At 52.2% G+C, this 57,671-nt stretch carries 55 protein-coding genes (1 of these 55 running past the window's edge); 24 read left to right on the top strand and 31 right to left on the bottom strand.

Translation table 11 applies throughout. The features are described 5' to 3' along the window. The 9 genes from KO503_RS14315 to KO503_RS14275 all read right to left on the bottom strand — a co-directional run. Positions 1-705: the 5' portion of an NAD-dependent epimerase/dehydratase family protein gene (locus tag KO503_RS14315; protein WP_303505291.1), read on the bottom strand. The gene continues 219 nt to the left of window position 1, outside the view; only the first 705 of its 924 coding nucleotides appear in the window; it begins with the start codon at positions 703-705; its stop codon lies beyond the left edge, outside the window. Positions 706-857: 152 nt separating this feature from the next. After that, the gene (cynS, locus tag KO503_RS14310; protein ID WP_215992236.1) at positions 858-1,301 is read right to left on the bottom strand and encodes a cyanase; all 444 of its coding nucleotides are present in this window, start codon (positions 1,299-1,301) and stop codon (positions 858-860) included. A 22-nt stretch (positions 1,302-1,323) separates the two neighbouring features. Next, positions 1,324-3,063 (bottom strand): bifunctional protein-serine/threonine kinase/phosphatase, encoded by a 1,740-nt coding sequence (locus tag KO503_RS14305; RefSeq protein WP_215992235.1) that lies wholly within the window; start codon positions 3,061-3,063, stop codon positions 1,324-1,326. Between the two features lie 55 nt (positions 3,064-3,118). Next, a complete protein-coding gene (locus KO503_RS14300; protein WP_215992234.1) occupies positions 3,119-3,955 on the bottom strand; it encodes a formate/nitrite transporter family protein in 837 nt (278 codons plus the stop codon). Between the two features lie 20 nt (positions 3,956-3,975). Further along, positions 3,976-4,320 carry a nitrite reductase small subunit NirD gene (gene nirD, locus KO503_RS14295; protein WP_215992233.1) on the bottom strand — a complete coding sequence of 115 codons (345 nt, stop codon included), beginning with the start codon at positions 4,318-4,320 and terminating at the stop codon, positions 3,976-3,978. After that, positions 4,320-6,776, bottom strand: a complete 2,457-nt coding sequence (gene nirB / locus KO503_RS14290; protein ID WP_215992232.1) for a nitrite reductase large subunit NirB — start codon at positions 6,774-6,776, stop codon at positions 4,320-4,322. The genes nirD and nirB overlap by 1 nt, the downstream gene beginning before the upstream one ends. 605 nt (positions 6,777-7,381) lie before the next feature. After that, positions 7,382-8,326, bottom strand: a complete 945-nt coding sequence (locus tag KO503_RS14285; protein ID WP_215992231.1) for a DMT family transporter — start codon at positions 8,324-8,326, stop codon at positions 7,382-7,384. 254 nt (positions 8,327-8,580) lie between these two features. Beyond that, positions 8,581-9,684 (bottom strand): 3-isopropylmalate dehydrogenase, encoded by a 1,104-nt coding sequence (gene leuB, locus KO503_RS14280; RefSeq protein ID WP_215992230.1) that lies wholly within the window; start codon positions 9,682-9,684, stop codon positions 8,581-8,583. A 73-nt stretch (positions 9,685-9,757) separates the two neighbouring features. Further along, the gene (locus KO503_RS14275) at positions 9,758-10,645 is read right to left on the bottom strand and encodes a LysR family transcriptional regulator (protein ID WP_215992229.1); all 888 of its coding nucleotides are present in this window, start codon (positions 10,643-10,645) and stop codon (positions 9,758-9,760) included. Positions 10,646-10,737: 92 nt separating this feature from the next. On the opposite strand from KO503_RS14275, the gene KO503_RS14270 reads away from it, so the two are divergent. Further along, entirely contained in the window at positions 10,738-11,646 is a 909-nt protein-coding gene (locus tag KO503_RS14270; protein ID WP_215992228.1) for an epimerase, read from the top strand. Here KO503_RS14270 and KO503_RS14265 read toward each other — a convergent pair. After that, the gene (locus KO503_RS14265) at positions 11,584-12,600 is read right to left on the bottom strand and encodes an endonuclease/exonuclease/phosphatase family protein (RefSeq protein WP_215992227.1); all 1,017 of its coding nucleotides are present in this window, start codon (positions 12,598-12,600) and stop codon (positions 11,584-11,586) included. The genes KO503_RS14270 and KO503_RS14265 overlap by 63 nt on opposite strands. Positions 12,601-12,644: 44 nt before the next feature. Further along, entirely contained in the window at positions 12,645-13,526 is an 882-nt protein-coding gene (locus KO503_RS14260; RefSeq protein ID WP_354667594.1) for a hypothetical protein, read from the bottom strand. A 601-nt stretch (positions 13,527-14,127) separates the two neighbouring features. On the opposite strand from KO503_RS14260, the gene KO503_RS14255 reads away from it, so the two are divergent. Beyond that, positions 14,128-14,361, top strand: coding sequence for an EF-hand domain-containing protein (locus KO503_RS14255; RefSeq protein WP_215992226.1), 234 nt, complete (start codon positions 14,128-14,130; stop codon positions 14,359-14,361). A gap of 110 nt (positions 14,362-14,471) precedes the next feature. Here KO503_RS14255 and leuD read toward each other — a convergent pair whose 3' ends face one another. Continuing rightward, positions 14,472-15,077: a 3-isopropylmalate dehydratase small subunit gene (leuD, locus tag KO503_RS14250; RefSeq protein ID WP_215992225.1), complete on the bottom strand. Its 606-nt coding sequence runs from the start codon at positions 15,075-15,077 to the stop codon at positions 14,472-14,474. A gap of 11 nt (positions 15,078-15,088) precedes the next feature. Next, the gene (gene leuC / locus KO503_RS14245) at positions 15,089-16,498 is read right to left on the bottom strand and encodes a 3-isopropylmalate dehydratase large subunit (RefSeq protein WP_215992224.1); all 1,410 of its coding nucleotides are present in this window, start codon (positions 16,496-16,498) and stop codon (positions 15,089-15,091) included. Between the two features lie 571 nt (positions 16,499-17,069). On the opposite strand from leuC, the gene rsfS reads away from it, so the two are divergent. The 6 genes from rsfS (at position 17,070) to KO503_RS14215 (ending at position 22,676) form a co-directional block, all read left to right on the top strand. After that, entirely contained in the window at positions 17,070-17,468 is a 399-nt protein-coding gene (rsfS, locus tag KO503_RS14240; protein ID WP_215992223.1) for a ribosome silencing factor, read from the top strand. 12 nt (positions 17,469-17,480) lie between these two features. Further along, positions 17,481-17,951 (top strand): 23S rRNA (pseudouridine(1915)-N(3))-methyltransferase RlmH, encoded by a 471-nt coding sequence (gene rlmH, locus KO503_RS14235; RefSeq protein ID WP_215992222.1) that lies wholly within the window; start codon positions 17,481-17,483, stop codon positions 17,949-17,951. 136 nt (positions 17,952-18,087) lie between these two features. Next, complete coding sequence (gpmI, locus tag KO503_RS14230; protein WP_215992221.1) at positions 18,088-19,614, top strand: 2,3-bisphosphoglycerate-independent phosphoglycerate mutase; 1,527 nt, start codon at positions 18,088-18,090, stop codon at positions 19,612-19,614. Further along, complete coding sequence (locus KO503_RS14225) at positions 19,611-20,741, top strand: murein hydrolase activator EnvC family protein (RefSeq protein WP_215992220.1); 1,131 nt, start codon at positions 19,611-19,613, stop codon at positions 20,739-20,741. Before gpmI ends, KO503_RS14225 begins: the two co-directional genes overlap by 4 nt. Positions 20,742-20,814: 73 nt before the next feature. After that, entirely contained in the window at positions 20,815-22,143 is a 1,329-nt protein-coding gene (locus KO503_RS14220; RefSeq protein WP_215992219.1) for a S41 family peptidase, read from the top strand. Between the two features lie 56 nt (positions 22,144-22,199). Next, positions 22,200-22,676, top strand: a complete 477-nt coding sequence (locus KO503_RS14215; RefSeq protein WP_215992218.1) for an RNA pyrophosphohydrolase — start codon at positions 22,200-22,202, stop codon at positions 22,674-22,676. Positions 22,677-22,693: 17 nt separating this feature from the next. On the opposite strand, the gene KO503_RS14210 is transcribed toward KO503_RS14215, so the two are convergent. From KO503_RS14210 to dapE, 4 genes are all read right to left on the bottom strand, one after another. After that, positions 22,694-23,836 carry a lytic murein transglycosylase gene (locus KO503_RS14210; RefSeq protein ID WP_354667593.1) on the bottom strand — a complete coding sequence of 381 codons (1,143 nt, stop codon included), beginning with the start codon at positions 23,834-23,836 and terminating at the stop codon, positions 22,694-22,696. 206 nt (positions 23,837-24,042) lie between these two features. After that, complete coding sequence (gene rnr, locus KO503_RS14205; RefSeq protein WP_215992216.1) at positions 24,043-26,298, bottom strand: ribonuclease R; 2,256 nt, start codon at positions 26,296-26,298, stop codon at positions 24,043-24,045. Positions 26,299-26,449: 151 nt separating this feature from the next. Further along, positions 26,450-26,884, bottom strand: a complete 435-nt coding sequence (locus tag KO503_RS14200) for a GNAT family N-acetyltransferase (protein ID WP_215992215.1) — start codon at positions 26,882-26,884, stop codon at positions 26,450-26,452. Next, positions 26,881-28,023, bottom strand: a complete 1,143-nt coding sequence (gene dapE, locus KO503_RS14195; RefSeq protein WP_215992214.1) for a succinyl-diaminopimelate desuccinylase — start codon at positions 28,021-28,023, stop codon at positions 26,881-26,883. The genes KO503_RS14200 and dapE overlap by 4 nt, the downstream gene beginning before the upstream one ends. Positions 28,024-28,358: 335 nt before the next feature. Here dapE and KO503_RS18040 point away from each other — a divergent pair, with 335 nt between their 5' ends. Both KO503_RS18040 and KO503_RS14185 read left to right on the top strand, forming a co-directional pair. Beyond that, complete coding sequence (locus KO503_RS18040) at positions 28,359-29,447, top strand: Hint domain-containing protein (RefSeq protein WP_215992213.1); 1,089 nt, start codon at positions 28,359-28,361, stop codon at positions 29,445-29,447. A gap of 56 nt (positions 29,448-29,503) precedes the next feature. Next, positions 29,504-30,559, top strand: coding sequence for a transporter substrate-binding domain-containing protein (locus tag KO503_RS14185; protein WP_215992212.1), 1,056 nt, complete (start codon positions 29,504-29,506; stop codon positions 30,557-30,559). Between the two features lie 3 nt (positions 30,560-30,562). On the opposite strand, the gene KO503_RS14180 is transcribed toward KO503_RS14185, so the two are convergent. Continuing rightward, the gene (locus KO503_RS14180; protein WP_215992211.1) at positions 30,563-30,919 is read right to left on the bottom strand and encodes a hypothetical protein; all 357 of its coding nucleotides are present in this window, start codon (positions 30,917-30,919) and stop codon (positions 30,563-30,565) included. Positions 30,920-30,988: 69 nt separating this feature from the next. After that, positions 30,989-31,816 (bottom strand): 2,3,4,5-tetrahydropyridine-2,6-dicarboxylate N-succinyltransferase, encoded by an 828-nt coding sequence (dapD, locus tag KO503_RS14175; RefSeq protein WP_215992210.1) that lies wholly within the window; start codon positions 31,814-31,816, stop codon positions 30,989-30,991. 132 nt (positions 31,817-31,948) lie between these two features. Here dapD and KO503_RS14170 point away from each other — a divergent pair, with 132 nt between their 5' ends. Next, positions 31,949-32,815 (top strand): TIGR00730 family Rossman fold protein, encoded by an 867-nt coding sequence (locus KO503_RS14170; RefSeq protein WP_215992209.1) that lies wholly within the window; start codon positions 31,949-31,951, stop codon positions 32,813-32,815. A gap of 20 nt (positions 32,816-32,835) precedes the next feature. Here the strand turns inward: KO503_RS14170 and KO503_RS14165 are convergent, their stop codons facing one another. The 6 genes from KO503_RS14165 to serB form a co-directional block, all read right to left on the bottom strand. After that, the gene (locus KO503_RS14165) at positions 32,836-33,054 is read right to left on the bottom strand and encodes a hypothetical protein (protein WP_215992208.1); all 219 of its coding nucleotides are present in this window, start codon (positions 33,052-33,054) and stop codon (positions 32,836-32,838) included. Positions 33,055-33,098: 44 nt separating this feature from the next. Continuing rightward, positions 33,099-33,551 (bottom strand): hypothetical protein, encoded by a 453-nt coding sequence (locus KO503_RS14160; RefSeq protein WP_252731104.1) that lies wholly within the window; start codon positions 33,549-33,551, stop codon positions 33,099-33,101. Positions 33,552-33,572: 21 nt separating this feature from the next. Next, positions 33,573-34,751 (bottom strand): 23S rRNA (adenine(2503)-C(2))-methyltransferase RlmN, encoded by a 1,179-nt coding sequence (gene rlmN, locus KO503_RS14155; protein WP_215992207.1) that lies wholly within the window; start codon positions 34,749-34,751, stop codon positions 33,573-33,575. Between the two features lie 119 nt (positions 34,752-34,870). Continuing rightward, positions 34,871-35,401 carry an invasion associated locus B family protein gene (locus tag KO503_RS14150; protein ID WP_215992206.1) on the bottom strand — a complete coding sequence of 177 codons (531 nt, stop codon included), beginning with the start codon at positions 35,399-35,401 and terminating at the stop codon, positions 34,871-34,873. 175 nt (positions 35,402-35,576) lie between these two features. Continuing rightward, positions 35,577-36,335: a TSUP family transporter gene (locus tag KO503_RS14145; protein ID WP_215992205.1), complete on the bottom strand. Its 759-nt coding sequence runs from the start codon at positions 36,333-36,335 to the stop codon at positions 35,577-35,579. Further along, entirely contained in the window at positions 36,335-37,207 is an 873-nt protein-coding gene (gene serB / locus KO503_RS14140) for a phosphoserine phosphatase SerB (protein ID WP_215992204.1), read from the bottom strand. Before serB ends, KO503_RS14145 begins: the two co-directional genes overlap by 1 nt. Positions 37,208-37,336: 129 nt before the next feature. On the opposite strand from serB, the gene KO503_RS14135 reads away from it, so the two are divergent. The 5 genes from KO503_RS14135 (at position 37,337) to KO503_RS14115 (ending at position 44,054) form a co-directional block, all read left to right on the top strand. Further along, the gene (locus KO503_RS14135) at positions 37,337-37,855 is read left to right on the top strand and encodes a hypothetical protein (protein ID WP_215992203.1); all 519 of its coding nucleotides are present in this window, start codon (positions 37,337-37,339) and stop codon (positions 37,853-37,855) included. A gap of 150 nt (positions 37,856-38,005) precedes the next feature. Beyond that, on the top strand, positions 38,006-39,148 hold the full coding sequence (locus KO503_RS14130) for a phosphoserine transaminase (RefSeq protein WP_215992202.1): 1,143 nt from the start codon (positions 38,006-38,008) through the stop codon (positions 39,146-39,148). A gap of 104 nt (positions 39,149-39,252) precedes the next feature. Continuing rightward, positions 39,253-40,845, top strand: coding sequence for a phosphoglycerate dehydrogenase (gene serA, locus KO503_RS14125; RefSeq protein ID WP_215992201.1), 1,593 nt, complete (start codon positions 39,253-39,255; stop codon positions 40,843-40,845). A gap of 106 nt (positions 40,846-40,951) precedes the next feature. Next, entirely contained in the window at positions 40,952-41,734 is a 783-nt protein-coding gene (locus KO503_RS14120) for a metallophosphoesterase (RefSeq protein WP_215992200.1), read from the top strand. A gap of 133 nt (positions 41,735-41,867) precedes the next feature. Further along, positions 41,868-44,054 carry an ATP-binding protein gene (locus tag KO503_RS14115; RefSeq protein WP_215992199.1) on the top strand — a complete coding sequence of 729 codons (2,187 nt, stop codon included), beginning with the start codon at positions 41,868-41,870 and terminating at the stop codon, positions 44,052-44,054. 4 nt (positions 44,055-44,058) lie between these two features. Here the strand turns inward: KO503_RS14115 and recQ are convergent, their stop codons facing one another. Both recQ and KO503_RS14105 read right to left on the bottom strand, forming a co-directional pair. Continuing rightward, positions 44,059-46,101: a DNA helicase RecQ gene (gene recQ / locus KO503_RS14110; RefSeq protein ID WP_215992198.1), complete on the bottom strand. Its 2,043-nt coding sequence runs from the start codon at positions 46,099-46,101 to the stop codon at positions 44,059-44,061. A 69-nt stretch (positions 46,102-46,170) separates the two neighbouring features. Beyond that, complete coding sequence (locus tag KO503_RS14105; protein WP_215942602.1) at positions 46,171-46,458, bottom strand: YggT family protein; 288 nt, start codon at positions 46,456-46,458, stop codon at positions 46,171-46,173. 130 nt (positions 46,459-46,588) lie between these two features. Between KO503_RS14105 and KO503_RS14100 the strand changes: the two genes are divergently transcribed. From KO503_RS14100 to KO503_RS14070, 7 genes are all read left to right on the top strand, one after another. Beyond that, a complete protein-coding gene (locus tag KO503_RS14100) occupies positions 46,589-47,128 on the top strand; it encodes an acyl-CoA thioesterase (protein WP_215992197.1) in 540 nt (179 codons plus the stop codon). 86 nt (positions 47,129-47,214) lie between these two features. Beyond that, positions 47,215-48,588, top strand: a complete 1,374-nt coding sequence (locus tag KO503_RS14095) for an MFS transporter (protein ID WP_215992196.1) — start codon at positions 47,215-47,217, stop codon at positions 48,586-48,588. Further along, positions 48,588-49,508 carry a penicillin-insensitive murein endopeptidase gene (gene mepA, locus KO503_RS14090; RefSeq protein ID WP_215992195.1) on the top strand — a complete coding sequence of 307 codons (921 nt, stop codon included), beginning with the start codon at positions 48,588-48,590 and terminating at the stop codon, positions 49,506-49,508. Before KO503_RS14095 ends, mepA begins: the two co-directional genes overlap by 1 nt. Further along, on the top strand, positions 49,481-50,353 hold the full coding sequence (locus KO503_RS14085; protein WP_215992194.1) for an esterase-like activity of phytase family protein: 873 nt from the start codon (positions 49,481-49,483) through the stop codon (positions 50,351-50,353). Before mepA ends, KO503_RS14085 begins: the two co-directional genes overlap by 28 nt. A 91-nt stretch (positions 50,354-50,444) precedes the next feature. Beyond that, a complete protein-coding gene (locus KO503_RS14080; protein WP_215992193.1) occupies positions 50,445-51,086 on the top strand; it encodes a queuosine precursor transporter in 642 nt (213 codons plus the stop codon). 401 nt (positions 51,087-51,487) lie between these two features. Continuing rightward, on the top strand, positions 51,488-51,904 hold the full coding sequence (arfB, locus tag KO503_RS14075; RefSeq protein WP_215992192.1) for an alternative ribosome rescue aminoacyl-tRNA hydrolase ArfB: 417 nt from the start codon (positions 51,488-51,490) through the stop codon (positions 51,902-51,904). 134 nt (positions 51,905-52,038) lie between these two features. Further along, positions 52,039-52,965 (top strand): Abi family protein, encoded by a 927-nt coding sequence (locus tag KO503_RS14070; protein ID WP_215992191.1) that lies wholly within the window; start codon positions 52,039-52,041, stop codon positions 52,963-52,965. A gap of 4 nt (positions 52,966-52,969) precedes the next feature. Here the strand turns inward: KO503_RS14070 and pncB are convergent, their stop codons facing one another. Continuing rightward, positions 52,970-54,262, bottom strand: coding sequence for a nicotinate phosphoribosyltransferase (gene pncB / locus KO503_RS14065; RefSeq protein WP_215992190.1), 1,293 nt, complete (start codon positions 54,260-54,262; stop codon positions 52,970-52,972). A gap of 140 nt (positions 54,263-54,402) precedes the next feature. Continuing rightward, positions 54,403-55,320 (bottom strand): oxygen-dependent tRNA uridine(34) hydroxylase TrhO, encoded by a 918-nt coding sequence (trhO, locus tag KO503_RS14060; protein ID WP_215992189.1) that lies wholly within the window; start codon positions 55,318-55,320, stop codon positions 54,403-54,405. 132 nt (positions 55,321-55,452) lie between these two features. Here trhO and pncA point away from each other — a divergent pair, with 132 nt between their 5' ends. Beyond that, positions 55,453-56,049, top strand: coding sequence for a bifunctional nicotinamidase/pyrazinamidase (gene pncA, locus KO503_RS14055; protein WP_215992188.1), 597 nt, complete (start codon positions 55,453-55,455; stop codon positions 56,047-56,049). 54 nt (positions 56,050-56,103) lie between these two features. Here pncA and KO503_RS14050 read toward each other — a convergent pair whose 3' ends face one another. Continuing rightward, positions 56,104-56,628, bottom strand: a complete 525-nt coding sequence (locus tag KO503_RS14050) for a YcnI family copper-binding membrane protein (protein ID WP_215992187.1) — start codon at positions 56,626-56,628, stop codon at positions 56,104-56,106. Positions 56,629-56,831: 203 nt separating this feature from the next. Further along, entirely contained in the window at positions 56,832-57,272 is a 441-nt protein-coding gene (locus tag KO503_RS14045; RefSeq protein WP_215992186.1) for a DUF2946 domain-containing protein, read from the bottom strand. Positions 57,273-57,671 lie beyond the last annotated feature (399 nt).

Below are 57,671 nucleotides of genomic sequence, written 5' to 3'. Positions count from 1 at the left end.
CAAAGGCTGGGGCAGCAACGCCAGACACCTTAGGACATCCGCTAGGCTTTCAGGCCCAATATATGATCTGCGCGGCCCATCGCCGTCTGGATATATATCAAGCAGCCTTGGCGCGTCGCCTGACTGCCACCCTTCAGTGGGTCCAAGTAAGGCATCCGCACCTGCAACATTGCCGATACGCAGCAAGCAAACTTCGATACCATACTCTGCCGCGCGCGCGACACAGAGAGCTTCCATATCTCGTTTGGCCATCCCGTAAGCATTTACCGGATGTAAGGCACTGCTCTCATCAAATGGCACCCCATCCCCCCCGCCGTAAACGGCAGATGACGATGCGATAAGAACGCGGGGGATTTCGGCAGCGACGGCAGCCTGCAACGCTTGGTCCACCAGCGAGACATTGATCGCCATTTGATCGACGTCAGTCTTATCACCGGCACGCGAGGCACCCACAAAAATGAAAAGTCCGTCCAAGCCATCAGCAGATTTTGCATGATCCAACAATGGCTTTATATCGGCCAAATCGGACCAAACGAACGCATTTGGAATGGTGGGCTGTGCGGATCGAAACTGCCAATCAACGCGCAAATCAGAGGCGATGGAGGCTGGCCAAACGGCCCGCAAAAGATGACCTATACGCCCAGAAGCTCCTAAAAATACAAACCGCTTGGGACGAGTACTAGCCCATGACAAATTGTCAGACACCTGTTTAAACCTCGATTTCAGCGGGCACAAAACTTGATGTGCCTCACTATGAATATCAAACAGACTTAGTCCCAAATCCGGTGCAAAGCTAGCCTCTTTGGCGCAGGTACGGCCTGCTCAAGCACGCCCCAGATGCCCTCAACCCAGCAATTTTACCATGCGTTATATTGCAAGTACTTACCTGACATCTCGATTTTTACGCGGTCGCCTTTTGGGTTTGCGTCGCGTTTCACCGACATTTCAAAATCAATTGCGGACATAATGCCATCGCCGAATTCTTCGTGGATCAGCGCTTTAAGCGTCGGACCGTAAACGCCAACAATTTCATAAAAGCGATAGATACACGGATCTGTCGGGACCGCCTGTTCCCAGACTTTTGTCGGGCTTTCGACCAGAACGGATATAGCGTCTTGAGTGAGGCCCAAAAACTTGACCAACTCTGCGGCTTTATCCGCGGGAAATGCGTTCATGCCCATGCAGGCGGAATGGGTGAACACTGGGCTCATACCAATAGCATTTGCAATACTGTCCCAAGTGAGACCCGCTTTCTTTTTGGCTTCAATAATTTGGACTGTCACGTCTTCTTTCAAAAGCATGGGATGCTCCTTTATGATAGGCCTACTGAAAGGCCAGAGTGGCGAGGACAAGACACAACAGGGCCAAGCCTCCAGATAGAGTTTTCCAAAATCGTTCGGGATTGCGCTCAGCCAACGGGATATGACGACGCGCGGTGTAACGCAGCGACGGCGAGCGCAGATTGGCGGCGAATTCAGACAGCGCATCGTGGCGACGCGCGGGATCGGGGTGAACCGCTTTGGCCAAAGCATCATCCAGCCATGCGGGCATCGGATGGGCGTCATCACGGGCGTTGCGATACCGCAGCCGCCTTCTGTCACGTGGGTTACGCACTTTGCCGACCTGTGTGCCGTAGGGCAAAACACCGGTCAGCATTTCGTAAGCAATCACCCCCAATGAAAACAGATCAGACCGCCAGCTCACCTGTTCGCCAGAAAAATATTCCGGCGCTGTGTATTGCAGGGTGCCCAAGATGCCGTCTTCTTCGCGCATTGGTGCGGCTTCTTGAACGCCCGCAACATAGGTCGACCCGAAATCAATAATTTTGACCACACCATCCGTATCAAGCATGATGTTTTCAGGTCGCAGATCTTGATGCAACATTTCGCGCCGGTGAAAGGCGCGCAGACCTCGGATCACCTGTTCCAAGATGTCGCGCACCTGTTCAAAACTGGGCTTAGGGTTGTCTTGCATCCATTGGCGCAAAGTCTGCCCTTCGATGAAATCCGTCACCACATATAGACCCGAACGTGGCCCAAGTGACGCAGGCGCACCCAAAACATGCGCGTTATCTAAACGGCGTGCGATCCAGTCTTCCATTAAAAAACGGCGCAACCCATCAGCATCGTCCTTCAAATCCGACGCCGGAATTTTCACGGCAACAGTTTCACCGTCAGAGGCTTTAGCGAGAAAAATATGAGAGCGATGATTTGCATGTAATTCGCGCAAAATGCGATACCCATCCAGCACACTGCCCTCACGCGGCAAGGCCGGAATGGGCAAGGTTCGAGCCTGTTCATCGAACTGAGTTTCATCTGATGTAGGTACGCTATCAATGCGGACAATTTGCACCGTAAGATTGTCTGTGCTGCCAGCCTCCAAGGCATCCTTTAGGATATCTTGCGCGGCATCATCCAAAGTCGACGCTTCTGCGATGCGCTGCGCAACAGTGCGGGCGGTCCAATGTTCATGGACGCCATCAGTGGTCAACAAAAACACATTTCCGCGCGACACTGGCTCTGCGCGATACTCAATATCCACGCTGCTTGCGGCACCAATCGCGCGTGTCAGTACGGTGTCGCCTGAGCCTAATGAGACGTGGTGATCTGTGGTAAGCGGCTCCAAACTTAGACCCGAAAGACGCCAAATACGGCTGTCACCCACATGAAACAAATGCGCGGTTCTGGCTTTAAGCACCATCGTCGCAAGCGTGCAGACGTGACCATGATCCGCATCAGCCAAACCTGCAAAACGGCTTTGGGCATACAACCATGAATTTGCTGCTGAAATCACTCGTGACGCAGAGGTTTTAACCGTCCATGCATCGGGCGTGCTGTAATAATCTGATAAAAGACTTTTAACGATTGTTTCAGAGGCAACGGCGGACACATCAGATGTCGATATGCCGTCAGCCAGCGCAATCGTGATACCCTTAAATGAAAGCGCGCGCTCGTCTGGAACGAGCGCGCCGTGGAAGTCTTGATTGTGCGCTTTGTGTCCGGCGGAGGTTGCCTGACCAATACTGACCGAAAGGGAAGAGGCAGTGGATTGTGTATCGCGCACGAAAATCAGCTTTCACGAGATGAACCCAGCCCGCTTTGGGCTGGGTTGGTGTCTATTACTCTGCAGGCGTGCCGACAGAGCCAGATACAGAGCGCTTAGGAGATGTCTTGAAGTGTGTCGCGTAGATCATGCCACCCACAAAGGTCAAACCGCCCACAAGATTGCCCAAGACAACTGGAATTTCGTTGTAAATAAAGTAATCAGACCAAGTGAATTCACCGCCGAGCATGATACCTGATGGGAACAAGAACATGTTGACGATTGAGTGTTCGAAGCCAAGGTAGAAAAACACGATGATCGGCATCCACATCGCCATGATTTTACCAGACACACTGCTAGACATCATCGCGGCGACGACACCAGTCGAGACCATCCAGTTACACATCACGGCACGAATGAAGACTGTCAACAAACCGGCACCGCCGGCAGCCGCGTAGCCCAAAGTCCGCGCTTCGCCGATTTGGCCGATCCGTTGGCCAATTGCGTTTGGTTCTTGGCTAAAGCCCATGGTGAAAATGATCGCCATGAAAACAGCCGTGGTCAAAGCACCGGCAAAGTTGCCACAGAACACGAGACCCCAGTTGCGGAACACACCTTTCCAAGTCATCCCTGGGCGCTTAGCGATCACCGCCAAAGGCGCGAGCGTGAACACACCGGTTAAAAGATCAAACCCCAAGAGGTAGAGCATGCAGAACCCGACAGGGAACAGCAAAGACGCCACTAGAAAATCGCCAGTGTTGACAGCGATGGTCACCGCGAAAGCTGCGGCAAGCGCAAGGATCGCGCCCGCCATGTAGGACCGGATCAGAGTGTCCTTGGTAGACATCAAAATTTTAGATTCGCCGGCTTCGATCATCTTTGCCGCGAATTCGGCTGGTTGCACATACGCCATGTGGTCTTCCTTCGGTTGGATTAAGCTGTTTGCAGTTGTTTTTCTTCGAGGCAGAGGGAAATACACCCCCCCTCAACCTTCACTGGGAACACACCCGTTTTGCCAACGTCGGCACCCTGAGCTTCTCCTGTTTCCAAAGAGATGACCCAGTTTGTCAGCGGGCAAGACACGGTTGTGCCATGAACGATGCCAGCGCTGAGGGGGCCGTTTTTAAACGGGCAACGATCCTCAAGCGCGTAGACGGCATCTTGCGAGGTTCGAAACACCGCAATGGTTTTTGTGTTTGTGATCACTCGACGTGCGCCTTGGCGCGGGATATCGTCGAGGATGCCAACTGTAATCCATTGATTGTCTTGAACGGTCATTATTCTGCTGCCTCCAGTGAAGAAATATCGGCCAGTGGAGAGAATTCATGCGCTTGTGCGCCCTGAACCCGCTCCGCCCATGGGTCAACTTGTGCGAAGGTTTGAGAGAACAAAAAGCGTTCATAATAGGCTTTGCGTTGCTCAGCATCATCATAGATCACAGATTTCACGTGATCATACCCAAGGCGATCTGCCCATTTGTAAATGCGCTCAAGATAGAACCCTGTTTCACGGTAATATTGAGTAAGCGCGCCACAATATTCGAGAACTTCTTCTTCTGTCTCAACATTGCCAAGTTTGGTGGTGCCTTGAATGTGCAACCCTGCAGCGCCGCCGTAGAGAATTTCATAGCCGCTATCGACACAGACGATACCGATGTCTTTACAAGTGCTCTCGGAACAGTTGCGTGGGCAACCTGATACGGCAAGTTTCAGTTTCGCAGGAGACCAAGCGCCCCATAGCAGACGCTCGAGCTTGATGCCAAGGCCGGTGGAATCTTGGGTGCCGAAACGGCACCAATCCGATCCCACACAGGTCTTCACAGTCCGCAGCCCTTTGGCGTAAGCCGCGCCAGAGACCATGCCTGCGTCGTTGAGATCTTTCCATACTGGGATCAAGTCGTCTTTCTTGACGCCCAGCAAATCGATCCGCTGACCGCCCGTGACCTTAACAGTTGGGATAGCGAATTTATCGGCCACATCGGCAATCGCGCGCAGCTCGTTCGGTGTGGTGATGCCGCCAAACATGCGCGGTACGACGGAATATGTGCCGTCTTTTTGGATGTTGGCGTGCACACGTTCGTTGATGAAACGGGATTGCTGGTCATCGACATACTCACCCGGCCAATCAGCCACGAGATAGTAGTTCAGAGCAGGGCGACATTTGGCGCAACCCTCTGGCGTACTCCATTCGAGCTCTTGCATCACCGCAGGAATAGTCTTCAATTCCTTCGCTTTGATCATACGGCGCACAGTGCCGTGGTCATGCGTTGTACAACCACACATGGTTTCAACGTCAGGCAATTTGAAGTCGTCGCCCAACGTCAGCGCCATCACGTTTTCAACAAGGCCCGTACATGTGCCACAAGAGGCCGAAGCCTTGGTATGCGCACGCACTTCCGCCAAAGTGGTCAAACCCATGGCGTTAATTTTCGAGACAATTGTGCCCTTGGTGATGCCGTTACAGCCACAGATTTCGGCATCGTCGGACATGTTCGCAACCATCGCCAATGGATCGACAGCACCACCACCTTGGAAGGCTTGGCCAAAGATCAATGTGTCGCGCATTTCCGAGATATCTTCGCCGGATTTGAGCATCTCATTGTACCAACCGCCATCATCGACAGCGCCGTACAGCACTGCGCCGATGATCTTGTTGTCTTGGATGATAACGCGTTTGTAAGTGCCACTTTTCGCATCGCGCAACACGATGTCTTCGCGATCGTCGCCTTCGGCAAAATCACCCACAGAGTAGAGATCACAGCCTGTGACTTTTAGTTTCGTTGGCGTTTCTGTGTGCACAAAAGCTGCATCAGATGGGCCTGTCAAATGAGAGGCCGCGACTTTCGCCATCTGGTACAGCGGCGCAACAAGACCGTAAACCATGCCGCCCACTTCAACACATTCACCCACTGATAAAATATCAGGATCAGAAGTTTGCATCCCGTTGGTTGTGACGATGCCACGGTTCACTTCAAGGCCTGCGTCTTTGGCCAGCTGAACATTCGGGCGAATGCCGACAGCCATCACAACGATATCGCATTTGATCAGCGTGCCATCATCAAGTTCAACGCCAGAGACTTTGCCATCCGCGCCGATGATCTGTTTGGTGTTGGATTTACAACGAATATCGATCCCGCGGCTTTCCAGCTCTTTCTCAAGCAGGTACCCCGCCGCTGTATCAAGTTGACGCTCCATCAAGGTCGGCATCAAGTGCAAAACGGTCACGTCCATACCCAAAATGTTTAGACCTGCCGCAGCTTCCAGCCCCAAAAGGCCTCCGCCGATGACAACCGCACTGCCACCTTTGCCCGCCGCATCGCGCATGGCATTCGTGTCATCCAGATCACGGTAGGCCAACACCCCGTCAAGATCATGACCGGGGCACGGGATGATGAACGGATCAGATCCTGTCGCCAAGACCAATTTGTCGTAGCTTTCCGTGATCCCATTTTCGGAGGTGACCGTTTTGGCCTCGCGATCAATCTTGGACACTTTGGCGCCCATATGCAGCGTGATGCCGTTGTCTTTGTACCAAGCGTCATCATGAATTATGATGTCATCAAAGGATTTCTCGCCAGACAGAACAGGCGACAGCATAATGCGGTCGTAGTTCACACGCGGCTCTGCATTAAAGATCGTCACGTCATAGGCGTCGCCCGCGTCAAAAAGATGTTCTAGCATCCGACCAGGTGCCATGCCGTTTCCGACCACGACCAGTTTGAGTTTTTGTGTCATGTACCCATGTCCCATTTTTGCTTTTGCACGTTGGGACACGAGGTGTTTCATAAACTCGGCACCGCATCCCTGACCTTTAGAAAAGGTCACGTGCAGCGCCGTTGCTGCGCTCTCAAAGAGAGCAAATATATGAAGGTCTGCCACATCATTGTGGCGGGGCATCTTTACCCGACTTAACGTCAGCATTGCGTCGAGACGGCATACGGTTCAAGGGCGCAGCCTTAGACAAATACTGATTTTAGGTGACTTTTAGGTCAAGTTTTCAATGTGCCAAAAAAACACGCGAGAATATCGGGGCGCTGCTCAAAATGCTGTCGTAAAAATATCGCCGCATTTGCAGATATACCAAACACAGCATCGGACGATTCCCATATTTTCTGCGTCAAAGACGCTTACTGGCCTCAAACACACAGGCGTCCGCAACCGTATCGCCTCTGGTAGTTTGGTAGGCTTCGGCACGGCAAATTTGCGCGACATGGTGACCTGACAGGCATCACTAAAATCGTGAAAAAAGGACAGAACTCCATGCCCAATTATGCATTAACGACTAAGTGTACGGATAATCCTATGCGAAAAAAATCATGTTGGCGCTGCGGTTTGCTCTATTATTTCGATTTATTACGACGCAAGAATGGTGAAATCCGAAAAGAGGCCGCGGAGGAGGCGCGTGAGCGTGTGCGCAAAACAGGCGTATTTTTTGACGTCCCGCTTTGTGATTCTCGGAACACGATATAAAGGCCAGACATGATGATGATACTTGCGCCAAGAATTGTGCCCAAATCGATGGTCTCGCCAAAGAAAAGCGAGCCGAAAATCGTTGCCCAAATAATCTGAGAATACTGCATCGGCGCGACGATGGCAGCCTCGGACGCCTTATACGCGACGATCAAAAACACGGCCCCCGTGAATCCGAGAACAGAGATAGCACCAATGCCGCCAAGGTCGTTGATCGGCAACGGCTTGTATGTAAACACCATCAGCGCGCCCATGATAATAAAGTTCGCAACCATCGGATACAGCATCAGCACAACGGTGCGTTCCTCACGTCCGACTTTGCGCACAATAATCGACGCCAACCCGCCAAGACAGGCACAGGTCAAAGCGGCCGCATGCCCGAGTGTAAACTCTGTCGAACCGGGCCGCAGCACAACGAATACGCCGATAAGACCAACAACGACAGCAGCCCAACGGTGCGGGCCAACACGCTCTCCCAAAACTGGAATAGACATCATCGTGATCAACAGCGGCGTTGCAAAAAGAATGGCGTAGACTTGGGCCAACGGCAAAACCGTAAACGCATAAAACGCGCACATGACATTGATGGTTGAGCACATAGTTCTCAGCGCTGTCCACCAAGGATGCACAGGTCGCAAATGGCCTGATGTCTTGTCCCTAATCAGCATAAAAGTGACAAGTGGAAAGGAAAACAACGTCGAGAAAAAGATCATTTGAAAAGGCGAATAAGATACGCCGAGATACTTGATCACAGCGTCATGGGTCGCGAAAACTGCGAAAGCGAACAAAGCATAAAATGCGCCGGAGATATTCATAAGCAGTCTTTCCGTTTTTGTTAGCGATAACCAATGACGTCATAAGTTTGGTATCCGCAGTTTAAACACTTGTCGAGGCAGCTATAGCGTTCCAAATATAAGATATGGAAAACGCCCACAAATCCGCCGCCCGTTGTTATTGGTGCGCGCATTTGTGGATTGATGTGGCAAGTGATAGTGGCGATGTACTTAGAAGACACTAAAAAGCCGAGGCATCGCTTTCAATGCCTCGGCTTAAAATATTGTCGATTGGCTTACAGACTGGCTGTCAGCGCCTCAATGATTTTATCGCCCATTTCAGTTGTGGACACGGCTGTTACGCCTTCTTCGCCAAGCAAGTCAGCGGTGCGTGCGCCATTCGCCAAAACAGTTTCAATCGCCGTTTCCAAACGTGTCGCTTCATCGCCTTGATCAAACGAGTAACGCAATGCCATCGCAAACGAGAGCACACATGCGATTGGGTTGGCTTTGCCTTGGCCCGCGATGTCTGGCGCTGAACCGTGTACAGGCTCGTACATTGCTTTCGGGCGGCCATTGGCCATCGGCAGACCCAAGGATGCGGATGGCAACATGCCAAGAGAGCCCGTGAGCATCGCCGCGCAATCAGACAAGATATCGCCGAACAGGTTGTCGGTCACGATAACGTCGAATTGTTTAGGGGCACGCACCAATTGCATCGCGCCGTTGTCGGCATACATATGTGACACTTCAACTTCTGGGTAATCCGCAGCAACCTCGTTGACGACATCGCGCCACAAGATACCGGATTCCATCACGTTGGCTTTTTCCATCGAACACAAACGCTTGTCACGTTTCATGGCCAATTCAAACGCAGCACGTGCGGCACGTTCGATTTCGCTTTCTGTGTAACGCTGCGTGTTGATACCAACGCGCTCGTTGTTTTCGGTGAAGATACCACGTGGCTCACCAAAGTAGATGCCAGAGGTCAATTCACGCACGATCATAATATCGAGACCGGCAACGATGTCTTTTTTCAGCGACGAGAAGTCAGCCAAAGCATCGAAACACTGTGCAGGACGCAGGTTTGCAAAGAGGTCCATTTCTTTACGCAGGCGCAACAGGCCACGCTCAGGTTTGACGGAAAAATCAAGATCGTCATATTTCGGACCGCCAACAGCGCCGAGCAAAACAGCATCAACGCTTTGTGCTTTTTCCATGGTCGCATCGGAAATAGGTGCACCGTGCGCATCATAGGCAGCACCGCCAACAAGATCGTGAGACACGTCAAATTTTAGACCACGTTTGTCACCAAACCAGTCGATGACTTTAACGACTTCGGCCATCACTTCGGGGCCAATACCGTCACCGGGCAGAATAAGAAGAGATGGCGTGCTCATATCGCATTTTCCTTGTGTTTAAGCGTTGGTTTCGCCTACCCGACGACGCGACGAAGGTCAAGGAAAGGCCTTTTTATCCGCTCAAACTTGAAGCCAAATGATCCCAAACGGCCGCAACCCGATGTGTGTGGCGCACGGCTTTGGGGGCCGCGATCCAAAGCGGCAGCGTTGGAATAGGTAAGTTATCAAACAGACGCACCAGATTAGGATCGTTTTGCGCCACCAAGGCCTGCCCAAATCCGATACCGCACCCCGCGCGCACCAATTCCCAATACGCCGATTGATCATCGCAACGCAGCGCAAAATCGTTCGGGGACACATCCCAACCAAATTGCCGCATGGCACGAACGATCAGATCATTGCGGTCATAGCCAATCACATCATGCGCGAACAAATCCTTTGGGTCATCAGGATGACCACGACGATCAAGATAAGATTTGGCCGAGAAAATGCCGATCTCGATATCCGACACATGACGCGCAACGATATCAAGCTGGTTTGGCCGATACATGCGTAAGGCAATATCTGCATCACGATACAACAGATTTTCAGAGGCATCCGAGGGCACAAGTTCAATTTGAATAAGCGGTTCTTTTTGGCGCAACTCAGCCAGAATACTCGGCAAAACGTAATGCGCGACAAACACAGATGCCGTCAGACGCACCGTGCCAGATTTCTGCGTGTCAACACCAGTGGCCGCCATAGAAAACCGCCCCGCAGCCTCCATCATCTGCTGCGCAAAGGGCAACAGCCGCTCGCCATCAGCGGTCAGCACCATACCTTTCGGACGTCGCAAAAATAAAATTACCCCAAGGGCGTCTTGCAGGCTTTGGATTTGTCGCCCGATTGTTGGCTGACTGCAGTGCAAATCACGCGCAGCAGCCGACAGCGAGCCACCCTGCGCGACAGCAACAAAGGCACGTATGAGCGTCCAATCAAGTGAGGCAAGGCGATTATCCATTCATATATGAATATCGAATATAAGATTCGATGCAATTTCAATTCACATAAGAACAAGCAATGTGGTGTTAAATCCCAAACACGGAGACACACATGACGCAAACAGTCCTCATCCTTGGTGCCAGCGGAAAAGTTGGACGCCACGCAAAATACGCCTTTAGCCAAGCAGGCTGGAACGTTCGCCTGTATGATCGCAAACTTGGAAATATGCCTGCACAAGCCACAGGCGCTGACGTCATCGTCAACGGACTGAATCCACCCGACTATCACAATTGGGCAGACATCATTCCGCGCATCACACAGCAAGTTATAGAGGCTGCAACCATCACGGGCGCCACCGTCATCATCCCTGCAAATGTCTATAATTATGGCGATAGGTCGGGCACATGGAATGAGGCAACACCACACGTGCCACACACGCGTAAAGGCAAAATAAGAGAAGACCTAGAGCGCAGTTACGAGACCTCAGGCGTTCAAACAATCCTGCTGCGTGGGGGTGACTTTATCACCCCGCAAGATGACAGTGACGATGTGATACGGTTAGCCGTGCTGAAAGGCATTCGCAAAGGCAAGATCACGATGCCAGGTAAAAGCGCCACAATGCGCGCCTATTGCTATTTGCCGGACTGGGCGCGCGCTGCCGTGCTGCTGGCGGAAAAACGCAATGAGCTGGGCCAATTTGAGGACATCGCTTTTGGTGGCTACAACTTTACACTGCAAGACTTGAAAACCGAACTTGAACAGGCTTTGGGGCACCCTTTGGGCATATCAAAGTTTCCTTGGTGGGCTTTAAAACTGGCCTCTCCGTTTTGGGAATTGGCACGCGAATTGTTAGAGATGCGCTATCTTTGGGATATGCCTCACGCGATCGGAACAGATAAATTTGATCGTCTTTTGCCCGATTTTGAACGCACGGATCTCAACACAGTTATGCGTGCCTCATTGCCGCGCGATATCGACCCAAACAAGGCCGTGTCGAAACAAAACCCCGTCACGGTTTGAAGCCGATGACCATGACCCCCCTGCGTCGAGCACCTTGAGATCGGCGGAGGGCAACACATAATCAACGCGCAGATTTCCCGGAACTGGGTCGTCCCAATCTGCCGTGTCTAACGCAGCATCGCCAGTATGTGCCTCATTGGCGATGCTTTTGGCATATCTTGAACGCGGTTGTGGGTCTTGAAGTCTCGGGTCGGCCAAAAGCGCCTGCATCTCTTCAATGCGCCCTGCTCCATCCTGCGGGTCCAAATTGGCATCACCAATCACGACAAAAGGCATATCTGGAGCGGGCGTATCGAGTCCTCCATCCAAATAATGTCGCCAAAGCGCAACCTCATCAGCGTTGCGCAAACCGTTACGGTCCTCGTCTCCGTCAAATGCAGGCGTTGTAGCGTAGAATGCCAACAGATGAATGGGAGTCTCATCCCACATGACAGGCACATCCCAGTGATTTGTGGAAGACAAACGCAACACACCCAAATCGCCCGCATCATAGAAATTGTCAGGCAAGCGCGCGTCCGGTACGTCACGCCATAGTAACGTTGAAAAATCTATGATGTCGTCGGCAGCAATCGGCAAGCGCGACAGAACGGCGAGGCCGCCCTGCCCGTGAAAGTCGCCATAAGACTGCGCATCTTTGGCTTGCCCCAAACGCCCATCCTTATCAAGGTCACGCCCCGTGAATAGACCCGCATTGCTAATGTCGGAAAACACATATGGATAGGCAGCCCCAGCTTGGGTCAACGCCACGGCCAAGGCGCGCGCCGTATGCCCCTCAAAATCTGTATCGATCCCAGTGAGCACCAAAACATCAGGTGTTGTTTTCAAAATATGATCGACTGCAACCAGTACTTCGGCATCCTCGCCCGACAAAATATCACGCAGTAAAACACCCGGCCCTGTGCGCGATAACTCAGCATTCCAAGTCGCGATCCGCAGCATATCTTGTGCAGCCACGACAAAGGGGCAAAGACAAAAGAGACTTATCAGCCCAGCGCGGATCACGCAGGCATATGGTCAAGGTCAGCCGCGGCATAAGTTTGGCGACGCTTGCCTTCGATCATATTGGCCACACGGCCCATCGCGATACCGCGCATAAACAATGAGGACGGCAAGAAAGCCCAAGCGGCCACCAGCCAAATCATCGATTGATAGTTCCCGACAGCCATTGCGCCAAACAGATTAGAGGCCGAGTGAACGACTGTAGGAATAACGAACGGCAAAGCAAAACCAAGAACAATGTTCACCCTTGCGTCACGTTTCAGCCGTGCCACCACATCGCCGCCAGCAGTCGGGTCAAAAGTCGGAAGATTGACCCAAACGTTGAAAGATCCCGATTTTGAAGGCCACCGGCGACGCTGCAAAAGAAGGAGGAACAGTGTCAGCGACAAAAGCGAGATCAAATACGACACTCCAGCGCAAACACGCATCAAAGTGATATCGTTCGCTGCAGTGCCTTCGGGCAAAGCCTGCACCATTAAGCGGACAGGCGAGTACGGGAAATCAAGAACATAGCCGATCAACGCCCCGACGACGGTCACGAATTCACTGACAATTGTCGGCGATGAAATACCGTTGCAAATCGTCGTCAGCAGCAAAATCGTCACGAAAAGCGACAAGAACCGCACGCGGTTAAACGGCGGCGCATCGCGGAACTCAACCAAACCTGGATAGGCGGAAATATATTCGAAAAAAGTGAGAGCTGCACCAAAGAGCGCGACAAGTGCAACAACTTGAGCAGAATCAGACGACACGTTCGGCAGCAAGAACGACGGCATAGCGATCAACGCCACGACGAGAATAGAGCGCACGAATGCACCAATCACACGGTTCAACACTGCCCATTTCCCTTCAAACTGGCCGTGCGTGATACGATGCCACACACTTTTTCCATTTTGATTGTGCCAATAATGGCAAACTGCCTCAATCTTGCCCAATTTTTGCCTTCTTTCGCCTTACTCATCAACCCACGGTTAAGGTTAACGATGAAATTAAGGCCGTTTCGTGGACAAAGCGGTGCGATTTTGCATCATTATCCACGCTAAAAGAGCGAGCCTGCTCACCAAAATTGTCGTGAATCGGATGAGAGCGAGACGGGCTCGCTTTGAGCAAACAGACGTGTCACCCAAATTTTCATAAAAAATTTCATTTTTTTGAACACCGTCAGGATCAGCAGGTCTTTGCCCAAAGCGCCGAAGTCCTTTCAGTACTTAGAAAAAAGCATAAACACGCCGAAACAGCACGCAAAACACCGCCGATTTGGACAAGTTTCCACTTTTTCATAGCCTCGAACTCTCCGTCAACTTGCGAATTTTTGCTGGCAATAGGCAATTATCTGCATCGGCATGAATTCGCTTTTATTTATTGTATTCAATGGGTTGAAAGACTCACCTCTATGGCGCATCTCTATCAACAGCGACACAACGTCGTTCAGTACTGTGAACCGCGCCAGTTCGGCGCATATCTAATATAAGGATAAACGAAATGAAAAAGATCGCACTCACCCTCGGTATGACATCTCTTCTCGCAGCCCCTCTTTTTGCACAAGCTGCAATCGAAGATACAGACGGTAGCGGCGCTTACTCCTTTGCAGAAGTCGCGGCAGCCTACCCTGACGTGACAGAAGAAACCTTCCTTGCCATGGATACGGATGCCAACGGCGAAGTGTCTGACATGGAGCTCAGCGTTGCCTTGGGCGAAGAAACGAACATGGAATAAGGGCCAAGCCCTTTTGGTCGATATTTTAGATCGCCAAACGCACAACGGCGGCCCTAGGGCCGCCGTTGTCGTGTCTCACATACCCTTTAGGGCAAGACTAAGATGCAGTGCTACACCCAAGGGCGCTCTTGTTGCATCGATGCCTCAAAGGTATCAATGGAGGCTTTTTTCGCCAGCGTCAGACCAATGTCGTCGAGACCTTCGAGCAAGCAATGCTTTTTGTGTGCATCGACGTCGAACGTAATCTCTTGACCATCTGACGTCGTAATCTTTTGCGCCTCAAGGTCTACAGTCATACGCGCGTTGGAGCCTTTTTCAGCATCTTCCATCAACACATCAACCTGATCCTGCGGCAAGACGATTGGCAAGATGCCATTCTTGAAGCAGTTATTGTAAAAGATGTCAGCGAAAGATGTGGAAATCACACATTTGATACCAAAGTCAGCGATCGCCCAAGGCGCGTGCTCACGTGAAGAACCACACCCGAAATTGTCACCCGCCACAAGAATTTCCGCGTTGCGGTACTGAGGCTTGTTGAGAACGAAGTCTGCAATCTCGGTGCCATCACGGTTGAAGCGCATCTCATCAAAGAGGTTCGCGCCAAAACCTGTGCGTTTGATCGACTTCAAGAACATCTTTGGGATGATCATATCTGTGTCGATGTTGACGAGTGGCATAGGTGCCGCAACACCATTGAGTGTTTGAAATTTTTCCATGGTGCTTCTCCTTACATCAAATCACGAACATCGGTCAGACGACCGGTGATCGCAGCAGCGGCAGCCATGCCTGGGCTGACAAGGTGTGTACGCCCCTTGTAACCTTGACGGCCTTCGAAGTTGCGGTTGGATGTGGACGCACAACGCTCATTTTCCGCAAGTTGGTCAGGGTTCATCGCGAGACACATAGAACAGCCTGCCATACGCCATTCAAAACCAGCGTCTTTGAAAATTTGAGCAAGACCTTCTTCTTCGGCTTGCGCACGCACCAGACCAGACCCAGGCACGATCATAGCGCGCATGCCCTCTTTGATCTTTTTGCCTTTCAGAACCTCAGCGGCAGCACGCAAATCTTCGATACGACCGTTGGTGCAAGACCCGATAAAGACAGTGTCGATTTCGATGTCTGTCAACTTTTGACCCACTTCGAGACCCATGTAAGCGATAGAACGTTTGACCGCGTCCACTTTACCGCCCTCAAAGCTTTCAGGCGCGGGCACGACACCAGTGATTGGCAGAACGTCCTCAGGTGAAGTACCCCAAGTCACAACAGGGGAAATGTCTTCACCTTTGAGTGTCACAACTTTGTCGAACACAGCATCTTCGTCGGTAAAGAGTGTTTTCCACCACGCCAAAGCCGCATCCCACTGTTCGCCTTTGGGCGCATGTGGGCGACCCTTAACGTAAGCATATGTGGTCTCGTCAGGCGCGATCAGTCCAGCGCGCGCACCGCCTTCAATCGCCATGTTACAAACCGTCATGCGGCCTTCCATGGACAGGTCGCGAATTGCTTCACCTGTGTATTCGATCACATAACCAGTACCGCCACCGGTGCCAGTTTCACCGATCACAGCCATAGTGATATCTTTCGCGGTCACGCCGGGCTTCAACTTGCCAGTGATTTCCACTTTCATGTTCTTGCCTTTACGCTGGATCAGCGTTTGAGTCGCAAGAACATGTTCAACTTCGGATGTACCGATACCGTGGGCCAGCGCGCCGAATGCGCCGTGTGTCGCCGTGTGGCTGTCACCACACACAACAGTCATGCCGGGCAAAGTCCAACCTTGCTCGGGACCAACGATGTGCACGATACCCTGGCGCACGTCAGACACTGGGTAGTAGTGAATGCCGAATTCTTTCGCGTTTGTGTCGAGCGCGCCAACTTGGATGCGGCTCTCTTCGGTCATTGTTGCAGGATCAGCGCGATCAAGCGTTGTTGGAACGTTATGATCTGGAACCGCGATTGTTTTATCAGGTGCGTGCACTGTGCGGTTCGTCATGCGCAGGCCTTCAAAGGCTTGCGCTGAGGTCACTTCGTGAACGAGGTGACGGTCGATGTACAACAATGTTGTGCCATCTTCGGCTTCGTGGGCTACGTGTGCGTCCCAGATTTTATCATAGAGTGTCTTCGGGGCGGTCATATCGCTCTCCGTGGATTATGAGTGGGGATTGGAATAGAAAATTGTCGTATTTGTACCGCACTCATCCCTTCAAAGGATAAGCACGTAAAAGACCCTCAAGCCCGCGAACGAGCGAGGACAGCCAGCGATGCGCCGTAGAAACGACCGTAAAGGCGATCGTGTTCATTGAGATCAAAAACGATAATCATGAACGTTCACATACAGACTCGCACTGAGTCTCGCAAGATAAGATACAGATTTTAGCTAAGGTGGGCTGTTTGTCGATATCTTTATGTCGTCTGGCCAGCACTCAATGCAAAAAGGAATGCATGCCTTGGCGCAACGCTGGACGATAGCCCCGCATGAGATAACACAGTCCGCATACCTTATGATTTATGCCCTGCGGATAGGTCGACACCCCTTTCCAAATCCATCGCGGCACTATAGAAACCCGCGCTTACCCCGTGCGGGCGCGCCTTATTCGAGAGTGAGCCGCAACGGCATTCTCCAGCGTTGAGATTTCGCGCTGTCGGTGGTACAGATTGAAAAAGCTAGCGCCCGGCACTCAGTGGCGATTTACAAAGGGTCTCCAATGACTGACGCGACACCGACTACATCAGACGCAAAATTTGGCGGAAAACTGATGCTCGACTTTATCACAGACCACCTTGAGGCTGAAAAGGCCGAAGACATCGTGACCATCGATCTGGAAAGCAAATCTTCCATGGCCGATTTCATGGTTGTTTGTTCTGGCCGCTCAGCGCGCCAGGTCAGCTCATTGGCTGAAAAATTGTCCGCAAGCCTCAAAATCGAACATGAAATCTTCTCACGCATCGAAGGCAAAGCCGCAGGTGATTGGGTGCTGCTGGATGCAGGCGATGTGATCGTCCACATTTTCCGCCCTGAAGTGCGCGAATTCTACCAGCTTGAAAAAATGTGGCTGTCATCTGATGAAGCGACAGCTTTGATGTCCGCACGCCCAGAATCCTAAGGGCTACACATCGTGAGGGTTCATATCTGCGCCATGGGACGACTTCGTAACGGCCCTGAAGCAACCCTGATCGACGATTACACCACAAGGTTTGACAGAAGCGGACGGGCCTTAGGGCTTGGTCCGTTGTCTATCCACCAACTCGAAGATAAAAAAGGCGGCGGCATGAAAGCCGAAGCTGAAATCATCAGCCGCGCCATTCCAAGTGGCGCGCTGATTTGCACGCTGGACGAGCGCGGCAAAATCCTGTCATCGCCCGAATTTGCGAACAAACTCGGCGATTGGCGCGACATTGGTCGCCAAGACGTCGCCTTTGTCATTGGCGGTGCAGATGGGATTGATCCCAGCCTGCGTGCAAATGCGGATTTTTCGATATCTTTGGGCAAAATGGTCTGGCCGCATATGCTAGCGCGGGTGATGTTGACCGAACAACTATACCGCGCGGCGTCAATTTTGGCTGGCGCACCGTATCACAGAACCTAACCCCCTTGGCTCAGACTTTTAGCAAAGATACAAATAGACGCATCAATCGGCGATTTTTCGTCGCGCATTGCGAGTAGAGGTTCACCAAAGCCCGCCAGCGCGTTAGAAGGGGCCAAGTGAAACCGAGGAGCCTCTCATGTCCGCACCCAAACCTGTCGTCCTTTGCATTCTTGATGGCTGGGGCCAACGCGACGAGATCGAAGGCAATGCCCCCGCGCAAGCCAACACCCCTGCCTATGATCGCCTGATGTCGACCTGTCCCTCAGGGGCTTTAATCACCTTTGGTCCAGACGTCGGTCTGCCCTCTGGTCAGATGGGTAACTCGGAAGTTGGACACACCAACATTGGTGCGGGCCGTGTTGTGGCGATGGACCTTGGGCAAATCGATTTGGCCATCGAAGATGGGTCTTTCTTTGAAAACGCCGAAATCGTCGCTTTTGCGCAGACCCTCAAAAAAACAGGCGGCACAGCGCATTTGATGGGCGTGATTTCAGACGGCGGCGTACACGGTCACATCGTGCACACGCTGGCTGCGGCGAAAGCGATTGCCAGCCACGGCGTTCCTGTTGTGTTGCACGCCATCACCGATGGTCGAGATGTGGCCCCGAAATCTGCTGACAGCTTTATGCCGCAGCTGATTGATGGCCTGCCCAAAGGTGTGCGCATTGGCACAGTGATTGGACGCTACTTTGCGCTGGATCGTGACAATCGCTGGGAACGCGTTTCCCAAGCCTATGAAGCCATCGTCAACGCCACTGGTATGCAGGCCGCAGACACAGCCATTGACGCCGTGACTGATGCCTACGCCCGCGACGAGAAAGACGAATTTATCAAAGCGACGGTGATTGGCGATTACGCAGGCGTTGAAGATGGCGATGGTTTTTTCTGTTTGAATTTCCGCGCTGACCGCGCCCGTGAAATTTTGGCCGCTTTGGGTCAACCTGATTTTGACGGCTTTGAAACAGATGATCGTCCAGACTTCGCAGCCATGCTGGGTATGGTCGAATATTCCAGCGCCCATAACACCTATATGCAAACGGCTTATCCTAAAAAAGCGCTCGTCAATACGCTGGGCGAATGGGTTGCGAAACAAGGCAAGCGTCAGTTTCGTTTGGCCGAAACCGAAAAATACCCGCATGTGACGTTTTTCTTGAACGGTGGCAAAGAGACCCCTGAAAAGGGCGAAGATCGTTTCATGCCGCAATCGCCGAAAGTGGCGACTTACGACTTGCAGCCCGAAATGAGTGCCCCTGAAGTGACCGAGAAATTCTTGGAAGTGATCGACGCTGGCTATGATTTGATCGTCACCAATTACGCCAACCCCGACATGGTGGGGCACACGGGCGATTTGGGTGCCGCGATGAAAGCTTGCGAAGCGGTTGATGAAGGCTTGGGTCGCGTGATGGAAGCATTGAAACGCGTTGGCGGCACGATGATTGTCACCGCCGATCACGGCAATTGCGAAACGATGATCGACCCGGTGACAGGTGGGGCGCATACAGCGCACACAACGAACCTTGTTCCTGTGGCGCTGTTCAACGGACCTGATGGGGCAACGCTGCGCCAAGGTGGCAGGCTCGCCGATTTGGCGCCTTCATTATTGGACCTTATGGGGCTGGATCAACCTGCCGAAATGACTGGCGAAAGCTTAATCCAACGATGAAAACCTGGCGTGCTTTTGGGCTGTTTTTGGGACTATGTGCAGCCAGTGCTGCGCAGTCCCAAGACGCGTCACCAGCGGCACTGGCCGAGGCTGCATTGGCACAATTTTCCACCGCCCAAAGCCAACTTGATGCAGCGAATGCAGCCTCGGATCGTGTCAAGGCGCTTACCAACGTCATCAAAGCCTATGAGAGTGGCTTAGAGGCGATGCGGGCAGGCCTTAGACAAGCCGCATTGCGCGAAACCGAGATTGAAGCCGCGTTTCAAAATGAAAGTGGTCAGGTCGCCAACCTATTGGGTGTGTTGATTAATTTGCGTCCCGATGCGTCCCCTGCGGCGCTTGTGCATCCAACAGGCCCAATTGGACATGCGCGCGCTGGCATGTTGGTGGCCTCAGTCACGCCATCCATGCAGGCCCAAGCCGAAGAGCTGCGCACAAAACTGCAAGAGGTGTCAATCCTGCGCGAGTTGCAAGGCGAGGCTTTGAGCGTTCTCGAATCTGGATTGAAAGAGGTTCAAACAGCCCGCACGGATCTCAGCCAAGCCATGTCAACACGCACAGATTTGCCGCGCCGCTTTGCGGCCGACCCCGAGCGTGTGCAAGACTTGATCAACGGCTCAGAGACACTCGAAGCATTTGCCTCAAGCCTTGCTGTGATGGATGTGGTGGATGGAGTCTCGACCCTGCCGGATTTGGACTCTGCCAAAGGCACGTGGCCATTACCGGTGCAAAGTCGCTTGCTGCGCGGATTTGATGAACCCGACGCGGCGGGAGTCAAACGACCTGGTTGGCTATTGGCGGCGCGGCCCTTGTCATTGGTCGTCACGCCATGGCCCGCGACCATCCGCTATCAAGGCGCATTTCTGGACTACGGAAACGTGATCATACTTGAGCCAGGAAATGACGTATTACTGGTGATGGCTGGACTGGAAGAGGTGTACGGTGACATTGGCTCGGTTATTCCAGCGGGGTCTGCTGTTGGCCTGATGGCTGGTGAAACGCCTGATCTTGAGGCCTTTGTTACAAATGCCACACAAGGGACTGGCGCAGGACTTACAGAGACGCTTTATATAGAAGTGAGAGAAGGCGGGAAGCCCGTGGACCCAAGTGGGTGGTTTGCGCAATAAGCTATTAAAATTAGCTTTTGGGTTTCTTTGCTGAACACAAGCCCTTTTGTGGGGCTGAAAAGAGGAAAGACGTATGAGAAAATATTTGATGGCTGGCGTGGTCGGCGTTTTGGCAGGCACGCTCGTGTCGACACAATTCGCAGGCCCGTTGATCGCGCAAGAGGCCTCGAAGACCTCTAACGTCTACGAACAGCTCGACCTTTTTGGCGACGTTTTCGAACGCATTCGCGCACAATATGTCGAAGAAGTTGATTCCGAAAAACTGATTGAATCTGCGATTGATGGTATGTTGTCGTCGCTTGACCCACATTCATCCTATTTGTCACCAGATGATGCCGCCGCGATGCGTGTACAGACCTCTGGATCTTTCGGCGGCTTGGGCATCGAGGTCACGCAAGAAGAAGGCTTCATCAAAGTCGTCTCACCTATGGATGGCACTCCCGCTGATATCGCCGGCGTCGAAGCGGGAGATTTCATCACCCAAGTGGATGGCGAAAGCGTGTTAGGGATGACCTTGAACGACACTGTCGCCCTGATGCGTGGTCCTGTTGGTGAAGAAATCATCATCACAGTCGCCCGCGAAGGTGTCGATGAACCCTTTGATATTTCCATCATCCGTGATGTGATCAAATTAACCGCTGTGCGCGCACGTGTTGAAGGCAATTCTGTCGTGCTGCGTGTGACGACCTTTAACGATCAAACCTATCCCAACCTCAAAGACGGTTTAGAAAAAAGCGTCGAAGAGTTGGGCGGCATGGACAATGTCAACGGCATCGTTATCGATCTGCGCAACAACCCCGGTGGTTTGCTGGATCAAGCGATCATGGTCTCCGACGCGTTTTTGGAAACCGGCGAAATCGTTTCAACCCGTGGTCGCGACCTTGAGCAAAGCGAACGTGTCAACGCACATGCAGGTGATTTGGCCGAAGGAAAACCGATCGTTGTCTTGATCAACGGTGGCTCGGCGTCTGCATCAGAGATCGTGTCGGGCGCCTTGCAAGATCACCGTCGCGCGATTGTTGTCGGGACGAAATCTTTCGGCAAAGGCTCTGTACAAACGGTGATGCCACTGCGTTCCGATGGCGCGATGCGTTTGACCACAGCGCGTTACTACACGCCGTCAGGCCGTTCCATCCAAGCGCTCGGTGTGTCACCTGACATCATCGTTGAACAACCACCACGCGCGCCTGAGGCCGATGAAGTCGAAGAGACTCGCGCACAGCGGACTGAAGCGGATTTGCGCGGGTCTTTGGACAACGACAGTTTGACCGAAGATGAAATTTTGCAGATTGAAGCAGAGCGCGAAAAAGCAAAACTTGCGGCAAAGCTACGCGATGAGGATTTCCAACTCTCATACGCTATCGACTTGCTGCGCGGTCTGTCTGCTATCGGCGGTAACTAATGTAATCTGCGGGGGCGTGATCGCTCCCGCATTTCTTTTTTGACGGACATCTCACCATGACACTTGACCCCAAGACACTGCCCTACCGCTCTTGTGTGGGCGTTATGCTCATGAATAAAGATGGCGATATTTTCGTGGGCGAACGCATCGACACACCAGGCGCGTGGCAAATGCCACAAGGGGGTATTGATGCAGGTGAAGACGCAAAAGAAGCGGCCTTTCGTGAGCTTTGGGAAGAAACCGGCGTCAACCCAGAACATGTCGATCTGCTGGCTCAGACATCAGACTGGTTGACTTATGATTTGCCTGACCACCTGCTCGGCAAGGTTTGGAAAGGCAAGTATCGCGGACAGAAACAACTTTGGTTCTTGATGCGCTTCAACAGCACCGATGACAAAATTTCCATCGCCTCAGAACATCCTGAGTTTGCTCAATGGAAATGGTCCGCGCCAACCAATTTGGTGGCCGAGATTGTCCCGTTCAAAAAGCACATTTATGAAGCCGTGGTTGCGGAATTCGCACCACATCTTTGATGCGAATTCCTGCAAGATTACTTGAGATGCCCCAAAAGCACCTGTGATGGATACCCATCTTGGGTGATGCCAATGGACCGCTGGAAATCGCGGATGGCATTAACAGTGTTGGGGCCGATCAGGCCATCCACTTTATCATCCAAGAACCCTTTACGTTTCAAAATACGCTGCATTTGTTTCTTTTCATTAAACGACAGCGGCTGATATCCACGCGGCCAGCTGGCCTGAATTGGCGCGCCACCGTTCAAACGATCAGATAAATGCCCGACACCAATCACATAGGCGTCCGCCTTATTGTAGCGTTCGATCACAGCGAAATTATCAAAAATCATAAAGGCCGCACCAGACGCACCTGCTGGCAACAAAATTGCGCCGCGCCCATAATTCGGCACAACTTTGCCGTCGGTGCCGCGCACGCCAAGTTTACCCCAATCTGCAGGAGCGCGTTTTGTGTCCCGCTTGGCCAGACTGTAGTCAAATCCAGCAGGAAGACGCACTTCGACGCCCCAAGGTTGCCCTTTGGTCCAACCATGACGCGCAAGATAGGCAGCCGTTGATGCCAGAGCATCTGTCGGGTCATTTGACCAAATATCACGTTTTCCGTCACCGGTGCCATCGACTGCAAAGGCCAAAAAGGACGTTGGAATGAATTGCGTATGCCCCATTGCACCGGCCCAGCTGCCCTTCATATTGCGCGGACTTGTATCACCCGATTGCAAAATTTGCAGCGCCGCGATCAATTGCGCCTCAAAGAAACGCCCTCTGCGGCCATCATAGGCCAAGGTGGCCAACGCTTGGATCACAGGCACGTCGCCACGCGTCGCACCATAGGCGCTTTCAAGCCCCCAAATCGCGGCAACCACGTGTTTGTCGACACCATATTTAGCTTCAATCGCGTTCAGCGTGTTGGCATGCTTGCGCATGGCTGCGACACCATTTTTGACCCGTACAGGCGATGCTGCGCTATCAAGATAGTCCCAAATTTGCTTGGTAAACTCTGATTGATGGCGATCTTTTGCGATCACGCTGGCATCGTACTTTACACCGCGAAACGCGCGGTTGAGCGTGGTGTCAGAAATACCTTCGCGCCGCGCACGCGCTTTAAACCCGTCGATCCAGCGCGCCAAAGCGGCGTCTTGTGTGGCCGAAACTTTATTCACGCTTTGAAACTCCGTACTTAACCCTGCTGGGGAAAACCCACCTATAGGGCTAGACTGCGCCACGGCAGCACTACACCCCAAAATGAGACCACAAACAACTGAAAATAAACGCGAACGCACCATAGCCACCACTCCATTATTTTTCTCAACCTAACGCGATTCAGGGGCTCGCGAAAAGGCCGTAGAAAACCCTTGGCGGTTTGTCGCTAGCGTCTCTTGCGCGTGACTTTCTTTTGAATTTTATCCCGCTTCGCTTTTGACCGCGCGTGCTTACGACCCGCCGGCTTGCCCCGCGGGCGTCGATTACTGCGCGGCATCTGCATACCATCCAGTGCCAAGACCTCTAGCTCAAGCCCGCCCGTGACTGGTACCGCATCTGCAATCCGTACCACGACCTTTTGCCCGATAGACAATGTAATCCCAGTATCAGCGCCCATAAGCGTTTGCGTATCTGCATCATAATGGAAAAACTCGGCACCCATGCTGCGCACAGGTGCCAGCCCATCTGCCCCTGTTTCATCCAACTTGATAAAGGCACCAAAGCTTTGAATGCCTGAAATATGTCCAGTCATTTCATTGCCGATGCGTTCACTCAAATAGGCCGCCAAATAGCGGTCATTGGTATCGCGTTCAGCAATCATAGATCGGCGTTCTGTGTCTGAAATCTGCTTGGCCGTCTCGTCAAGTGATTGAATGTCTTGTGGGCTTAACCCGTCATCACCCCAACCATGAGCCGACACCAAAGCACGATGCACAATCAAATCGGCATAACGACGAATAGGCGATGTGAAATGTGCATAAGACCGCAAAGCCAATCCAAAGTGCCCGTAGTTTTGCTGGTGATAGTAAGCTTGTGTCATCGAACGCAATGTCGAGATATTGATCAACTCGCTATGATCTGTGCCTGCTGCTTGCGCCAAAAGACGGTTCAAATGTGATGTATGCAGCACCTGACCCTTGGCCAGGTTTAAACCCGAACCCAGTGCAACTTCGCGCAAGGCTTCCATTTTCTCATCTGATGGTTCTTCATGAACACGGTACAAAAGCGGCCGATTTTTAAAGAACAACTCTTCGGCCGCTGCAACATTGGCCAAAACCATGAATTCTTCGATCAACTTATGCGCATCAAGGCGCTCTGCAATCGCAACGGACGACACTTTGCCATCTTCGCCCAGCACAATTTTACGCTCAGGCAGGTTCAATTCAAGTGGCTGACGCGCTTCACGTGCCAGCTTAAGCGCCTCATAGGCTTCATAAATCGGGTTGATCACCGTTTCCATCAGCGGCGCACAAGCCTCATTCGGCGCACCGTCACGGGCGCGCTGCACCTCAGCGTAATTCAATGACGCAGCCGAGCGCATCAAGCCACGAGTGAATTCATGGGAAACTTTAGTCCCCTTGGAATCAATTTTCATCCGCACAGCTATGCAAGGACGCGGCACGCCTTCATGCAAGGAACACAAATCACCGGACAGGCGATCAGGCAGCATCGGCACAACACGATCAGGGAAATAGGTCGAGTTCCCGCGCAAGCGCGCTTCGCGATCAAGAGCCGACCCAGAAGTCACATAATGCGCTACATCAGCAATCGCGACCCATAGAATAAACCCGCCAGCATTGGCAGGATCAGGGTCTAATTCAGCCCAAATGGCATCATCATGATCCCGCGCATCCGCCGGATCAATCGTGACAAGCGGCACATCGCGCAGGTCTTCGCGCCCCTCCATTCCGGCAGGCACAGCGCTGTCAGCCATTTGGATCACGTCATCGGGAAAAGCGTCTGGAATGTTGTGTTGGTGGATAGCAATCAATGACACCGCACGCGGGGCAGTCGGATCACCAAGGCGCGCAACAATCCGCGCACGCGGCAGCCCCATACGACCTTTGGGGCCGGACTGTTCCGCCTCGACCAGCTCACCATCTTCAGCGCCATTGTCTTGACCAGAACTTACGATCCATTCTTTCCCAGCGCCCTTATCGATGGGAACAACGCGGCCGCCTTCGGATTGTTTGCGAAAAATGCCTAGGATTTTTTGAGGATTAGAGCCTATTTTGCGCACCAAACGCCCCAAGTAAGCATGGTCTTCGCCTTGCACCACTTGTAGCTTTGCCAAAATGCGTTCGCCCGCGCCCAACGCCAAATCGCCATCTTTTTGCACCAAAAGAATACGCGGCTCAGCGCCTGTTCCTGCCCATTCCATTGGCCGCGCAAACAAATCGCCATCAGCATCCGGCGCTAAAACTTCCAAAACAGATATAGGCGGCAATTTATCTGGGTCGCGGTAGGTTTTGACCCGTTTGGTCAAATGGCCCTCGGCCTCTAGCTCTTTCAAGATGCGCTTGAGGTCGATGCGCGCAGCACCTTTGATACCAAATGCTTTGGCAATATCGCGTTTGGCGGCTTTAGTCGGGTGCTCAGTGATCCAATCAAGGATCGCCTGTTTTGTCGGGATAATTTTCATAAAGTGAATCTACCACGCCATGCTGTGCTTCACCACACTCTAAAGAGTGCGGCACGCCTGCACGTTATGATGCTTTAAATCGTTGAGCATACCTACATCGCTTAGCGAGTTAATCTGGGCCCCATTGATACTTTTGGGGCTCCGTTCAGTATCATGCGCGAACTGTGTTAATCACCATGTCATGATGGGGAATGCCGCCATCCATATACTCATCACCTTGAACGACAAAGCCGAACCTCTCATAAAACTTGATCGCATGATTTTGCGCCCCAAGTTTGGCTTGCTTCAGATGCGGTCGCTTGGCCAATTCAGCAAGGCAGGCGTCAATCAGTTTCGCGCCCAGTCCTGTACCACGATGCGATTTTGCGACGCAAACCCTGCCGATTTTGCCAATGTCACCAATTTCATAAATGCGCGCAGTACCAACGGGGGTTTGGTTTTCATCACGGGCGATAAAGTGAACACTTTGATCATCAAGATCATCTATTTCTTCATCCATAGGAACGTTCTGCTCATGCACAAAAACGGCGAAGCGCAGCGCCAAGCAATCGGCAATATCCGTTGCAATTTCAATTGAAACAGTCATGCGAAATAGTCTCTTATCAAGCGAGAATAAATGTTCTTAAGCGTGTGGATTTGATCAACTGGCACGCGTTCATCAATTTGGTGCATCGTCTTACCCACCAAACCAAATTCAACAACAGGACAATGGTTTTTAACAAAGCGCGCATCAGACGTTCCGCCAGACGTGGACAGCACAGGCACCAGACCTGTCTCGGTTTCGACTGCTTTGGATAGCAGATCAACAAACGACCCTGGAGGTGTCAAAAAGCTATCGCCCGATGTTTTGGTTTCCAGCGTGATGGCAACACCTGTCTTTTCGCTCACTTTGGCAGCCTTTGCAGCCATCCATTTGGCAAGTTCGACTGCAGTATGTGCGTCATTAAATCTGATATTAATTGTTGCTTTACACATCGCGGGAATCACATTTGTTGCAGGATTCCCTGTGTCAAAGGTTGTGACCGCCAAGGTCGAGGGATCAAAGTGCTCGGTGCCTTCGTCCAAGACATGTGCCGACAGTTGATCGATCAAGCGCGCCAAAGCAGGAATGGGGTTTTTTGCGCGATGCGGATAAGCCACATGACCTTGCTGCCCCTGCGCAGTAAAGACCCCTGTGATCGACCCACGACGCCCGATTTTCATCATTTCGCCCATGACCTCAGGGCAAGTCGGCTCGCCGACAAGGCAATCGGTCATGCGTTCGTCATTGTTATCCATCCAGTCCAGCAAAGCGATCGTGCCGTCATGCGCGTCACCTTCTTCGTCACCGGTAATCGCGATAATGATTGCTCCTTTCGGCGGGGTTAGGGTTACAAAATCGACAGCAGCAGCGACAAAGGCAGCGACGCCTGACTTCATGTCAGTGGCACCACGCCCCCATAAAATACCGTTTTCGATGACCCCGCCAAACGGATCTTTGGTCCAAGCCTTTTCATCCCCGATAGGAACGACATCTGTATGACCGTTGAAACCAAGCGATCTATTTGCGCCCTTGTCGCCCCAGCGCGCAAATAGATTTGGCGTGCCGTTTCTATCAACACGCGTGCAAACAAAACCAGCTTGTGTCAGCATGTCCTCGAGCAAAACGAGTGCCCCCGCCTCGATTGGGGTCACGGACGGGCAACGGATCAAAGCTGCTGTGAGGTCTACGGGGTCGATTGTCATCTTGGCGCTCCTAATTTCCATATGGTTAACGCGCCCTTGGTCCGTGGGCAATCTTAAGATTGTGGCGCAAAGGTAACAATCTTTTGGGGAACCGACCTCTCGGCGCGTGAAAAGGTTAACAAAATCTTAACGGGATGTTCTTGTATTAAAAAAGATGGGCAGACTTGATCATCACATCCGGAAAACCGGAGGGGGTCAAAACAGGTTTCGAGTTAATATTCACACATGTGAGTTGGTGTTATAGTGCGCGGTCTGCCTCAATTGTGAGGCGCGAGTATGATACAGACAACACGTTCGAACACCGTATTCGGTGCCCAAAACGGATGCAAAAAACTGTGAGTTGGATTGGCGCGAAAACGCGGGGCCAGCACACAATTTTTAACCCCAATGGATTGCAAAAGACTGCCTTTACCGGCGCTATTCCGCGACGCCTTATGCCGCGCGGAACGATTGTGGTGGAAACCCTATTCCCAGACCAATTCAACCAACCGCTTGACTTGATTGATTATGAACGCTGGCACGACTACAGACGATCTCTGCATATGGTGCTCGGTCCGAACGAGCGACTTTGGCTTGCCAACGAACAGGGCGCCAATTTGATGATGCCCTCGCTTGATCTCTCAGCATGCGAAAAAGACACACCCATTCGAATCAGCTTTGCATGGGACGCGTATCAAATGCGCAGTTGGCTGTCCGCTGAAGATTTGGCCACAGGGCAAATTTACTCAAAAACAATCAAAACGGCTTATGCGATACCAATGGATGATGTGGCTCGGGTCTTGTTTTGCAAAGACTGTCAATCTATCGCGCCAGCCGTTTCAGCGCTGTTTGTTTCTGATCAAGTGGAAAAGTTAGGCTACTCATCTGGCCTGTCTTCGGGCGCGCTTGTTGACACAGAAAACGGCCCAACCCCGATTGAAAAATTGGCACATGGGGATCTGATTGCCACACAAGACTCAGACCTATCCCCGCTTGTCGCACTGATCCAAACCGAAGTTCCTAATTTTGGCAGCTACCGTGGCGTAGAGTTGCGCCAGCCTTTCCAAAACTTGACCCAAACTCTGTCTGTTTCTAAGGATACTCACATCTTGACCAACGGCATTGACACCGAATACCAATTTGGATGCGAAAGCGTCAGCCTTAAGGCCGAACACATCGCACCATTTGTTCCACGCTCGCAGGGCCATAGCGCCGCCGTGACCACACGATATCAATTAATTTTGGAAAATTCGGGCGCGTTTCAAGTCGCTGGTATTTCCGTGCTGTCGCTCACAGCCCGCCACGACACCCACAACGCCGACCTTCATGCGCGCACGCGGCTATCGCATTTAAACGCGAACCAATTGGTGCCCTCAAAAGCCTCAAGGCCAAGATTGCTGTATGAACATGAGGCAACCACTTTGCTTTCGGACAGGTATCTTTAAAGTACGATTGCCTTTTTACGCATGAATATGCCATATGCGACCTGTTGGGGGACACGATGAGACATTACCTTACCATACTCTGTGCACTCGCCGTCTGCGTTTTTGAAATCAGCATCGCAAGCGCCGAAAACTTAACAGTCACAACAGTGACGCGTGCACCGTTTTCCATGGTCGAGAACGGCGAAGAAACCGGCTTTTCGATGGACCTACTTGATGAGGTCGCAAAAAACCTAGGCTGGACCTATTCGATCAACCGCGTTCAAAGTTTTTCTGAAATGCTGGGCGCAGTTCAAGATGGCAGCGCAGACGCGGCCATTGCCAATATTTCCATCACCGCAAGCCGCGAAGCGGTGCTGGATTTCTCTCAACCGATTTTTGAAGCCGGCCTGCAAATCATGGCCCCATCCGACCCAAACACAGGGTCAGTTTGGCAGTTGTTGTTTTCCAAAGACTTGGTGATCGCGATCTTTGGCGCTTTCGCGTTATTGCTGGGCGGCGGCATGTTGATGTGGCATCTTGAGCGGCGGCATCAAGACTATTTTGATCTAAATGCACGCGAAGCCATGTTTCCAGCCTTTTGGTGGGCACTCAATTTGATCGTAAACGGCGGCTTTGAAGAACGCCAACCCCGCACCCCTTTAGGTCGCCTCTTCGGTGTCGTTTTGGTTATTTCATCTTTGTTCTTTGTCTCGGTCTTCGTAGCAAAAATCACAGCGGCCATGACTGTGGGGGCCATTCAAGCGAACGTGTCGGATATCAACGACCTCTATGGCAAAAACGTCGGTACGATCACAGGATCAACCGCTGCAGAGTTTTTGGACAAACGCGATCTAGGATACTCTGGATTTTCCGATGTAGGAATGCTGCTGAAAGCCTTCGAGGACGAAAAAATCGACGCGGTGGTGTTTGATGCGCCGATTTTGGCCTATTATGTAAACTCACAAACTGACAACCGCGCGCGACTTGTTGGTCAGGTGTTTTTGGCTGAAAACTATGGCATCGCATTGCCGTCAAGTTCACCATTGTCCGAGCAAATCAACCAAAGTCTGTTGGAATTGCGCGAAGATGGCACCTATGATCGCATTTACAAAAAGTGGTTCGGCAGCAGGTAAGCGTTACAGATCAAGGTCACGCGGCTCGTCACCGAAAAACGGTGTCATCTGCGCGACTACGACCGAATTTTCATCCAAGGCGCGCTGCATTAAAGCAGTTTCCTCGTCGGAAATGTCGTGACCTTCGGCCAAGCGCTCTTCCAAGGTGCCATAGCCCGTGACATCCAAAGGTGCGAGATCGGCTTGCTTGAGCAAAGCGACCGTTTCACGCACGGCTTCGGCTTCATCCACACCTGAGGCATAGATCATCAACGCGCCACCCGTCGCATTCTTGGGGAGACCATCGTCAGCTTTACGGCCCACTTCAACCAAAAGCGTATAGACTTTTTGGCGAGACGGTTTTTTCACTTTTTCAGTCATGGTGCAGCCTTATATCGACAAAAAAAATACGCCCGCACGGGTCGGCGGGCGCATTTTGAATATTGGGTTTTAGTCGCGCAACAGATCGTTAACACCTGTTTTGGACCGTGTTTTCGCATCAACGCGTTTCACAATCACAGCACAATACAGGTTTACGCCGTTTTTAGATGGCATGGAGCCCGCCACAACAACGGAATACGGTGGCACTTCGCCATAAGTCACTTCGCCAGTGTCGCGGTCAACGATTTTGGTGGACTGGCCAATAAAGACGCCCATACCCAAAACGGAGCCTTCGCGGACGATACAGCCTTCGACGACTTCGGAACGCGCGCCGATAAAGCAGTTGTCTTCGATGATAGTTGGGCCTGCTTGCATGGGTTCAAGAACGCCGCCAATGCCAACGCCGCCAGACAGGTGAACATTTTTGCCGATCTGTGCGCATGAGCCAACAGTGGCCCAAGCATCAACCATTGTGCCCTCATCGACATAAGCGCCGAGGTTCACGAAAGATGGCATCAAAACCGCGCCAGGTGCGATATAGGCCGATTTACGGACAACACAGTTTGGAACAGCACGGAAACCGGCTTCTTTCCATTCAGCTGCGCCCCAGCCTTTGAATTTGCTGTCGACTTTGTCCCACCAGCCAGACCCTTGAGGTCCGCCATCATGCAGTTCCATGTCTTTGATGCGAAAGCCCAACAACACAGCTTTCTTGGCCCATTGATTGACGTGCCAATCGCCATTTTCCATTTTTTCCGCCACGCGCAATTTACCGGTGTCGAGGGCTGCGAGCGTATCTTCGATCGCTTCACGTGTTTCGCCTGTGGTGGCTGCTGTGATTGTATCGCGAGCCTCCCATGCGGATTCAATGGCTTTTTCGAGTTGAGCGTTGGACATATCTGTCTCCCAAGTGGTCATGGAACATCTGTTGCAAGTGGCTATAGTCGCTTGGAGGCCTGCGCGCAACGCACAGCTGAATGGCTTGCAGCGACGCATGAATAATTTGACGACCTTATTGAGGAGCACGAGATGTCCAATAAAAACGACACAACACACACACGCCGCCATCCTTTGCGCGATAGCCATGCAGATATTATAACAGCCAAGGACATTCCGGACACGCCACAAACGCGGTCACCAGCCTATGCTTTGGCATTCTCTGATCAAGATTTCATGTGCCGTGATGAACTTCGGCCTGTGCGATTACAGCTTGAGCTGCTCAAAACTGAGATGATGATGGCTGAATACGGGGTTGAAAGCACAATCGTTTTGTTCGGCGGCGCACGCATTCCTGAACCGTCAAAGAAAGATAAAGCGCGCACGAGAACACTTGCTGATTTGTCAAAATACTATGACGAGGCGCGTACATTTTCGCGTATTATGACTGAGCGCTCTAAAGAAAATGGCAACCGCGAAGATGTGATTGTCACGGGCGGAGGCCCTGGCGTTATGGAAGCGGGCAACCGTGGCGCACAAGACGCAGGCGGCGTGTCGATTGGTTTGAACATTGTGCTGCCACACGAACAAGCCCCGAACGCATACGTAACGCCTGATCTGTGTTTCAATTTTCACTACTTCGCGATTCGAAAAATGCACTTTTTGATGCGCGCCAAAGCGATCACTGTATTTCCCGGCGGTTTTGGCACATTAGATGAAATGTTCGAAGCGCTCACACTGATTCAAACCGGTCGCATGCAACGCGTGCCGTTTTTGTTGTTTGGCAAATCGTTTTGGAAAAAGATCATCAATTGGGAAGCTCTGGCCGATGCAGGCACGATTTCAGCCCAAGACCTTGACCTGTTTCGCTTTGTCGAAACTGCTGAGGAGGCCGTACAAGCCATTGATGATTGGCAAGGCGCCAATGAAACGCGAGACTCACTGCCCGATCGCGACTGATACGTCTTTTTGGGTGCCCGCTAGGTGCGGGTGCCCAAAGGCATTGACGACGAACCGCGAGTCGCAGCGGTATAGCCTGAGGTTGACGGGCCCAATACGGTACTATCTGCGCCCCCCACCGCCAGCCTCATATAGCGATCCAAAGCCATTTCCTGCACCAGATCGCCAATATTTTGGCCCGTCTCGCGCGACAAAAGATGCAGCATTTCTGCGGTGTTTTCGGGAAGAAGAAGTGTCATTTTTTCCATAAGGATACGTTTCGCACAATTCGCTGAAGTATTGGTTAAAATCCAAGCGTCATTTGACCAAGGTGCCGTTTTTCTAAGTGCTGATGCGCATGATTGGGAAAGGGCGCACCGAAGCGTTTCATCAAAGCCGAATATGGCTGACCAATATCCGAGGCTTTGCATAGGCGTTCGCCTTCAACGGTGCGCAAAACAAGGCCACCGCCGCGTTCTGCCAGCTCATAACCTTTGGCCCGCAGGCCTTCTTGCAAGTCTTCCCAATCTTGGGCGTAAGCAAAGTCATGCGCAAGATAAGCCCGCAAACCGAGTGGCTTACGCGGCCCTGCATAAGCGAGCTGTGGGTGGCAAGGCTGACTCGCCTTGGCCAAAATATCACGAATGTAGCTGCCCACTGGCATATCCGCACGGGAGGCGGCACGCTCAACTGAGCGGGCGAGGTCCTCATCGAATCTGATCTGTATCCAATCCATGCCCAATAATTGCTCAGGCATGGTTAATTTGAGGTTAGCGTTCTATAGGCCCGCTTCAGATTCGATTTGCTTGCGTGATTTTCGTGCGCGTTCTGTTTCTGATTTCAACTGACCGCAGGCTGCCATGATGTCTTCGCCACGTGGTTTACGCACTGGAGAGGCATAGCCGCCGTCATGAATGATGTCAGAAAAAGCACGAATACGATTGTTGGATGAGCGCTTATAAGGCGCACCTGGCCATTCGTTAAACGGAATCAAATTGATTTTGGCGGGGATGCCTTTGATGAGCTCAAGCAAGCGATAGGCATCTTCGTCGCTGTCATTCACGCCGTTCAACATCACATATTCAAAAGTGATGCGTTCGGAATTAGACACACGCGGATAGGCGCGTAGGGCTTCGATCAATGTCTCGATGTTCCAACGTTTGTTAATCGGCACGAGTTGATTGCGCACTTCGTCCGTGGTGGCGTGGAATGACACTGCCAATTGGCAACCGATCTCTGCAGCTGTGCGTGCAATCTCTGGCACAACGCCAGAGGTCGACAGGGTGATACGACGACGGGACAATTGAATGCCCTCAGGGTCCATCGCGATATTCATCGCATCGCGCACGTTTTCAAAATTGTACAAAGGCTCGCCCATGCCCATCAACACGATGTTCGACAACAGGCGTGTTTCGGTGTTCTTTGCGCCCTGTTCTGGCCATTCCCCCAGATCATCACGCGCCACCATCACTTGGCCGATGATTTCGCCAGCACTGAGATTTCGCACCAGCTTTTGCGTGCCAGTATGACAAAAAGAACATGTCAACGTGCAGCCGACTTGAGAGGAGACACAGAGCGTACCGCGATCTGTCTCGGGGATGTAGACAACTTCAACCTCATGCCCTCCAGCGATCTTTACAAGATATTTGCGAGTGCCATCCTCGGACACCTGTTTGGTGACAACTTCAGGCACGGCAACCACAAACGCGGCTTTCAAATCTTCACGCAGGGATTTTGATAGATTGGTCATATCGTCGAAATCGCGCACGCCCCAACCGTAAATCCATTGCCAGATTTGCCCGACACGCATCTTGGCCTGCTTTTCAGGAGTGCCATGTTCGATCAACACGTCGCGCAGTTTTTCGCGCGTCAGACCAACCAAGTTGATCTTATCGCCCACAGGGTCTTTGCGCGGAATGGTCAGAACGTCCTGAGTGATCGGTGCGATAGGCGGCATGGCAGGTCTCTTTTCAGCTTATGAAGCTGCTCGTCTACTAGATTCTTGACCATCATGAAAGACAAATGAAAAAGGCCCCCGTTTGGGAGCCTTAGAAAGTTGGGGTTGTGACGCTGGTTTTAGCTGCAGCGTTTGTTTGCTTCTTCGACAGATGCGGTAAAACCGAGCAAAGAGAACGTATCTTTTGTAATGGTTCCGCGTGCTGATCGACCGGTGAGCACCGCAGTGGCCCCACGTTTCATAGCCGCCACAATACGAGCATCGTCTTCTGCAGTTGCGGCCCAAGCTGTTTCTCCATCTACGAACAAAGAGAAGTCAGAACCGCCAATTTCCATGGTGACTTCAGACCCAGAGGCAAAAGGATAACCGCCCATAAAGGACACCTGGCCTTTGACGCCATTGGTCAAAGCGTAGGACACGAACAGCAAAATCTCAGATCGCGTTACGGATTTGATCCGCCCAGCGCTGTCGGTGTTCACGGTCTCTTTTGGTTTGGACACGGCCCAGCATTGCTTGGACGGCGTGGTTTCCTCGAAGATGTACCAATCGGTGTTGTTGCCGACGGTGTTTGTGCTTTCTTGGGCCTGTGCGCCAAGAGCGGCCGCGGTCAAAACTGCGCCCAAAATGAATCTATGGATTGAAAAGCTCATTGAATTCTCGCTGCCTCTGTCTTGCGCGGCCTGTATACCAGTCACCCGTGCCATCTATCTGTATGGCTTAAAGGCGACTTGGGCCTGTTTTCAACTTCTATGCTTACAGTAACGCACTCTTGCCGATTTGTGAAAGACCCCTTGGCAGAAATTCGCTGAAACGTGATGGACCAACCTAGAACCAGTCCCACATCAACCGTAACGCCAAGGCTGTCGAGGCCAAAACCAACACAGGTTTAATCAATCGCGCCCCAATGCGTGTCGCCAATGTGGACCCCAAATAAGCGCCCCCGATTTGCGCTGCCCCCATGGCGAGGCCCAACATCCACAAAGGTTTGGCCACAATTGCAAAGCCAATCAGCCCGCCCACATTAGAGGCGAAATTCAACAGTTTGGTGTGCGCCGTGGCCCGCAAAACGCCATACCCCGCAAGGCTGACAAAGCCGATCATGAAAAACGCGCCTGTGCCAGGCCCAAGAATACCATCGTAAAAGCCGATAAAAGGGACGAAGCCTGCGGCAAACACGACAGGCGATATACGTTGTTTTTTATCCACGTCGTCCAAGCCCGGCTTGAAAGCAAAGAACAACGCAACGGCGATCAGCAAGAATGGCAAACCCAGCCTGATCACATCTGTGGGCAAACTGCTGGCCAAAACAGCCCCGATCAAAGCGCTGATCCCAGACAACAGGGCGGGCCGCATCTGTTTGCGCAAATCCACCTGCCCAGCGCGCGCATAGGTAAGAGCAGCCATGCCCGCACCAAATAGACCTTGGACTTTATTGGTGGCCAGCGCGGTGATTGGCGAAAGGCCGCACAACAGTAGAACTGGCAACGTAATCAGCCCACCACCGCCAGCGATCGAATCGACAAAGCCCGCTACAAAAGCCGCCGCGACGAGGATCATCACCAAGTCGAGCGTAACTTCAAACATCAAACGAATTCTGCTTTGGAATAGCCTTGCACGTACAAGAGCGCTGTCAAATCACCGTGGTTAATGCGCACGTCGCATTGCTCTTGCAGCGCCGGTTTGCCGTGAAGCGCCACGCCTGTGCCTGCGTTTTTGAGCATCAACAGATCGTTCATACCATCGCCCACCGCGAGCACATCTTCGCGGGTGATGCCCAGACGTGCTGTAATTTCATCGAGCGCTTCCAGTTTCGCTTCGCGGCCCAAAATAGGCCGCACGACGCGGCCAGTCAGCTTGCCGTCGCTCACCTCAAGCGTATTGGCGCGGTTCTCATCAAACCCCAATTCAGACGCTACTTTCGCGGTGAACGCAGTGAACCCGCCAGAGACCAAAGCCGCATATCCGCCATTGGCTTTCATCGTTTGCACCAAAGCCTTACCGCCAAGCATGAAATCAATACGTGTTTTCAGCACATGGTCGATGATGCTTTCGGGCAAATCTTTAAGCAAGCCAACGCGTTCATCGATGGCGCCTTCAAAATCCAATTCGCCATTCATCGCTTTGGCGGTGATTTCCGCCACGCGCGGCCCGACACCCGCTTCTGCGGCCAGCTCGTCGATACACTCTTGTTGAATCATCGTGCTGTCCATATCGGCCAGCAGCATTTTCTTTTTGCGACCCTCCATGGGCAAAACGATCAGATCGATGCCCTCGGCTTGCATGGCTTGCCAAACGTCCCAAAGATTGCTTGGCTTTTCCCCGATGACAAATTCAGCCGCCTCGCCAACAGCCAGCCACTGCGCATCGCCGCCACCCCATGCATTGCGCAAGGCTTCAACAGCTTCACGAGACAAAGACGGTGTGGCAGGAGAGGTCAGGAGCGTGACGATATACATGTGAATGATCCGAGTGTTTTGCGTGTGCTTCCCTATCGCATGACTGACGCCTTCTGCCAAGACTGTGATCCAGAACCACACGCCAGACGTATTAATGATAACAATACAGACAACAAAAAGGAGTTCGTCATGCGTTTTTTCATCGCCCTGTGCCTCAGCCTCGGCCTGATCACCACATCTGCCTTTGCACAGAATTTTCCGTCTTTTGTCTCACAGGACCTGAACGGAGACACTCATAGCTTGCCTGCTGATTTTCCAGGCGACCCAACGATTGTGTTCATCGCCTATAAACGCGACCAACAACCTGATGTGGACAGCTGGGTCAGCGCCCTCAATCTTGATCCAGATATAGGCCCTGAGTTTGTGGAACTGCCTGTCGTCGGCTCGTTAACGCGCCTGATCAGCCCTGTTGTTGATAATGGTATGCGTTCAGGCATCGTCAATACGTCTTTGCGGGCTCGCACGATCACGCTTTATGAAAACGCCAGCAAAGTGAACACGCCTTTAGGCTTTGACGGGCGCGATGACATTCGCGTGCTTTTGGTACGACCCACTGGCGAAGTTATATGGAAAACCTCTGGCCCTGCGACATCACAAGGCGTGGATGACCTGAAAGCCATTTATGCTCAGTCATTGAAAAAGCCATAAGTAACGTCCTTGTTAGCGGACGTTTAACCACATGAAGACGAAAACGCTCAGGCGTGCACAATTTCGTTGCATGAAACAAGAATCAGGATTAAACGCGTCAGCGGGACACCTCTCCCCAACGAGAGGCTTATATCTGGAAGGATACCAGCAATGGCTATTCAAGCTCCGGCCACGCGGCCGGCTAACCCGCGTTTTTCTTCAGGCCCTTGTGCCAAAATCCCCAATTTTTCTTTGGACATGCTTGCTGATGCGCCCCTTGGTCGCTCGCACCGCGCTGCCGTTGGCAAATCCAAACTCAAAGACGCGATCGAAACAACGCGCGAAGTCTTGGGCATTCCCGCAGATTACAAAATCGGCATCGTTCCCGGCTCTGACACCGGCGCGGTTGAAATGGCGCTTTGGTCCCTTTTAGGCGAACGTAAAGCTACAATGGTTGCATGGGAAAGCTTCGGCGCTGGCTGGGTTTCCGATGTTGTCAAACAATTGAAAATCGACGCCGACGAAAAAGTCGCTGACTACGGTGAGATCGTTGATTTCGCAGAGATCGACTTCAACACAGACGTTGTATTCACTTGGAACGGAACCACATCTGGCGTGCGCCTTCCACATGCTGACGCGATCCCAGCTGACCGTGAAGGTCTGACAATCTGTGATGCGACATCTGCCGTTTTCGCTATGGATCTTGATTGGGACAAACTCGACGTCACAACATTCTCTTGGCAAAAAGCGCTTGGTGGCGAAGCTGCACACGGTGTGATCGTCTTGTCCCCACGTGCTGTTGCACGTTTGGAAAGCTACACACCTGCTTGGCCTTTGCCAAAGATCTTCCGCATGACCAAAGGTGGCAAATTGATCGACGGTATCTTTACCGGAGCGACGATCAACACGCCTTCTATGCTCGCTGTTGAAGATTATCTTGTTGCCTTGAGCTGGGCAAAATCCATCGGTGGCCTCAAAGGTATGATCGATCGCGCAACGGCAAATGCGACCGCGATTTGGGATTTCTGCGCAGCCAAACCTTGGATTGCAAACCTTGCATCCGATCCGGCGACGGCGTCCACAACATCTGTTTGCCTCAAATTCACAGACGCGCGCATTCAAGACGGCGCAGCCTTTGCCAAAGCCGTTGCGAAACGCTTGGAAGCTGAAGGCGTTGCTTTGGACATCGGTGCTTACCGTGACGCGCCAGCTGGTCTGCGCATCTGGTGTGGCGGCACAGTTGAAACCTCCGACATCGAGGCGCTTTTGCCTTGGCTCGAGTGGGCTTTCGAAGCTGAGATCGCTGCACAATAAGCTATCGCGTTTGACCGCATAGCTTGCAGGACAATTCCAAGGCGGCCAATGGCCCTGGTCGCCTTTTCCCTCACAGAATTCATATAATGTAGGAGCCTCACATCATGGCACCCAAAGTACTTGTATCCGATAGCCTGTCTGAAACAGCAGTTCAGATTTTCCGTGACCGCGGCATCGAAGTTGATTTCGAACCAGCCCTCGGCAAAGACAAAGAAGCGCTTGCTGCCGTCATCGGCAAATACGATGGTCTTGCGATCCGTTCTGCGACCAAAGTAACACCGTCACTCTTGGAGCACGCCACCAACCTTAAAGTTGTTGGCCGCGCTGGTATCGGTACAGACAACGTTGATAAAGAAGCCTCTTCTAAAAAAGGCGTGATCGTTATGAACACGCCATTCGGCAACATGATCACAACTGCCGAGCACGCCATCGCGATGATGTTCGCTGTTGCGCGTCAAATCCCAGAAGCATCTGCATCCACACATGCTGGCAAATGGGAAAAGTCCAAATTCATGGGCGTTGAGTTGACCAACAAAACACTTGGCGTCATCGGCGCGGGCAACATCGGCGGCATCGTTTGCGACCGCGCACGTGGCCTGAAAATGAAAGTGATCGCTTACGATCCCTTCTTGTCCGCAGAACGCGCTGTTGAAATGGGCGTCGAGAAAGTTGAACTGGAAGACCTGCTCGCCCGCGCTGATTTCATCACATTACACGTGCCTTTGACTGACAGCACTCGCAATATCTTGTCTGCTGAAAACTTGGCTAAAACCAAAAAAGGCGTGCGTATCATCAACTGTGCACGCGGCGGTTTGATCGACGAAGAAGCACTTGCTGACTTGCTCAAATCCGGTCACGTTGCAGGTGCGGCTTTGGATGTGTTCGCAGTTGAGCCTGCCAAAGAGAACGTCTTGTTCGGCCTGCCAAACGTCGTGTGTACGCCACACTTGGGCGCGTCGACTTCTGAAGCTCAAGAAAACGTGGCGCTGCAAGTGGCTGAACAAATGTCCAACTACCTGCTCGACGGCGCTGTTGAGAACGCTTTGAACATGCCATCTATGTCAGCTGAAGAAGCCAAAATCATGGGCCCTTGGGTCACTTTGGCTGAAAACCTCGGCTCTTTCATCGGTCAAGTGACTGACGAGGCGATCAAAGAAATCAACGTCACATTCGACGGCGTTGCAGCAGAAATGAACCTGAAAGCTTTGGAAGCGGCGGTTATCGCAGGCATCATGCAAGCGGCAAACCCTGACGTAAACATGGTCTCAGCACCCGTGATCGCCAAAGAGCGCGGCATCCAGATTTCTAAGACAACACAAGACGCCACAGGTTCGTTCGACGGCTACATCAAACTCGACATCCAGACTGTCGAAAAACACCGCACCATCGCGGGCACTGTATTCTCTGACGGCAAGCCACGCTTCATCCAAATCAAAGGCATCACCATCGACGCCGAAGTTGGCGAGCACATGCTCTACACCACCAACCAAGACGTTCCTGGTATCCTTGGCAAACTCGGCACACTTTTGGCCGAGCATGATGAAAACATCGCCAACTTCACTTTGGGCCGCACCGCGCCAGGTGGCGACGCGATTGCTGTGACCTTCTTGGATACGCCAATAAAGGCGACAACAGTGCAGGCACTCAAAGACAGCGGATTGTTCCAGCACGTGCGCCCGCTACACTTCAAAGCGTAAGCATTTACAAAACAATCACACGTTATGGGCAAGGGCCGCTGGACATTCCAGCGGCCCTTCGCTTTTTATAGCGTCAAATGACGTTCACATGACAAAGGGTTACAACATGCGCATTTATGCAATCGGAGACATCCACGGCCACATCTTGGAACTCAAAGCGGCTCATGAGCGTATCAAAGCTGATATGGAACGTGTCGGCGACACCACAGCCAAAATCGTACACTTAGGCGATTACACAGACCGCGGCCCTGCCAGTCGCGAAGTCATCGAATATATGATGGACGGCATGGAACGTGGCGAGCCTTGGATCGCTTTGCGTGGCAATCACGACCGCCTGTTCACACGCTTCGTGCGCGACATGACCGCATTCGATGACAATATGCCGCCAGAACTGTCCTTCCTCAATCCACGCATCGGCGGCAACACAACCTTGGCGTCCTACGGTGTCACAACCGTGGATTACGAATTCGAAGCCGCATTCAAAGCAGCGCAAACAGCCGTTCCCAAAGCGCATCTCGATTTCATCGAAAGCCTCCCGCTCTACTATGAGTGGGACAAATATCTCTTCGTCCATGCCGGCGTGAAACCGGGTGTACCTCTTGCTGAGCAAACCGAAGAAGACCTGATGTGGATTCGCAAAGGTTGGCTTGATTATGACGGCGATTTGCCTTGGATGGTTGTGCATGGACACACGGCTGTGAACCTGCCGTCGCACTATGGCAACCGCATCGATATCGACACAGGTGCGGGCTATGGCTGGCCGGTCACAGCCATGGTGATCGAGGGCGACAGCCAAGAAGTCGTGACGGACACAGGACGCGCCCCCTTGACGCAAGCTGACCCAAAGAACCCCGCGCCCTTCGTCAAAAAGGTCAAACCGACACAATAATGGCTTTCAATGCGAGCGCCAGCACAGGTCGCTCGCATTTTCCACAATTTGTTAATAATCTTTTCACCCTGTTCCGCCAATCTGGCGCAAAGCCCACGTAAACGTTCGTGGTAGGGATTGAAAAGGTTCAGACATGTCAGTCGACACACTTGCGCAAGAACGCCGCGCGCGTTTGGCAGCCGAGCGTTTGCTTGAGCTCAAACAGGCAGAGTTATTTAACGCCAATAAAAAGCTGTCAAATCACGCGCGCAACTTGTCCGACGAAATCATCGTCAAACGCGAAGAAACAGCTGTTTTAAAAACCGAAAATGTGCAGGCCCTCGAAGACTTAGAAAAGGCAAACTACGCCGTCCATATCGCCGAACGCCGCCTGTGGAATTCAATAGAAACCATCGAAGACGGCTTTGCCGTATTTGACCCTTCCGACATTATGATCGCAGCAAATCCGGCCTATCTAAGTGTTTTTGATGGACTCGAAGACGTCCGACCAGGTATTTCATATTCCGAAATTTTGGATCTTGCTGTTGAAGAGGGCATCGTCGATATCGGCGACATGAGCCGCTCAGGCTTTGTCAGTCAAGCATTGAAACGATGGCATGCCCCCACGCGTGAGCCTCATACCATCCGACTTTGGAACAACCAGTTTATCAAACTGGTCGATCGGCGATCTGCTGAGGGCGATATGGTTTCTCTTGGTCTCAATATCACCGACTCTATGCGCTATGCCGCCCGACTCAAAGAAGCGACGCGCAAGGCTGAATCCGCCAATCGCGCCAAGTCTGCGTTCTTGGCCAATATGAGTCATGAAATTCGCACCCCGATGAACGGTATGGTTGGCATGGCCGACCTCATGAGCGAAACGGACCTGACCGAAGAGCAAAAGCTATATGTCGACACCATCAAAAACTCAGGCGAAGCACTGCTCAGCCTGATCAATGATGTTCTAGATTTCTCCAAAATCGAAGCATCAAAACTGTCGCTGAACCCAAATCCATTTGATCTGGAACGCTGTATCCAAGATGTGATCGTCTTGCTGCAACCCGTCGCCAAGCAAAAGAATATTGATCTGATTGTCGACTACGATATGTTCATGCCCACCTGTTTTGTCGGCGACCAAGGCCGTATGCGCCAAATCTTGACAAACCTTGTCGGTAACGCCGTTAAATTTACCACCCAAGGCCATGTCATTGTACGCGTTGTCGGTCTTCCCGAAGATGACGGAAAAAGCCAACGCGTCCATATTTCGATCGAAGACACCGGCATCGGCATCCCACCTGAAATGCGTGCGCATATTTTTGGCGAATTCAATCAAGTCGAAGACGAACGCAATCGAAAATTCGAGGGGACAGGTCTCGGCTTGGCGATCACCAAACAGTTGGTCGCTCTCATGGGGGGCGATATTTGGGTCGACAGCGAGCAAGGCGTTGGTTCTTGTTTCGGATTTCACTGCACGATGGATGTGATTGAAACTGCGCAAGACGTGCCCGAACTCCCTGCGTGGATACACCGTGCCTATCTTGTGGATCACATCAGCGCCAACAGTGCCATTTTGGAAAAACAACTCACCGCGATTGGATTCAATGTCACGCCAATTGACACCGGCGAAGCCCTGCTCGCTTCACCACTTGATGGAGATATTTACCTGCTCGACAACAATTTGCCAGACACCGACTTGGGGGGATTGATTGCCAGTATCAGAGCGCGCGGCGTAACCGCACCGATGTTGCTTATGACCTCCGGCCCTGTCTCTGCAGCTGTCCTAGAGCATGACAATACAAGCACATTGCAAAAACCATTATTGCGCGCTGACCTTTGCCTTGCACTATCTAAACTGCTTCCAGTCGAAACAAAATCCGAAGACCCCAATGATCGCCCAATGCGCATTCTTGCGGCAGAGGACAACAAGACCAATCAATTGGTTTTTGGGAAGATGCTCAAAAATCTTGATATTGAATTGCAATTTGCCAACAATGGACGCGAAGCCATTGAGTACTATGAAAGTTTTGATCCTGATATGATTTTCATGGATATTTCTATGCCCGAGGTCGACGGCAAAGAAGCGACGCGTGCCATTCGTGCAATCGAGCTCACCAACGGGCATCACATCCCGATTGTCGCTCTGACGGCGCATGCGATGGCTGGGGACGATCAAGACATTTTGGCCGCAGGACTAGACCATTACATGACCAAACCCCTACGCAAGGCTGCGATCATTGACCAGATTCAAAACCATAAACCCGCACATTGTCGCGCAATTTTGCCCGAAGACCCCGCGTCTGTTCATTCCAACACTCTGACAAGCGTCATGGCTGGCGAATAACAAATCAGGCGTTTTGAATAACCTCAAGCATAGCGTCACAAAATCGCTCAGCCTGACGAGGGCCAACAAGTTTTTCAAAGGCTTTGATATCTCGTGGACGTGATGATGCGATGCGAGACAGCTGCGCCGAGGTCATCGTCATAGGCTTTAAGGTTCCGCAAGCGCCGCGCGCCAGTTGATCATGAACGCCTTGCAATTGATCAAACAGATCACCGCCTCCGCTGGCCGCAAGCTTTCGGCGTGACGGGTGAATTTTTGCCGGCTCGGCACCCAAGATAACCGACAAAAATGCATCGCCATATTTTTCAAGTTTTTTGGCCCCAACGCCACCGACCTGCGCCATATCATCAAGGGTTTTGGGTCTCACTTCGGCCATCTCAATCAGGGTGCGATCCGCAAAAACCACATAGGCAGGCACGCGCGCGTCTTCGGCCAGCGCACGACGCTTGGCTTTGAGCGCTGACAACAAGGGCGCGTCTTCATCAGACACCAGCGCTTTGGCAACAGGCCCGCCACGATTGGCTTTCGCCAGCGTATCACGGCGCAATGTCACACGGGCCTCACCGCGCAAAATCGGCACGGCAGGTTCAGTCATAAACAACGCACCAAATCGATCTGGGTTGGGCCGCACCAAATCGATGCCCATCATCTGGCGGAAAATCGCATTCCATTGTCGCTTATCGTATTCCTTGCCAATCCCAAACACCGTCAAGGTGTCATGGCGCCACTGCTTCACCTTATCAGTCGAATTGCCGATCAGTACGTCAATCAAATGCCCAACCCCAAAGCCTTCATCGCAGCGCAAGACGGCGGATAAGGCTTTGCGCACGGCTTCGGTACCATTGAACAAATCAGGCGGCGTATCGCACAAATCGCAAGTGCCGCAGGGCTCGGGATCTTCGCCAAAGTAAGACAGCAAGTTTTGACGGCGACAGACCTGCGCCTCGGCAATGCCAAGCAGCGCGTTCAACCGCGCGTGATCTGCAGCACGACGCTCAACTGGGGAGGGGCTTTCGTCAATTTGTGTGCGGCGAAAACGAATATCATCAGGGCCGAACAATGTAAGCGTTTCCGCAGGTGCGCCATCGCGCCCAGCGCGGCCAATTTCTTGATAATAGGATTCAACAGATTTTGGCAGGTCGGCATGTGCGACCCAGCGAATGTCTGGTTTATCGATCCCCATGCCAAAGGCCACGGTGGCAACCACAATCAACTCGTCTTCTTGTTGGAACCGACGCTCTGCATCCCGCCTAAGATCGCGATCCATACCCCCATGATAAGCCAGTGCCATTTGCCCACCATCGTTAAGTGCCTTGGCAAGGCTTTCCGTTTTCGCGCGGGTGCCACAATAGACAATGCCCGATTGCCCTTTGCGGGCTTTGGCGAAATTCAGAATTTGTGCACGCGGACTGTCTTTGACGGCGAAAGCCAAATGGATATTGGGCCGATCAAAGCCGCGCAGGAACACTTTAGGCGTCTCGCCATCAAACAGCCGCGTGTTGATTTCTTCGCGGGTTTCCGCGTCTGCCGTAGCGGTAAAGGCCGCGAGCGGCACATTTAAGGCGCGACGCAGATCACCAATGCGCAGATAATCAGGTCGAAAATCATGCCCCCATTGGCTGACACAATGGGCTTCATCGACGGCAATCATCGTGACATTGGACCGGCGTAACAGTGGTAACGTTCCACCAGAGGCAAGACGTTCGGGCGCCATATATAACAGCTTGAGGCGGCCCTCATTGAGCGCCGCAAACACAGCATCGGTTTCTTCGTCAGTGTTGCCCGATGTCAAAGCGCCGGCTTCAACTCCGACCGCTTTGAGCGCTTGCACCTGATCACGCATCAAGGCAATCAGCGGCGAAATCACAACGGTCAGTCCATCACGGACCAAAGCGGGCAATTGAAAGCAGAGTGATTTCCCGCCACCAGTCGGCATAATCGCCAGCACGTTTTGGCCTGCAGTGACAGCATCGACGATTTCTTCTTGGCCAGGGCGAAACGCGCTGAAGCCAAAGACCGAAGACAAAAGAGCCTGCGTTTGTGCCATGTGATCCTGCTGCTTATTGATTGTCACCAGAATCGCACGTCACGCGCGGGGTCTCAAGGCCAGATTGCCTTAGACAAGGATATGAGCATTGTTACGAATAATGATTTCGAGCGCGTAAATGCCCAAGAACGCAATCAAAGGCGCGAGATCAAGGCCATTCATGTCTGGCAGGATACGGCGAATGCGTGAATACATTGGCTCAAGCAAGCGATTGAGACCTTCCCAAATCTGATAGACCAAAGGTTGGCGCAGATTGAGAACTTGGAAATTGATCAACCAACTCATCGCGATGTGAACGATCATGACGAATTTAACGACGCCGAGGATCATAAGTAGAATTTGGATGAGTGAGAGCATGGATCATTTCCTATGTTTCGTGTGGTTTGACACCTAAGGTTTTGAGACGCGCTTCGCAAGGCATAGGCATCACAATCCTATCGTCACGTCGCCATTGATTTTTTCAACCAGCCTTGTATTGGCTTTGCATATGTATCCAATTTTACGCATCGCTATTAATCTTTTCAAGTTTAGCAAAGCTCCAAAGCTTGGGCTTTGGGACACCCATGTGTCACACCATTATTGCCTGCCGGTGGACATAGACCTTTGGTGGGAGCTGAATAACGGGCGCACCTTAACGATTTATGATCTTGGCCGCATTCCCATGGCGTTGCGCAATGGGACGGCAAAAGCGAGCAAGGCTGCAGGTTTGGGCACCGTCGTCGCAGGCGCGTCTGTCAGGTATCGTAAGCGGATCACCATGTTTCAAAAGATCGAAATGCGGTCACGTCCTGTAGGGTTTGACGACAAGTTTTTCTATATCGAGCAATCGATGTGGCTCTCAAACGGGGATTGCGCCAATCACATTTTAGTCCGTGGCGCTGCTGTGAAAAACGGCAAAATGGTGCCGCCGATTGAGCTACTCAAACTTGTGGACTCTAATATTCAGCAAACCCCCTTGCCCGATTGGGTGCAAGCTTGGGTTGATGCCGATCGAATTCGCCCTTGGCCTCCTACTCGCGACGAATAATTTGGTAACGCGCTCTAGCGTTTAGACGTTGCGTAACTTTGGTTTTGCCTGTTCTATCTCGATCAACACAGATCGGGGGATTGGGCATGAGAAACGTGAGCGTTAGCAAGCGCATCAAGGGCTGGATGATGTATGATTGGGCAACACAACCCTATCATACATTGATTATTACCTTTGTTTTTGGGCCCTATTTTGCCGAGCAAGTCATCGCACACCTCAGTGCAAGCGGTCTCGATCAGGCCTCAGCGCGCGCGCAGGCACAATCCATTTGGGGCATGGGGCTTACGATTTCAGGGCTCTCAATTGCAATACTTGCGCCAATTCTGGGCGCCATTGCTGATGGTACAGGGCGACGTTTGCCTTGGATTTGGCTGTTCAGTGCTTGCTATACCATTGGCGCAGCAGGACTTTGGGTCGCCTCTCCGACAGATTTCCCGACCACCACCGTTTTGTCCTTTTTCATATTGGGCATGATCGGGGTCGAATTCACCACGATTTTCACCAACGCCATTTTGCCCAGCCTTGGCACCAAGGCAGAAATCGGCAAGGTATCCGGAGACGGATGGGCATGGGGCTATCTCGGTGGCTTTGTTGCTTTGATCGTCATGTTGTTATTCTTTGCTGAAAACAGCGATGGCGTCACGCTTTTGAACAAAGCCCCTTTGCTTGGATTGGATCCAGACCTGCGCGAAGGCACACGCTTTGTCGGCCCCTATGTGTCCCTATGGTTTGTCCTGTCGATGATCCCGTTTTTTCTCTGGGTCCGCGAACCGAAAAGCAGCGGCATCCAGATTAGAACAGCGGTTATATCTGGCCTGAAAAGCCTTGGCACGACACTCAAAAGCCTGCCATTACGCAAATCACTCTTTGCTTATCTACTCTCCTCAATGTTCTATCGCGACGCGTTGAACGGTCTTTTCGCGTTTGGCGGCGTCTACGCATTGGGTGTGCTGGAATGGTCCGTGGTCAATGTCGGCGTCTTTGGTATTTTGGCCGTCTTATCCGGCGCGGTGTTCACATATATCGGTGGATATCAGGATCGCAAATTCGGCCCTAAACCCGTTATAACCTTTTCCATCGTGGCTTTGATAATTATCTGTGCAGTCATCATTTCAATCACACGAGACAGCGTGTTTTTTCTACCCGTGGCAACAGGCAGCAGCCTTCCAGATATTGTTTTCTACATTTGCGGCGTGGGCTTAGGCGCAGTCGGTGGCGTTATTCAGTCGGCCAGCCGGACAATGATGGTGCGCCAAGCAGACCCCAAACGCATGACAGAGGCTTTCGGGTTATTTGCTTTATCAGGCAAAGCGACGTCTTTTTTAGCACCAGCGCTAATCGCAGCCGTAACAACACTCAGCAATTCACAACGTATGGGCATAACCCCGCTGATCGCACTTTTCCTTATCGGGTTGGTGCTGTTAGTCTGGGTCAAACCCGATGGCGAAGAGGTAGGTTGATGCAGTTTAAAGTGGTTGGTTTTCTTTTGTGTGCTGCTCTTGCAGGCTGCGGTGGTGAAGACAAGCCCACTAAGGCTGAAACGCATGCCGTCAAACTATCGTCCAGTGATCACAGATTGGCCAAAGACCTTTTCGGTCGTGTATCTGCCGGCTCTAAACAAAGCGCTGAATCCTTTGGCAGCTATGCAAAGGGCTGCGTCGGCGGCGCGGTTCAACTGCCTGAAACGGGCCCAACGTGGCAAGCCATGCGCCTGTCGCGCAACCGCAATTGGGGGCAGCCGATTTTGGTCGATTACCTGCAAGACCTGTCACGCAAAGCCGCCGCTCAACCCGGCTGGGAAGGTCTGTACATCGGCGATATGAGCCAACCACGTGGCGGCCCAATGTTAACAGGGCATGCAAGTCACCAAATCGGGTTGGATGCCGATATTTGGATGCGTGCACCCAAGCATCTCATGCTTACGGCCAATGATCGTGAGCACATCTCGTCTATCTCTATGCGCAAATCTGCTGGCGCTTTCGTCAACGACGAGTGGACAGAGCAGCACCACAACATCCTCAAAGCCGCGGCAAGTGACCCTCGTGTCGCACGCATTTTCGTGTTCCCTGGTGCCAAAGTTCAAATGTGCAACGACGAGAAAGGCGATCGCGCTTGGCTCAATAAAATTCGGCCTTGGTATGGGCATCACTACCATTTCCACGTCCGCCTCAATTGCCCCAAAGGGGATAAATCTTGCGTCAATCAAGCGCCACCACCCAAGGGAGATGGCTGTGCGGATGCGCAGGATTGGGTGAACAACATCCTCAATCCTCCGCCCCCAAAGCCAAAAGACCCCAACGCCCCCAAACCGCAACCCAAAGCGCCCATCACGCTTGCAACATTGCCATCTCAATGCTCCGCAGTTCTCTCCTCGCGCTAGGTTTCATCGCCAGTTTTGCGCAAAGCTTATTGGCTGAAACACAATACATCGGGTCATACCTTTGGACATCGAATGACGCCTTGCACGGCGGATATTCGGGGCTGGAAGTGACGGCAGACGGCGCGTCTTTTACCGCGTTGTCGGATCATGGCAGTATCGCTACAGGTCAGTTTTTGCGCGATGATATGGGTGTGATAACGGATGCCACGACGACAGATCTGCGTGGTTTAAAGGACGAAGCGCAGGATGAACTTCGGTACGTCTTGCATGACTCCGAAGGCTTGGCCATTGCAGAGGATGGACAGATTTATGTCAGCTTCGAAGGCAAGCACAGAGTGTGGAAATACGCGTCAAATACCAGCCGCGCAACAAACATACCACAACATCCAGCCTTTAAATCGCTTCAATCAAATTCGTCACTCGAAGCCCTTGCTGTCACCAAATCTGGCGACTTATTGACCGTACCGGAAAGATCAGGGGGCGAGACTGTTCCCTTTCCTCTTTACCGCTTTAATGGACAAACATGGGACATTCTCTCTACCATTCCAAGGCGCGGAAACTATCTGCCCGTGGGGATGGATATAGGCCCTGACGGTAAGCTTTATCTGCTTGAGCGTTGGTTCCGTGGCATCGGGTTTTCCTCTCGTGTGCGTCGGTTCGATATGGAAGGTGCTGATCTGACCAATGAAGCCACTTTGCTCGAGTCCGGCCTTGGCGCTCATGACAATCTAGAAGGCATCGCCGTATGGCATGATGGCACAAGTATTCGTTTGACCATGATTTCAGACGACAATTTCAAAGCCTTCCAAGTCACCGAATTTGTCGAATACCGCGTCACCGATTAGGCTTGATTTCCCTATTTTTTAAGGGTATTCGCCCCCATCGCCTCATTCGAGGCCGAGTTGCCGTCACCTTCGATAAAAAACGGAATTTATCATGAAGCATATCCTACCTGGCATTTTTGCCATGGCTGCCATCGTTGTGGCCTCTAACATCCTCGTTCAGTTTCTCATCCTTGATGGGCTTCTCACATGGGGGGCCTTCACCTATCCTTTTGCCTTTCTTGTGACCGATCTGATGAACCGCATTTATGGCGCGAATGCTGCGCGTAAAGTGATCTTTGCGGGCTTTATTGCGGGCATCATTTGCTCGCTTATTGGCACCCAAATCACCCTGCAAGGTGATGGATACACCTATTCTGCCGTTGCGTTACGTGTCGCTGTTGCCTCTGCTGCTGCATTTTTAATCGCGCAGCTTGTGGACGTGTTTGTTTTCAACCGCTTGCGTGCAGGCAACTGGTGGAAAGCGCCGCTGGTTTCGTCTGTTATCGGGTCCGCTTTGGACACTGCGATCTTTTTCACAATCGCGTTTTCTAAGTCTATTCAATGGTTTGGTGAAAATTCAAACATGGAAGTCAACTGGGCATGGGACACCGTTCCCTTGCTGACTTTCGGCGCAGATGCCCCGCTTTGGGTGTCTTTGGCCCTTGCAGATTGGGGTGTAAAGCTTACCCTTGCGCTGATCGCGCTGGTGCCGTTTCGCATTATTTTACGTCGCCTTCACACAGATGTCGTATAATTTTACTTGCCATATACCAAATCTATGCCACGATACCCCTATCGGCAAACAATCGAAAGGAGGTGGACCAGTGTCTAGAGTTATTACGGTGAATGAGGTCAAGACAGTTGAGAGGGCCGCCGTTTAGAGGCAAACCTGTAGACGAAACACTCTCAATTGGGCAACCTAACTGGCCCATTTCCTAAATTCTCGAAGGGTTGTCTTATCTAGGCAACCCTTTTAGATTTTCCCCCTCTTTTAAAGCCTTGCACGGTTTTGTGGCGCGTGTTGGTAAAAGTTGCACGGTTTGACCCTGTGCCACTTTACATGTTTTAAAGGTGTCGCGGACCTCTCGCAGCCGAACCGCCCAAACGCGCTGCCCCACCTCAAGCCCTAAAGCCCATAAACCCACGGATCACACAATGTCATTGCGCATCACCGAGACCATCGAGCTGGCCGATTGGGAGCTGTCAGAAAGCTTCATGCGCGCCTCTGGCCCCGGTGGGCAGAACGTCAACAAAGTGTCCTCGGCTGTGGAGCTGCGGTTTGAGGCAGAACGATCCCCGAACCTGCCGCCCGCCGTCAAAATCCGCCTGCGTAAATTGGCCGGCCGCCGCTGGACCAAAGACGGCGCGATCATTTTGCAATGCGATGAGTCGCGGTCGCAGGTGCGTAACCGCGAACTCATCCGCGAGCGCCTTGTCGCGCTGATCAAACAAGCGACCGAACGGCCCAAGTTTCGGGTTAAGACGAAGCCGACGAAGGGGTCGGTGCGAAGACGCTTGGATGGAAAGAAGAAGCGTGGAGAGGTGAAGGCGCTTAGGGGGCGGGTGGAGTAAATTGAATGTTCAAAAGGAATTTCGTTGCAATTCTTACTCTCATGTGATATTTGTTTCACTAACAACACCCCCCAGGCGACCACTTGAAAAGGTGAGCTCAATACCGGGGGGTTACTTGTATTTAGAGTAGCGTTTTGAAATTTCAAAAACAGCCGACAACCATTTCCGAACAATTGGATCTCCTGAAAAACAGGGGGATGACAATTGAAAACGAGGCGTTCGCATGTGAATGTTTGCGTCTCATTGGGTACTATCGCTTAAGCGCTTACTGGTTGCCATATGAAAAACCACCGACTGCCGAAGCAACACGTAGCAAAGAGTTTAGCGGCGGCACATCATTCGCTAACGTTCATTCAGTCTATGTATTTGATCGAAATCTCCGAATTCTTCTGCTTGAAGCAATAGAGAGAATCGAAATCCACATTCGCGCACGTTGGGTTTTTTACATGTGTGAAAAACATGGGGCTCATTCCCATTTGGATTGCTCCAATTTCAATGGCAAAGTTAATCACGCTACTCACCTAACTAAATTGTCGCATGAGATTAAACGCAGCAGCGAAGTCTTCATTGAGCACTATGGGAAAAAGTACTCATCTCCGGAAATCCCCCCTCTCTGGGCAACGGCTGAATTAATGACCTTTGGCCAGGTATCGCAATGGATTGTAAATACTTCGGATAACTCAATTCGCAGCAAAATTGCGAGAGATCTAGGCTTCCCAACAAAAGAGACTTTTGAAGGGACAATGCAGGCGCTAACCTATGTCCGGAACATTTGCGCGCACCATTCCCGTCTTTGGAACAGAAAACTAGTTAAAGGGCCTCCTTACATTAAGCGCCTAAAGGATGATCTAAAAACAATAACCACACCCAAAGGCGGAACTGAAGCAGACAAGCATATCTACAACATTCTTGTTTTGGTATTGCATATGATAAATAGTCAAAATGTTAATGCGACGTTCAAGAATAGGTTCGTTAATTTATTGGCTGACTTGGACATTCATCATCTACGTATGATGGGTTTTCCCGATGATTGGTCATCTCGACGAATATGGGACGCGTGAAGCTCTAAACCACCACATCCATAGCACGTTGCTCGCCCACTCCAAACACCCGTTTATACCGAGCAACCTCATCCACTGGCCCCATGGCCTTGTTGGGGTTGTCCGACAGTTTGACGGTGGGGCGGCCATTGGCCTCAACAGCTTTACAGACAATCGAGAACGGCGCGAGGGCGTTGTTGTCGGTGAGGCCTCTGAAATCGTTGGTCATCAGGGTGCCCCAGCCGAATGATGTTTTCACACGGCCATTGAATTGGCTGTGCAGCTCGATGATTTTATCGGTGTCCAAGCCATCTGAGAAAATCACCAGTTTTTGGGTCGGGTCTTCTCCACGGCTTTTCCACCAGTTGATCGCGTTTTCAGCGCCCGTCGCGGGATCGCCTGAATCGATGCGGATGCCTGTCCAGCCCGCCAACCAATCGGGGGCGCCCGCAAGGAAGCCCTTGGTGCCATAGGTATCGGGCAGGATGATGCGCAGGTTGCCATCGTGCTCCTCATGCCAATCGGACAGCACATCATAGGGCGCGCGGGCAAGGGCGGCATCGTCCTGGGCCAAGGCGGAATAGATCATCGGCAGCTCATGCGCGTTGGTGCCCACGGCTTCGAGATCATTTTTCATGGCGATGTGGCAGTTAGAGGTGCCCACGAATTTATCGCCCAGCCCCTCGCCCATGGCCTGAACGCACCAGTCTTGCCACAGATAGGAATGCCTGCGCCGCGTCCCGAAGTCAGCGATACGCAGGCCATCATGGGGTTTGAGCAGCTCGATCTTTTCCCACAGTTTGGTCATAGCGCGGGCGTATAGGATTTGCAGTTCGAACTTGTCCATATGGCCGGTGACAGCGCGGGATCGCAACTCCATCAGAATGGACAAAGCGGGGATTTCCCACAGCATGACCTCGGGCCAAGAGCCTTCAAAAGTGAGCTCATATTGGCCATCGATTTTTTCGAGATGGTAAGCAGGAAGGCGCAGATTTTCGAACCATTCCATGAAATCAGGGCGAAACATTTGGCGTTTGCCGTAGAATGTATTGCCGCGCAACCAAGTGCTTTCGCCCCGCGACAAAGAGAGGGAGCGCACATGGTCGAGTTGTTCGCGCAGCTCGCCTTCGTCGATCATATCCGCAAGACGAATGTCTTTGGCGCGATTGATCAGGGAAAAGGTGACTTGGGTATCGGGTTTGTTGCGAAACACCGACTGGCACATCAGCATTTTGTAGAAATCGGTATCGATCAGGGACCGCACGATGGGGTCGATTTTCCATTTGTGATTGTAAACGCGTGTGGCGATATCGACCATCTCAAAGCTCCCTTAGATTTGCGTTTGGTTAAAGCAGGGGAGTGATGGGTTTGGCAAGTCGCGTCACGGCGAGGTGGCGTATCTTTACGCGCATGGCGACACCAGATGGCAACCAGCGGCACATAAAGGTGGACCAGACCTTAGGTCAGCCGCGTACGACCCAAATGCCGCTCACCGCGTTCGCGTGACAACGCCATCTGTTTTTGACGCTCGCGAAAGCGCTCTTTGCGGTCCGCATCGAATTCGTCAACACATTGGTGACACGAGACGCCCAGTTCAAATTCGGGGCGATTTTTGTCTTCGGGCAAGATCGGGCGACGGCAAGCGTGGCACAGCTCATGCGGGCCTTCGGTCAATCCGTGGCCGATGGACACGCGTTGATCAAAGACGAAACATTCGCCTTCCCACAGGCTTTTTTCTTCTGGCATCTCTTCGAGGTATTTCAAGATGCCGCCCTTGAGGTGGAACACGTCTTCCACGCCTTGCTGCATTAAATAGTTGGTCGATTTTTCACACCGAATGCCGCCGGTACAGAACATGGCGATGCGTTTGTTGTGAAAGCGGTCTTTGTTTTCTTCCCACCACTTCGGGAAATCGCGGAAGGTCGGCGTTTTAGGGTCAATCGCGCCTTTGAACGTGCCGATGCCGACCTCGTAATCATTGCGCGTATCGATCACGGCAACATCAGGCGCTGAAATCAACTCGTTCCATTCCTCAGGCGAACAATAGTTGCCCACCGCCGCGCGCGGATCGACATCGGGCTGCCCCATGGTGACGATCTCTTTTTTCAGCCGCACTTTGATTTTGCCAAAGGGCTGATCTTGCGCTGTCGACAGCTTGAATTCGAAATCCGCACAGCCCGGTAGGGCACGAATATGCGCCACGACTTTGTCAATAGCAGCCGACGTCGGCCCCGCGACAGTGCCATTGATGCCCTCATGTGCGAGCAGCAAAGACCCAGTGATCCCCTCGGTCTGACACAGGTCCAGCAAAGGCCCTTGAATGTCGGCGGGGGTTTCAAAACGGGTGAAGTGATATAGGGCGCATACTGTAAACATGGCGTTTCAATACGCCCCAAATGCGCTCAGATCAAGTGCGCCGCGTGCGCGGGCCTGCGGCAAATATGGCTCTGTGCTTGACCTCTAGGCCTGTTGAGGTACCAAATGAGCCAACTCAAGAAAGGTTCCCCTATGCGTCCCCAAAATCAAGCCCTGATTGTCATCGATGTTCAAAACGATTTTTGCCCAAATGGTGCGCTGGCGGTCACAGGCGGCGACGAGATTGTCACGGGCATCAACGCGCTTATGGACGACTTCGCGTCTGTGATCCTGACCCAAGACTGGCATCCTGCGGGGCACAGTTCTTTCGCCAGCAGCCATGACGCTGACCCGTTCACCACTTATGACGCGCCCTATGGCCCCCAAGTCCTTTGGCCCGATCATTGCATTCAAGGCACCAAAGGCGCCGCGTTCCACAAAGACCTGCGCACCCATGGCGATTTGATCATCCGCAAGGGGTACACCCCCGCCATCGACAGCTATTCCGCGTTTTACGAAAATGACAAAGTCACACCCACAGGGTTAGAGGGTTACCTGCGCACGCGCGGCATCGATAGCGTGACCATCGTCGGCCTCGCGCTGGATTATTGCGTGAATTTTTCAGCCCAAGATGCAGCAAAGCTGGGGTTCAAAACCACTGTTATCACAGACCTGTGCCGCGCGATCGATGCAGGCACCGAGGCCACAGCCCGCGCTGAGATGTTGGCGCTGGGGGTTTTGGTTGCTTAGAGCAGATGGCAGATATCCGACCGGACACATCACGTGCCCGATCGGAAAGTTGTTTTAGTGGTGTGCGTGATCTGGCTCAGTGATGTTCAGCCCAGGGGCTGGCTCTAATCCACCATGACCGTCATGGCCTTCAACGGGCTCGTTGACCCAATTGTGGGAACCGTTTGCGCATTCTTGAATGACCGGAAAGTAAACGGTTGTCCCTGTTTTCAAGCTATCTGTGAGCTTACCGCGAAACGCAAACTGGTCGAAATGTGCGTCGTCAAGCGAGCCCGACCAAATCAGTTCTTTCGGGCCTTCGCTCATCGGTGTGCCGTAGTAGTCGTAAGTTGTCTCATATGCACCGGTCACGATTTCTAGGTCCCATCCAGCTTTTGGCACAGGTTTGACGGCAATCACGCCTTCCGGAATTTGCACACGAAGGCGCAACGTTGGTTCACCTTCGCAGCCGTGGCCGATGTTCAGGACACCTAAGTAAGTTGAGCCTTGGGCCGCTTCAGGTGTTTCGAACGTCACGTGCGCGAAAGCGGCAGTGGATGTCAGTGCGAATGCCGCAACGGCGGTTGTGATGAGTTTCATAGGAATTCTCCTCTTGAGAGGTTTTCAATTAATTTGAATGAGACTCCTGTTCAGACATCCCTATTCTTTGTGAAATGGGGTCCTGTCTGAAAAGGAAGGAATGACTTGGAAAGATGATATCGATACGCGCACGGCCGATGTTGATGCAGACCTAAAGAGCCGTATCAAGAGAACCGAAGCGGGAGCGAAGCATCTTTAAAAAATTAGATAAACTCTGGAGGTGCGCGTGGCTGAAGCGGAGAACGCTCAACAACAAGAGCGCGTCTCTGGTCAATATAAGTTGTGCGAAAAGGCGCAAATTCGGCAGGGTTAACAAGTGTTTCCAGCCACGACTGCACCAAAACCATAGAGAGTGTGATCGCCAGACAGTCCATTTGGTCCGACGTCGTGTGATCAATGGGAGCCTTTTCTTGGATGTCTCCGTCAGTCGTCATCCAGACCTCAGTCAGGCCATTCGGCGTACACAGCACAAGCATCATGCCGTCATCAGCCGCAGATCGCATAAAGCCTTGGGGAATTGTACCAGACAGGACCAATGCAAACAAAAGCGTACAGAACACCGCCGACTGATATGTGACAAAAGACAGAGCGGAGCCCAAAAGACCCTCGCAAAAATGCCGTTTGCACACAGTTTGATTCGACACAGTTCACGCTCCTCTCACGCGGTTGTTATCAAGAGGCAAATGGCCTGACAAACAGTTACCGCGCCAGATACGGGGCCTGAAATTTATGTGACGCAGACCACTTTGGAATGGACTGACGTCATTGACCTTATTTGGTTGGGTCTTGGGCACTCGCATATACGTTCACATACTGAACACGACCGTATTTAAGAGACAATCTGTCACACTAGGCACGGGAGAACGAAATGTCTTTTATCTATCTTCTCACATGGATTGCGACTGTGCAGCAGACCTGCCGCGCCCTCTCTAATCATCGTCAGAAAGATCCATAGACATAGTCAAAGCAAACAATGCCCACTGAAGTTCGGCACCAGTCAACGACCGCCCTCAAAGAACGCATGTCTGACGTCAGCACCCGTT

Origin of the sequence: Pacificibacter marinus (assembly GCF_018860505.1) — a bacterium.
In the GTDB taxonomy this organism is placed as follows: domain Bacteria; phylum Pseudomonadota; class Alphaproteobacteria; order Rhodobacterales; family Rhodobacteraceae; genus Celeribacter; species Celeribacter marinus_B.
The sequence above is the reverse complement of the archived record's forward strand: the minus strand, read 5'-3'. Positions and strand labels throughout refer to the sequence as shown.

Excerpts from the sequence above, each read along its gene's own strand:
- KO503_RS14095 (WP_215992196.1), top strand. The coding sequence starts at position 47,215 with ATGAGAAACGTGAGCGTTAGCAAGCGCATCAAGGGCTGGATGATGTAT.
- dapD (WP_215992210.1), bottom strand. The coding sequence starts at position 31,816 with ATGTCCAACGCTCAACTCGAAAAAGCCATTGAATCCGCATGGGAGGCT.
- KO503_RS14220 (WP_215992219.1), top strand. The coding sequence starts at position 20,815 with ATGAGAAAATATTTGATGGCTGGCGTGGTCGGCGTTTTGGCAGGCACG.
- KO503_RS14105 (WP_215942602.1), bottom strand. The coding sequence starts at position 46,458 with ATGCTCTCACTCATCCAAATTCTACTTATGATCCTCGGCGTCGTTAAA.
- KO503_RS14185 (WP_215992212.1), top strand. The coding sequence starts at position 29,504 with ATGAGACATTACCTTACCATACTCTGTGCACTCGCCGTCTGCGTTTTT.
- KO503_RS14300 (WP_215992234.1), bottom strand. The coding sequence starts at position 3,955 with ATGGCGTATGTGCAACCAGCCGAATTCGCGGCAAAGATGATCGAAGCC.
- rnr (WP_215992216.1), bottom strand. The coding sequence starts at position 26,298 with ATGAAAATTATCCCGACAAAACAGGCGATCCTTGATTGGATCACTGAG.
- serA (WP_215992201.1), top strand. The coding sequence starts at position 39,253 with ATGGCACCCAAAGTACTTGTATCCGATAGCCTGTCTGAAACAGCAGTT.
- KO503_RS14130 (WP_215992202.1), top strand. The coding sequence starts at position 38,006 with ATGGCTATTCAAGCTCCGGCCACGCGGCCGGCTAACCCGCGTTTTTCT.
- pncB (WP_215992190.1), bottom strand. The coding sequence starts at position 54,262 with ATGGTCGATATCGCCACACGCGTTTACAATCACAAATGGAAAATCGAC.
- leuC (WP_215992224.1), bottom strand. The coding sequence starts at position 16,498 with ATGACCGCCCCGAAGACACTCTATGATAAAATCTGGGACGCACACGTA.
- dapE (WP_215992214.1), bottom strand. The coding sequence starts at position 28,023 with ATGACAATCGACCCCGTAGACCTCACAGCAGCTTTGATCCGTTGCCCG.
- KO503_RS14145 (WP_215992205.1), bottom strand. The coding sequence starts at position 36,335 with ATGTTTGAAGTTACGCTCGACTTGGTGATGATCCTCGTCGCGGCGGCT.
- KO503_RS14160 (WP_252731104.1), bottom strand. The coding sequence starts at position 33,551 with ATGCCTGAGCAATTATTGGGCATGGATTGGATACAGATCAGATTCGAT.
- KO503_RS14050 (WP_215992187.1), bottom strand. The coding sequence starts at position 56,628 with ATGAAACTCATCACAACCGCCGTTGCGGCATTCGCACTGACATCCACT.
- KO503_RS14225 (WP_215992220.1), top strand. The coding sequence starts at position 19,611 with ATGAAAACCTGGCGTGCTTTTGGGCTGTTTTTGGGACTATGTGCAGCC.
- KO503_RS14275 (WP_215992229.1), bottom strand. The coding sequence starts at position 10,645 with ATGGATAATCGCCTTGCCTCACTTGATTGGACGCTCATACGTGCCTTT.
- KO503_RS14170 (WP_215992209.1), top strand. The coding sequence starts at position 31,949 with ATGTCCAATAAAAACGACACAACACACACACGCCGCCATCCTTTGCGC.
- pncA (WP_215992188.1), top strand. The coding sequence starts at position 55,453 with ATGCGTCCCCAAAATCAAGCCCTGATTGTCATCGATGTTCAAAACGAT.
- KO503_RS14100 (WP_215992197.1), top strand. The coding sequence starts at position 46,589 with ATGTATCCAATTTTACGCATCGCTATTAATCTTTTCAAGTTTAGCAAA.
- serB (WP_215992204.1), bottom strand. The coding sequence starts at position 37,207 with ATGTATATCGTCACGCTCCTGACCTCTCCTGCCACACCGTCTTTGTCT.
- nirB (WP_215992232.1), bottom strand. The coding sequence starts at position 6,776 with ATGACACAAAAACTCAAACTGGTCGTGGTCGGAAACGGCATGGCACCT.
- KO503_RS14255 (WP_215992226.1), top strand. The coding sequence starts at position 14,128 with ATGAAAAAGATCGCACTCACCCTCGGTATGACATCTCTTCTCGCAGCC.
- KO503_RS14120 (WP_215992200.1), top strand. The coding sequence starts at position 40,952 with ATGCGCATTTATGCAATCGGAGACATCCACGGCCACATCTTGGAACTC.
- cynS (WP_215992236.1), bottom strand. The coding sequence starts at position 1,301 with ATGCTTTTGAAAGAAGACGTGACAGTCCAAATTATTGAAGCCAAAAAG.
- gpmI (WP_215992221.1), top strand. The coding sequence starts at position 18,088 with ATGTCCGCACCCAAACCTGTCGTCCTTTGCATTCTTGATGGCTGGGGC.
- leuB (WP_215992230.1), bottom strand. The coding sequence starts at position 9,684 with ATGAGCACGCCATCTCTTCTTATTCTGCCCGGTGACGGTATTGGCCCC.
- arfB (WP_215992192.1), top strand. The coding sequence starts at position 51,488 with ATGTCATTGCGCATCACCGAGACCATCGAGCTGGCCGATTGGGAGCTG.
- KO503_RS14180 (WP_215992211.1), bottom strand. The coding sequence starts at position 30,919 with ATGACTGAAAAAGTGAAAAAACCGTCTCGCCAAAAAGTCTATACGCTT.
- rsfS (WP_215992223.1), top strand. The coding sequence starts at position 17,070 with ATGACTGACGCGACACCGACTACATCAGACGCAAAATTTGGCGGAAAA.
- leuD (WP_215992225.1), bottom strand. The coding sequence starts at position 15,077 with ATGGAAAAATTTCAAACACTCAATGGTGTTGCGGCACCTATGCCACTC.
- KO503_RS14150 (WP_215992206.1), bottom strand. The coding sequence starts at position 35,401 with ATGAGCTTTTCAATCCATAGATTCATTTTGGGCGCAGTTTTGACCGCG.
- KO503_RS14270 (WP_215992228.1), top strand. The coding sequence starts at position 10,738 with ATGACGCAAACAGTCCTCATCCTTGGTGCCAGCGGAAAAGTTGGACGC.
- nirD (WP_215992233.1), bottom strand. The coding sequence starts at position 4,320 with ATGACCGTTCAAGACAATCAATGGATTACAGTTGGCATCCTCGACGAT.
- KO503_RS14200 (WP_215992215.1), bottom strand. The coding sequence starts at position 26,884 with ATGACTGTTTCAATTGAAATTGCAACGGATATTGCCGATTGCTTGGCG.
- KO503_RS14135 (WP_215992203.1), top strand. The coding sequence starts at position 37,337 with ATGCGTTTTTTCATCGCCCTGTGCCTCAGCCTCGGCCTGATCACCACA.
- KO503_RS14165 (WP_215992208.1), bottom strand. The coding sequence starts at position 33,054 with ATGACACTTCTTCTTCCCGAAAACACCGCAGAAATGCTGCATCTTTTG.
- KO503_RS14215 (WP_215992218.1), top strand. The coding sequence starts at position 22,200 with ATGACACTTGACCCCAAGACACTGCCCTACCGCTCTTGTGTGGGCGTT.
- KO503_RS14080 (WP_215992193.1), top strand. The coding sequence starts at position 50,445 with ATGAAGCATATCCTACCTGGCATTTTTGCCATGGCTGCCATCGTTGTG.
- recQ (WP_215992198.1), bottom strand. The coding sequence starts at position 46,101 with ATGGCACAAACGCAGGCTCTTTTGTCTTCGGTCTTTGGCTTCAGCGCG.
- KO503_RS14285 (WP_215992231.1), bottom strand. The coding sequence starts at position 8,326 with ATGAATATCTCCGGCGCATTTTATGCTTTGTTCGCTTTCGCAGTTTTC.
- KO503_RS14115 (WP_215992199.1), top strand. The coding sequence starts at position 41,868 with ATGTCAGTCGACACACTTGCGCAAGAACGCCGCGCGCGTTTGGCAGCC.
- rlmN (WP_215992207.1), bottom strand. The coding sequence starts at position 34,751 with ATGCCGCCTATCGCACCGATCACTCAGGACGTTCTGACCATTCCGCGC.
- trhO (WP_215992189.1), bottom strand. The coding sequence starts at position 55,320 with ATGTTTACAGTATGCGCCCTATATCACTTCACCCGTTTTGAAACCCCC.
- KO503_RS14085 (WP_215992194.1), top strand. The coding sequence starts at position 49,481 with ATGCTCCGCAGTTCTCTCCTCGCGCTAGGTTTCATCGCCAGTTTTGCG.
- mepA (WP_215992195.1), top strand. The coding sequence starts at position 48,588 with ATGCAGTTTAAAGTGGTTGGTTTTCTTTTGTGTGCTGCTCTTGCAGGC.